Origin of the sequence: Brevundimonas naejangsanensis DSM 23858, from assembly GCF_000421705.1 — a bacterium.
Classification (GTDB): Bacteria; Pseudomonadota; Alphaproteobacteria; order Caulobacterales; family Caulobacteraceae; genus Brevundimonas; species Brevundimonas naejangsanensis.
The window spans coordinates 558,496-613,889 of the sequence record NZ_ATXN01000002.1; the positions used below are offsets into that span (position 1 = coordinate 558,496).

56 protein-coding genes (2 of these 56 only partly in view) are annotated in these 55,394 nt (G+C 67.7%); 29 read left to right on the forward strand and 27 right to left on the reverse strand.

The genetic code is table 11. The features are described 5' to 3' along the window. The 8 genes from lptG to H556_RS0102945 all read left to right on the forward strand — a co-directional run. Window positions 1–684, forward strand: the 3' portion of a protein-coding gene (gene lptG, locus H556_RS0102910; RefSeq protein ID WP_024353019.1) for an LPS export ABC transporter permease LptG. Its footprint begins 420 nt before the window's first position; 684 of the gene's 1,104 nt are visible here — the last part of the coding sequence; its start codon lies off the left edge, out of view; it ends in the stop codon at window positions 682–684. 40 nt (window positions 685–724) lie between these two features. Further along, window positions 725–3,217, forward strand: a complete 2,493-nt coding sequence (locus H556_RS0102915) for an LPS-assembly protein LptD (protein WP_035302735.1) — start codon at window positions 725–727, stop codon at window positions 3,215–3,217. Between the two features lie 102 nt (window positions 3,218–3,319). Next, a complete protein-coding gene (locus tag H556_RS0102920) occupies window positions 3,320–4,687 on the forward strand; it encodes a peptidylprolyl isomerase (protein WP_024353021.1) in 1,368 nt (455 codons plus the stop codon). Further along, the gene (pdxA, locus tag H556_RS0102925) at window positions 4,684–5,703 is read left to right on the forward strand and encodes a 4-hydroxythreonine-4-phosphate dehydrogenase PdxA (protein ID WP_024353022.1); all 1,020 of its coding nucleotides are present in this window, start codon (window positions 4,684–4,686) and stop codon (window positions 5,701–5,703) included. Before H556_RS0102920 ends, pdxA begins: the two co-directional genes overlap by 4 nt. 60 nt (window positions 5,704–5,763) lie before the next feature. After that, window positions 5,764–6,177: an endonuclease domain-containing protein gene (locus H556_RS0102930; RefSeq protein WP_024353023.1), complete on the forward strand. Its 414-nt coding sequence runs from the start codon at window positions 5,764–5,766 to the stop codon at window positions 6,175–6,177. Next, a complete protein-coding gene (gene rsmA / locus H556_RS0102935; RefSeq protein ID WP_024353024.1) occupies window positions 6,174–6,980 on the forward strand; it encodes a 16S rRNA (adenine(1518)-N(6)/adenine(1519)-N(6))-dimethyltransferase RsmA in 807 nt (268 codons plus the stop codon). Before H556_RS0102930 ends, rsmA begins: the two co-directional genes overlap by 4 nt. After that, window positions 6,977–8,134 (forward strand): pyridoxal phosphate-dependent aminotransferase, encoded by a 1,158-nt coding sequence (locus H556_RS0102940; RefSeq protein WP_024353025.1) that lies wholly within the window; start codon window positions 6,977–6,979, stop codon window positions 8,132–8,134. The genes rsmA and H556_RS0102940 overlap by 4 nt, the downstream gene beginning before the upstream one ends. Window positions 8,135–8,170: 36 nt before the next feature. Continuing rightward, a complete protein-coding gene (locus H556_RS0102945) occupies window positions 8,171–9,217 on the forward strand; it encodes a L,D-transpeptidase family protein (protein WP_024353026.1) in 1,047 nt (348 codons plus the stop codon). Here the strand turns inward: H556_RS0102945 and H556_RS0102950 are convergent. From H556_RS0102950 to H556_RS0102990, 9 genes are all read right to left on the reverse strand, one after another. Beyond that, window positions 9,214–9,666, reverse strand: coding sequence for a nucleoside deaminase (locus H556_RS0102950; protein WP_024353027.1), 453 nt, complete (start codon window positions 9,664–9,666; stop codon window positions 9,214–9,216). The two genes, H556_RS0102945 and H556_RS0102950, sit on opposite strands and share 4 nt — an antisense overlap. Window positions 9,667–9,671: 5 nt before the next feature. Continuing rightward, window positions 9,672–10,313, reverse strand: coding sequence for a guanylate kinase (gene gmk / locus H556_RS0102955; protein ID WP_024353028.1), 642 nt, complete (start codon window positions 10,311–10,313; stop codon window positions 9,672–9,674). After that, the gene (locus H556_RS0102960) at window positions 10,303–11,202 is read right to left on the reverse strand and encodes a YicC/YloC family endoribonuclease (protein WP_024353029.1); all 900 of its coding nucleotides are present in this window, start codon (window positions 11,200–11,202) and stop codon (window positions 10,303–10,305) included. The genes gmk and H556_RS0102960 overlap by 11 nt, the downstream gene beginning before the upstream one ends. Beyond that, on the reverse strand, window positions 11,199–12,395 hold the full coding sequence (mltG, locus tag H556_RS0102965; protein WP_024353030.1) for an endolytic transglycosylase MltG: 1,197 nt from the start codon (window positions 12,393–12,395) through the stop codon (window positions 11,199–11,201). Before mltG ends, H556_RS0102960 begins: the two co-directional genes overlap by 4 nt. 1 nt (window position 12,396) lies before the next feature. Beyond that, window positions 12,397–13,677 (reverse strand): beta-ketoacyl-ACP synthase II, encoded by a 1,281-nt coding sequence (gene fabF / locus H556_RS0102970; RefSeq protein ID WP_024353031.1) that lies wholly within the window; start codon window positions 13,675–13,677, stop codon window positions 12,397–12,399. Window positions 13,678–13,795: 118 nt separating this feature from the next. After that, on the reverse strand, window positions 13,796–14,035 hold the full coding sequence (locus tag H556_RS0102975; RefSeq protein WP_003165440.1) for an acyl carrier protein: 240 nt from the start codon (window positions 14,033–14,035) through the stop codon (window positions 13,796–13,798). 186 nt (window positions 14,036–14,221) lie between these two features. Further along, window positions 14,222–14,962: a 3-oxoacyl-[acyl-carrier-protein] reductase gene (gene fabG, locus H556_RS0102980; RefSeq protein WP_024353032.1), complete on the reverse strand. Its 741-nt coding sequence runs from the start codon at window positions 14,960–14,962 to the stop codon at window positions 14,222–14,224. Between the two features lie 107 nt (window positions 14,963–15,069). Further along, window positions 15,070–16,014 (reverse strand): ACP S-malonyltransferase, encoded by a 945-nt coding sequence (fabD, locus tag H556_RS0102985; protein ID WP_024353033.1) that lies wholly within the window; start codon window positions 16,012–16,014, stop codon window positions 15,070–15,072. An 83-nt stretch (window positions 16,015–16,097) separates the two neighbouring features. Continuing rightward, the gene (locus H556_RS0102990; RefSeq protein ID WP_024353034.1) at window positions 16,098–17,525 is read right to left on the reverse strand and encodes a purple acid phosphatase family protein; all 1,428 of its coding nucleotides are present in this window, start codon (window positions 17,523–17,525) and stop codon (window positions 16,098–16,100) included. A 302-nt stretch (window positions 17,526–17,827) separates the two neighbouring features. On the opposite strand from H556_RS0102990, the gene rpsF reads away from it, so the two are divergent. From rpsF to alr, 8 genes are all read left to right on the forward strand, one after another. Next, entirely contained in the window at window positions 17,828–18,205 is a 378-nt protein-coding gene (gene rpsF, locus H556_RS0102995) for a 30S ribosomal protein S6 (protein WP_024353035.1), read from the forward strand. Window positions 18,206–18,216: 11 nt separating this feature from the next. Then, window positions 18,217–18,492 carry a 30S ribosomal protein S18 gene (rpsR, locus tag H556_RS0103000; RefSeq protein WP_003167100.1) on the forward strand — a complete coding sequence of 92 codons (276 nt, stop codon included), beginning with the start codon at window positions 18,217–18,219 and terminating at the stop codon, window positions 18,490–18,492. A gap of 1 nt (window position 18,493) precedes the next feature. Beyond that, entirely contained in the window at window positions 18,494–19,078 is a 585-nt protein-coding gene (rplI, locus tag H556_RS0103005; protein ID WP_024353036.1) for a 50S ribosomal protein L9, read from the forward strand. A gap of 387 nt (window positions 19,079–19,465) precedes the next feature. Continuing rightward, complete coding sequence (locus H556_RS0103010; protein WP_024353037.1) at window positions 19,466–21,871, forward strand: TonB-dependent receptor plug domain-containing protein; 2,406 nt, start codon at window positions 19,466–19,468, stop codon at window positions 21,869–21,871. A gap of 172 nt (window positions 21,872–22,043) precedes the next feature. Continuing rightward, window positions 22,044–22,418: a hypothetical protein gene (locus H556_RS0103015; protein ID WP_024353038.1), complete on the forward strand. Its 375-nt coding sequence runs from the start codon at window positions 22,044–22,046 to the stop codon at window positions 22,416–22,418. Between the two features lie 49 nt (window positions 22,419–22,467). Continuing rightward, on the forward strand, window positions 22,468–22,869 hold the full coding sequence (locus tag H556_RS0103020; protein ID WP_024353039.1) for a hypothetical protein: 402 nt from the start codon (window positions 22,468–22,470) through the stop codon (window positions 22,867–22,869). Window positions 22,870–22,989: 120 nt separating this feature from the next. Further along, entirely contained in the window at window positions 22,990–24,492 is a 1,503-nt protein-coding gene (locus H556_RS0103025) for a replicative DNA helicase (RefSeq protein WP_024353040.1), read from the forward strand. 89 nt (window positions 24,493–24,581) lie between these two features. Further along, on the forward strand, window positions 24,582–25,631 hold the full coding sequence (alr, locus tag H556_RS0103030) for an alanine racemase (protein WP_024353041.1): 1,050 nt from the start codon (window positions 24,582–24,584) through the stop codon (window positions 25,629–25,631). Between the two features lie 46 nt (window positions 25,632–25,677). Here the strand turns inward: alr and H556_RS0103035 are convergent, their stop codons facing one another. Continuing rightward, a complete protein-coding gene (locus H556_RS0103035; RefSeq protein WP_024353042.1) occupies window positions 25,678–26,295 on the reverse strand; it encodes a Yip1 family protein in 618 nt (205 codons plus the stop codon). Between the two features lie 161 nt (window positions 26,296–26,456). On the opposite strand from H556_RS0103035, the gene radA reads away from it, so the two are divergent. The 6 genes from radA (at window position 26,457) to H556_RS0103065 (ending at window position 32,471) form a co-directional block, all read left to right on the forward strand. Beyond that, a complete protein-coding gene (gene radA / locus H556_RS0103040) occupies window positions 26,457–27,830 on the forward strand; it encodes a DNA repair protein RadA (protein ID WP_024353043.1) in 1,374 nt (457 codons plus the stop codon). A 36-nt stretch (window positions 27,831–27,866) separates the two neighbouring features. Continuing rightward, window positions 27,867–28,403 (forward strand): CvpA family protein, encoded by a 537-nt coding sequence (locus tag H556_RS0103045; RefSeq protein ID WP_024353044.1) that lies wholly within the window; start codon window positions 27,867–27,869, stop codon window positions 28,401–28,403. Window positions 28,404–28,484: 81 nt separating this feature from the next. Continuing rightward, a complete protein-coding gene (gene purF, locus H556_RS0103050; RefSeq protein ID WP_024353045.1) occupies window positions 28,485–29,990 on the forward strand; it encodes an amidophosphoribosyltransferase in 1,506 nt (501 codons plus the stop codon). Window positions 29,991–29,996: 6 nt separating this feature from the next. Continuing rightward, window positions 29,997–30,338 (forward strand): VOC family protein, encoded by a 342-nt coding sequence (locus H556_RS0103055; RefSeq protein ID WP_024353046.1) that lies wholly within the window; start codon window positions 29,997–29,999, stop codon window positions 30,336–30,338. Between the two features lie 38 nt (window positions 30,339–30,376). Further along, window positions 30,377–31,138: an SDR family NAD(P)-dependent oxidoreductase gene (locus tag H556_RS0103060; RefSeq protein WP_024353047.1), complete on the forward strand. Its 762-nt coding sequence runs from the start codon at window positions 30,377–30,379 to the stop codon at window positions 31,136–31,138. A 37-nt stretch (window positions 31,139–31,175) separates the two neighbouring features. After that, the gene (locus H556_RS0103065) at window positions 31,176–32,471 is read left to right on the forward strand and encodes an O-antigen ligase family protein (RefSeq protein ID WP_245559404.1); all 1,296 of its coding nucleotides are present in this window, start codon (window positions 31,176–31,178) and stop codon (window positions 32,469–32,471) included. Window positions 32,472–32,494: 23 nt separating this feature from the next. On the opposite strand, the gene H556_RS0103070 is transcribed toward H556_RS0103065, so the two are convergent. From H556_RS0103070 to H556_RS0103100, 7 genes are all read right to left on the reverse strand, one after another. Continuing rightward, entirely contained in the window at window positions 32,495–32,842 is a 348-nt protein-coding gene (locus H556_RS0103070; protein WP_024353049.1) for a hypothetical protein, read from the reverse strand. 62 nt (window positions 32,843–32,904) lie between these two features. Beyond that, window positions 32,905–34,530, reverse strand: a complete 1,626-nt coding sequence (gene der / locus H556_RS0103075; protein ID WP_024353050.1) for a ribosome biogenesis GTPase Der — start codon at window positions 34,528–34,530, stop codon at window positions 32,905–32,907. 31 nt (window positions 34,531–34,561) lie between these two features. Further along, a complete protein-coding gene (locus tag H556_RS0103080; protein ID WP_024353051.1) occupies window positions 34,562–35,983 on the reverse strand; it encodes a PQQ-like beta-propeller repeat protein in 1,422 nt (473 codons plus the stop codon). Window positions 35,984–36,007: 24 nt separating this feature from the next. Then, the gene (locus tag H556_RS0103085; protein WP_024353052.1) at window positions 36,008–36,787 is read right to left on the reverse strand and encodes a tetratricopeptide repeat protein; all 780 of its coding nucleotides are present in this window, start codon (window positions 36,785–36,787) and stop codon (window positions 36,008–36,010) included. A gap of 146 nt (window positions 36,788–36,933) precedes the next feature. Beyond that, window positions 36,934–37,356, reverse strand: a complete 423-nt coding sequence (locus H556_RS0103090; RefSeq protein ID WP_024353053.1) for a hypothetical protein — start codon at window positions 37,354–37,356, stop codon at window positions 36,934–36,936. Beyond that, complete coding sequence (locus tag H556_RS0103095; RefSeq protein ID WP_024353054.1) at window positions 37,346–37,903, reverse strand: RNA polymerase sigma factor; 558 nt, start codon at window positions 37,901–37,903, stop codon at window positions 37,346–37,348. Before H556_RS0103095 ends, H556_RS0103090 begins: the two co-directional genes overlap by 11 nt. 25 nt (window positions 37,904–37,928) lie before the next feature. Further along, on the reverse strand, window positions 37,929–38,312 hold the full coding sequence (locus H556_RS0103100; RefSeq protein ID WP_024353055.1) for a DUF6249 domain-containing protein: 384 nt from the start codon (window positions 38,310–38,312) through the stop codon (window positions 37,929–37,931). Window positions 38,313–38,503: 191 nt separating this feature from the next. On the opposite strand from H556_RS0103100, the gene H556_RS0103105 reads away from it, so the two are divergent. Beyond that, window positions 38,504–38,740: a DUF2188 domain-containing protein gene (locus tag H556_RS0103105; RefSeq protein WP_024353056.1), complete on the forward strand. Its 237-nt coding sequence runs from the start codon at window positions 38,504–38,506 to the stop codon at window positions 38,738–38,740. A 3-nt stretch (window positions 38,741–38,743) separates the two neighbouring features. On the opposite strand, the gene H556_RS0103110 is transcribed toward H556_RS0103105, so the two are convergent. The 3 genes from H556_RS0103110 to H556_RS0103120 all read right to left on the reverse strand — a co-directional run bounded on the left by H556_RS0103110 (window position 38,744) and on the right by H556_RS0103120 (window position 40,538). Next, on the reverse strand, window positions 38,744–39,097 hold the full coding sequence (locus H556_RS0103110) for an ArsC family reductase (protein WP_024353057.1): 354 nt from the start codon (window positions 39,095–39,097) through the stop codon (window positions 38,744–38,746). Between the two features lie 614 nt (window positions 39,098–39,711). Further along, window positions 39,712–40,053 (reverse strand): ArsC/Spx/MgsR family protein, encoded by a 342-nt coding sequence (locus H556_RS0103115; RefSeq protein WP_024353058.1) that lies wholly within the window; start codon window positions 40,051–40,053, stop codon window positions 39,712–39,714. A 26-nt stretch (window positions 40,054–40,079) separates the two neighbouring features. Further along, complete coding sequence (locus tag H556_RS0103120) at window positions 40,080–40,538, reverse strand: hypothetical protein (protein WP_024353059.1); 459 nt, start codon at window positions 40,536–40,538, stop codon at window positions 40,080–40,082. Window positions 40,539–40,655: 117 nt separating this feature from the next. On the opposite strand from H556_RS0103120, the gene H556_RS0103125 reads away from it, so the two are divergent. The 4 genes from H556_RS0103125 to astB all read left to right on the forward strand — a co-directional run bounded on the left by H556_RS0103125 (window position 40,656) and on the right by astB (window position 45,998). Then, complete coding sequence (locus H556_RS0103125) at window positions 40,656–41,912, forward strand: hydrolase (protein ID WP_024353060.1); 1,257 nt, start codon at window positions 40,656–40,658, stop codon at window positions 41,910–41,912. A gap of 4 nt (window positions 41,913–41,916) precedes the next feature. Beyond that, complete coding sequence (locus H556_RS0103130) at window positions 41,917–42,924, forward strand: arginine N-succinyltransferase (RefSeq protein ID WP_024353061.1); 1,008 nt, start codon at window positions 41,917–41,919, stop codon at window positions 42,922–42,924. Window positions 42,925–43,077: 153 nt separating this feature from the next. Then, window positions 43,078–44,493, forward strand: a complete 1,416-nt coding sequence (astD, locus tag H556_RS0103135) for a succinylglutamate-semialdehyde dehydrogenase (RefSeq protein WP_024353062.1) — start codon at window positions 43,078–43,080, stop codon at window positions 44,491–44,493. Window positions 44,494–44,666: 173 nt separating this feature from the next. After that, complete coding sequence (gene astB / locus H556_RS0103140; protein ID WP_024353063.1) at window positions 44,667–45,998, forward strand: N-succinylarginine dihydrolase; 1,332 nt, start codon at window positions 44,667–44,669, stop codon at window positions 45,996–45,998. Window positions 45,999–46,363: 365 nt separating this feature from the next. On the opposite strand, the gene phhA is transcribed toward astB, so the two are convergent. Next, the gene (gene phhA, locus H556_RS0103145; protein ID WP_024353064.1) at window positions 46,364–47,239 is read right to left on the reverse strand and encodes a phenylalanine 4-monooxygenase; all 876 of its coding nucleotides are present in this window, start codon (window positions 47,237–47,239) and stop codon (window positions 46,364–46,366) included. Window positions 47,240–47,440: 201 nt separating this feature from the next. Here phhA and H556_RS0103150 point away from each other — a divergent pair, with 201 nt between their 5' ends. Beyond that, the gene (locus tag H556_RS0103150; RefSeq protein WP_024353065.1) at window positions 47,441–48,550 is read left to right on the forward strand and encodes a Ppx/GppA phosphatase family protein; all 1,110 of its coding nucleotides are present in this window, start codon (window positions 47,441–47,443) and stop codon (window positions 48,548–48,550) included. A gap of 7 nt (window positions 48,551–48,557) precedes the next feature. Here H556_RS0103150 and H556_RS0103155 read toward each other — a convergent pair whose 3' ends face one another. From H556_RS0103155 to gyrA, 5 genes are read right to left on the reverse strand one after another with little or no spacing between them, the layout of a single operon-like run. Beyond that, on the reverse strand, window positions 48,558–49,442 hold the full coding sequence (locus H556_RS0103155) for a peptidylprolyl isomerase (protein ID WP_024353066.1): 885 nt from the start codon (window positions 49,440–49,442) through the stop codon (window positions 48,558–48,560). Window positions 49,443–49,473: 31 nt separating this feature from the next. Next, window positions 49,474–50,307 (reverse strand): peptidylprolyl isomerase, encoded by an 834-nt coding sequence (locus H556_RS0103160; RefSeq protein ID WP_024353067.1) that lies wholly within the window; start codon window positions 50,305–50,307, stop codon window positions 49,474–49,476. A 26-nt stretch (window positions 50,308–50,333) separates the two neighbouring features. Beyond that, window positions 50,334–50,819 carry a pantetheine-phosphate adenylyltransferase gene (coaD, locus tag H556_RS0103165; RefSeq protein WP_024353068.1) on the reverse strand — a complete coding sequence of 162 codons (486 nt, stop codon included), beginning with the start codon at window positions 50,817–50,819 and terminating at the stop codon, window positions 50,334–50,336. 54 nt (window positions 50,820–50,873) lie between these two features. Further along, window positions 50,874–51,677 (reverse strand): aminotransferase class IV, encoded by an 804-nt coding sequence (locus H556_RS0103170; RefSeq protein ID WP_024353069.1) that lies wholly within the window; start codon window positions 51,675–51,677, stop codon window positions 50,874–50,876. 6 nt (window positions 51,678–51,683) lie between these two features. Next, window positions 51,684–54,416 (reverse strand): DNA gyrase subunit A, encoded by a 2,733-nt coding sequence (gene gyrA / locus H556_RS0103175; protein ID WP_155802429.1) that lies wholly within the window; start codon window positions 54,414–54,416, stop codon window positions 51,684–51,686. 156 nt (window positions 54,417–54,572) lie between these two features. On the opposite strand from gyrA, the gene H556_RS0103180 reads away from it, so the two are divergent. Next, entirely contained in the window at window positions 54,573–55,184 is a 612-nt protein-coding gene (locus H556_RS0103180) for a superoxide dismutase family protein (protein ID WP_024353071.1), read from the forward strand. Window positions 55,185–55,190: 6 nt separating this feature from the next. Here H556_RS0103180 and H556_RS0103185 read toward each other — a convergent pair whose 3' ends face one another. Beyond that, a protein-coding gene (locus H556_RS0103185; RefSeq protein WP_051130203.1) for a DMT family transporter crosses the window boundary here: on the reverse strand, window positions 55,191–55,394 show its end. 756 nt of this gene lie beyond the right edge of the window; 204 of the gene's 960 nt are visible here — the last part of the coding sequence; its start codon lies beyond the right edge, outside the window; it ends in the stop codon at window positions 55,191–55,193.

Consider the following 55,394-nt stretch of genomic DNA (forward strand, 5'->3'; position numbering starts at 1 on the left):
ATCTCCGGCTCGACGCCCGGAGGCGATTCACGCGAATCCGTCTGGCTGCGGGAAGGCGACGAGAACCGCCAGATGATCATTCGCGGCGGACGGCAGGAACAGGCCACCGGCCGCCTGCTGGACGCGACCTTCTTCATCTACACCACGACCTCGGGCGGCCATCGCGTCTTCACCGAACGGGTTGATGCGGCCACGGCCACCCTGAACGCCGGGCGCTGGCGCCTGACCGACGCCTCCGGCGCGCAGACAGGCCAGCGGGCGGTCCGCTACGCCACCCTGGACCTGCCCTCCAACCTGGCCGACAAGGAAGCGTTCCAGCGCTTCGCCCGGCCGCAGTCCACGCCCTTCTGGTCCCTGCCCAATCAGATTCGCCGCATCGAGGACGCCGGCTTCGCCTCCACCGCCTATCGCCTGCGGTTGCAGCAGTTGCTGGCGACGCCGCTGGTCTTCGGCGCCATGTCGATCCTTGCGGCGGCCTTCTCGCTGCGGCTGATGCGTCTGGGCGATCTGGCGCGGATGACGGTGGCGGCCGTCGTGCTGGGCTTCGCCTTCTTCTTCCTGAACCAGTTCTCCTCGGCCATGGGCTCGGCCGAAGTGGTGCCCCCGGTCATCGCCGCCTGGCTGCCGCCCATATTGACGGCTCTCGCCGCCTTTACCTTGCTGATCTATACCGAAGACGGCTAATCGGGCGGTTTCCGCCCGGCCGGTAATGAGTGGACACCGCATGACCCATCGCCGCCTCCCCCGTATGGGAGCCCTGCGCCTTCGGCTGTTGACCGGCGCGGCGTTGGTCATAGGCGCGCCCCTCTCATCCCTGGCCTTCGCCTCGGCCGCACAGGCCCAGACGGCGCCCGTCCCGGTTCAGGCTCCCGCGCAGCCCGCGCCCCAAACCACGACCGAGGCCGCGCCCGGCGCCGACGGCCTGACGCCCGACGCCGTTTTCGTGGACGCCGATTCCGCTCAGCGTCAGGGCGACGTCATCTCGGCCCACGGCTCGGCCGAGGATCGGGTCATGGCGCGCTTTCAGGACCACAGCCTGCGCGCTCAGGACCTCACCTATGACCTCCAGAACCAGGTCGCCACGGCTTCAGGCGACGCCGAACTGACGGCGCCGGACGGTTCGGTCGTCCACGCCCAGCGGATCGAACTGGATTCCGACCTCAAGGCGGGCGTCGCCGTCGACCTGGCCACCCGGCTGTCCAACGGCTCCAGCCTGATGGCCGCCACCGCCGTTCGTCGCTCCGAGACGGTCAGCGAGCTGAACAACGTCATCTTCACCCCCTGCCCGATCTGCACCGTGGACGGCGCGGCCAAGACGCCCAGCGTCTCCATCCAGGCCTCCAAGGCGGTCCAGAACGAAGAGTTGCGCGCGATTCTGTATCGCGACGTGGTGTTCCGGCTGGGCGGGGTTCCGATCTTCTACCTGCCCGCCTTCTCTCATCCCGACCCGACCGTGGACCGGGCGTCAGGATTCCTGGTGCCGTGGGGGGATTATCAGGCGGGACGCGGGGTCTCGCTGGAGATTCCCTATCTGCACGTCATCTCGCCCTCTGAAGACGTGCTGGTCAGCCCCCAGTTCAACACCAAGGTCGCCCCGCTGCTGAACCTGCAGTGGCGCAAGCGATTCACCGACGGGATGATCGTCGCGCGCGGCGGCGCCACCTACGGCCGCAGCTTCGGCGACTTTGATCTGGACGGCGACGGCCAGGCGGAAAGCAACGTCCGTTTCGGCGACAAGACGACCCGCAGCTATCTGCTGGCCCACGGCAAGTTCGATCCCGACGGCCCGTGGCGCTGGGGCTTCACGGCCGAACGTGTCTCGGACAAGACCCTGTTCGACCGCTATGACATCCGCGACGCCTATCAGGACAACGGTCTCTACTACGGCGACAGCCGCCGCCTGATCAGCCAGATCTACGCCGAGCGCCAGACCGAGCGGTCCTATCTGTCGGTCGCGGCCTTCACCCTGCAGAGCCTGCGGGTGGCCGAGTTCAACCCGATCACCCCGGCCCTAAACGTCTTTGAAGACGACAACACCCTGCCGCTGGTGGCGCCGCTGATCGAGGCGCGCTGGGAGCCTGAAGGCCCTGTGCTGGGCGGTCGCCTGCGCCTGCGCGGCTCGGCCGTGGCGCTGACGCGCGACGCCTATGTCGGCTTCCCGACCCTGGCGCCCGAACTGATTCCCGGCGGGCCGACCGACGGCCTGCCCGGCGTCGACAGCCGCCGCATCACCGGCCAGGCCGAGTGGCGCCGGGTGCTGACCTCGCCCATCGGCGTGCGGTGGGAGCCCTTCGTGGACCTGCGCGCCGACGTCTATTCGGTCGATGATCTGCCGCCTGCCCTCGGCGTCGAGAACGAGACCTACACGCGCGCCCGCACCAGCGCCGGCATCGACGTCAGCTATCCGCTGTACCGCCCTCTCAGCGCCTCGTCCGACCTGATCCTTGAGCCGATGGCCCAGTTGTCGATTTCCAACAAGGCCGACCTGGACCCGCGCATCCCGAACGAAGACAGCCAGATCACCGAGTTGGACCACCTGTCCCTGTTCCGCATGGACCGCTTCCCCGGCTACGACCTGCTGGAGGGCGGCCTGCGCTTCACGGCAGGCGCCCGCGCCACCCTGCGCTGGGACGAGGTGCGTTCGGCCAGCCTGTTCATCGGCCGCAGCATGCGCGCCGACGACCAGGACGAATATCTGACGCCGATCCCGGATGATCCGAGCCGCCTCTACGACCCGTCGGGACTGGCCAGCCGGACCTCGGACTGGGTCGTTCAGGGGACTTTCAATCCGTCGGACCGGATGCGCGGCTGGTTCCACGCCACCGTCGACGGCAATGGCGAGATTCGCCGCGCCGAAGCGACGGTCGACGGCCGCTGGGGGCGCCGCAACCTGGCCAGCGTCAGCTACATTGTCGACCGCTCCAATCCGCTGGACGGACCCGAAAACCGCAACTACGAATTCGTCCAGCTGTCGGGTCACCAGTTCGTCTATGGCAACTGGGGCGTGGCGGTGACCGGCATCGCCGATCTGGAACGCGACATCATCACCCGCTCGGAGGTCGGCCTGTTGTTTGACGACGACTGTTTCCGCATCGAGCTGGGCTGGCGTCGCGACAACACCCGCGTGCGCCCCACCGGCCCGGCCGAGGGCGTCTATATCCGTCTTAACCTCGCCACTTTTGGAGGTTCAGGCTATGATCGCGGCAATATGCGGTAGGCATGGCGTGGATTGCGGCTTACGGGGGTGTATCCCCTTGCGCGGCGGTGCGGACAGCATCGCTCACCGGGTCGGGACCGCTTTAGGGAATCAGGACTGACGATGCGTTTGAAGCGTTACTCTATGGGAGCCGCCCTGGCCGCCCTTATGGTCGTGACGGCCGTGGAGCCTTCGTGGGCCCAGACGGCGCCTGCTCAGACAGCGCCTGCTCAGACGGCGCCCGCAGCCGGCGCTCTGAATCCCGCGGCGGAAGAAGCGCCACAGCGCGCGACCGCCGCGCCCCAGTTCCGCATGGCCGACGGCATCATCGCCACGGTCAACGACCGCATCATCACGGGCTTCGACCTGCGCCAGCGTATGCTGGTCGTCATGGCCATGTCCCAGTTGCAGCCGACCGAAGAAAACATCGCCGCGATCCAGCAGCAGGCGCTGAACGACCTTATCGAACAGCACCTTCAGGCGCAGGAAATCGCCAAGTTCGACCAGTTGAGGATCACTGACGACGAGGTCGATCGTGAAATCGCCGACATGGCGCGCCAGGCGGGCGCCAGTCCTGAATCCTTCCTCACCTTCCTGCAGCAGGGCGGCATCGCCCTTCCCGCCTTCCGCGAACAGATCCGCACCGAGGTGGGCTGGCGCGAACTGGTCGGCGGCCGCTTCCGCGACCGCGCCCGCGTCAGCAAGAGCCAGGTCGATCAGGCCATGCGCCAACTGACGGAATCGGCCACCAAGCCCCAGTATCTGGTCGGCGAAATCTACCTCGAAGCGGCTCGTGTCGGCGGGATGCAGGAAGCCATGAGCGGCGCCCGCCAACTGGTGCAGCAGATGATCCAGGGCGCTCCCTTCATGGCCGTGGCGCGCCAATTCTCGGCCGCCCCTTCGGCCGCGCGCGGCGGCGACGCCGGCTGGATCGTCCAAGGCACGACCCAGCCCGCCCTGGAATCGGTCATGGACACCCTTGAGGTCGGCCAGCTGTCGAACCCCATTCCCGTCGATGGCGGGGTCTACATCCTTTACATGCGCGACAAGCGCTCGGGCGTCTCGACCAGCATGGTCAAGATGAAGCAGGTCATGATCGAACTGCCCGAGACCGCCGACGAGGCCCAGGTCGCCGCCGCCACCCAGCGCCTGGACGCCCTGCGCGGCGAACTGACGTGCGACAATATCCTGACCCGCGCCCGCTCCGAAACCGGCCTGCTGGGCGCTGATCTGGGCGAAAGCGACGTCGCGGATCTGCTGCCGCAGTTCCAGCAGGTCGCCCGCTCGGCCGAGGTCGGCTCCATCAGCACCGCAGTGCGTACCCCGCTGGGCGTCCATCTGCTGGCCGTCTGCGACCGTCGCCTGGGCGGCCCCGAAGCCCCCTCTGCGCAACAGGTCGAAAGCCGCCTGCAGAACCAGAACTACGCCATGCTGGGCCGCCGCTACCTGCGCGATCTGCGCGAAGACGCCCTGATCGAAATCAAGCAATGACGATGCCCCGGCCGCTCATCGTCACGATGGGCGACCCCGCCGGGGTCGGGCCGGAGATCATCGCCCGCGCCTGGTCGGTGCTGTCGTCGCCGCCCGGCCCGCTGGCTCCGATCACGCCCTTCGTCGTGGTCGGCGACGCGGAGACGATGAAAGCGCAGGACCAGCCGGTCGAGGCCGTGCTCAGCCCGTCAGACGCAGCTTCCGTCTTCGGCCGCGCCATCCCTGTTCTGCACCATCCGGCGCCCGCGCCCGTCACCCCCGGCCAGCCCGACCCCGCCAACGCCGTCGCCGTGGCCGACTGGATCGAGCGCGGCGTCGATCTGGTGCTGTCGGGCGAAGGCTGCGGTCTGGTGACGGCGCCCATCGCCAAGGCGCCCATGTACGCCTCCGGCTTCCGCTTTCCCGGCCACACCGAGTTCATCGCCGAACTGACCGCCGACATCCCCTTCAGCGGCACGCGCGGCCCTGTAATGATGCTGACGGCGAAAGATCTGCGCGCCTGCCTCGTCACCATCCATGTGCCGATCGACCAGTTGCCTGAACTGGTGACAGGCGAACGCGTCGCCCGCGTCGCCCGCGTAGTCCACGAATCGATGAAGCGCGACTTCGGCATCGCCTCCCCGCGTCTGGCGATGGCCGCCCTCAATCCGCACGCAGGCGAAGGCGGCGCCATCGGCCTGCAGGAGGTGACGGTGCTGCGTCCCGCCGCCGAGGCCCTGCGGGCCGAGGGGCTGAACATCACCGATCCCCTGCCCGCCGACACCCTGTTTCACGAAGAGGCGCGGGCGCGCTACGACGCCGTCGTCTGCCTCTATCACGATCAGGCGCTGATCCCGGTGAAGACGCTGGATTTCTGGGGCGGGGTGAACGCCACCCTCGGCCTGCCCATCGTCCGCACCTCTCCCGATCACGGCACCGGCTTCGACATCGCCGGCAAGGGCGTGGCTCGCGCCGACAGTTTCATCGCCGCCGTCCGCCTGGCTTCTGAGATGGCGTCCGCCCGCGTCAACCGATAGCCTTCTCCCCTCGGGGGAGAAGGTGGGCGCCGAAGGCGCTCGGATGAGGGGGCGGCGACCATGTGGCAAACGCCAGACCGCACAAGGCGCGCCCGTCGGCAACGCCGAACCCTGAACCACGCCGAGGCAATATTTTGGCGAATTGTCCGTGACCGCCGCTTCGATAACCTCAAGTTTCGTCGTCAGACGCCGGTCTGCGGCCTGATCTGCGACTTCGCCTGCACGGAAATTCGACTCATCGTAGAGCTGGACGGCGGCGTTCATAAGCTTCATGACGCCCAGGATGCTGAACGTGACGCCAGACTGGAGCAGGCGGGATCCATGGTGCTGAGATCGGGCAATGAGGCCTTCCTGTCCGACCCTAACGTCCTGTTGGGCGCGATCCGCCTTCGTGCGGCGCAGATGCGGACCCAGCCCCCTCATCCGAGCGGCTCCGCCGCCCACCTTCTCCCCCGAGAGGAGAAGGAAAAGTGACTTTGCCCACCCTGCGTGAAACGCTCGACGCCCACGGCCTGTCGGCCAAGAAGAGCTTCGGCCAGCATTTCCTGCTGGACCTGAACGTCACGCGGAAGATCGTCCGCTACGCCGGGCCGTTCGACGGCCGCGCCGTCATCGAGGTCGGCCCCGGCCCCGGCGGCCTGACCCGCGCCCTGCTGGAAAGTGATGCGGGCAAGGTGGTGCTGGTCGAGAAGGACCCCCGCTTCATCCCGCTGCTGTCCGAACTGGACGACGGCTCGGGCCGCCTGACCATCGTCGAGGCCGACGCCCTGAAGGTGAAGGAAGCCGACTTGGTCGAGGGACCGGCGCACCTCGTCTCCAACCTGCCTTACAACGTCGGCACGCCGCTGCTGATCAAATGGCTGACGGGGCCGTGGAGCCCTTGCGCCCTCACCCTGATGTTCCAGAAGGAGGTCGCCGAGCGCGTGGTGGCCCAGCCCGGCGAGGACGCCTATGGCCGCCTGGCCGTCATCAGTCAGGCCGTGGCCGAGGCGCGCATCGTCATGCACCTGCCCGCCGCCGCCTTCACCCCGCCGCCCAAGGTGGCCTCGGCTGTGGTGCATCTGATACCCTTGGCCGAGCGCCCCGCCCCCGACCGCCTGAAGCGGCTGGAACGGGTCACGGCGGCCGCCTTCGGCCAGCGTCGCAAGATGCTGCGCTCCAGCCTAAAACAACTCGGCGGCGCCGCCCTTTGCGAAGCCGCTGGAATCGAACCCGACGCCCGCGCCGAGACCATCGACGTGGCGGGCTTCCTCAGATTGGCCGACGCTTTGACATGACAGTAGAAATCGAACCCTTCCGCGCCATCGCCATCAGCCGCATCGCCCATGAGATGAAGGCCAAGGGCCAGTCGGTCATCCATATGGAGTTCGGCCAGCCCTCGACCGGCGCCCCTGCGCCCGCCCTGGCCGAGGCGCACCGCGTGATCGACGCCGAGGCCGGCGGCTATTGGGAAAGCCCCCTGCTGCGCGCCCGCGTGGCCAAGCTGTATAAAGACCGCTACGGCGTCGTCATAGATCCCGAGCGCGTCATCATGACGGCCGGCGCCTCGCCCGCTCTGGTGGTGGCGCTGAACATGCGCTTCGCCCCCGGCGACCGCGTCGCCATCGCCCGCCCCGGCTACGTCGCCTATCGCAACACGATGAAGGCCCTGCACATCGTCCCGCAGGAGATAGACTGCGGCCCCGACGTGCGCTTCCAACTGACGGCCAAGGCCCTGCGCGAACTGGACCCGGCGCCCAAGGGCGTCATTATCGCCAGCCCGGCCAACCCGACCGGCACCGTCATCGCGGAGGATGAGCTGAAGGCGATTGTCGAGGTCTGCCGCGAGCGCAACATCAGCATCATCTCGGACGAGATCTATCACGGCATCACCTACGGCCACGACACGCCCTGCATGCTGCAGTTCGACGACAAGGCCATGATCGTCAACAGCTTCTCCAAATACTGGAGCATGGCGGGCTGGCGCCTCGGCTGGCTGATCCTGCCGGAAGAAGAGGTCCAGCAGGCCCGCGCGCGCATGGGCAACATGTTCCTGACGCCGCCGACGCTCAGCCAGTTCGCAGGTCTGGCCGCCATGGACTGCGAAGAAGAGCTGGAAGCCAACATCGACGTCTATCGCGCCAATCGCGAGCTGATGCTGAAGGCGCTACCCGCCATGGGCCTGCGCTCGATCGCCCCGCCGGACGGCGCCTTCTACATCTATGCGGACATCGGCCACCTGACCAACGACAGCATGGCCTTCTGCGAGAAGCTGGTGCGCGAGACGGGCGTGGCCACGGCGCCGGGCGTCGACTTCGATCCGGTCAACGGCCACCGCTTCATCCGCTTCAGCTTCGCCGTCTCGACGCCCGAGATCGAGGACGCGCTCAGCCGCCTTAAGCCTTTCTTCGCCGCCCGCACCGAAGAGACCCAGGAACAGCAGACCGCGTAAACGCGTTCGACAAGTCCCGGAACCTTCGGAGCTTTCATGTCGAAATCGCGCCTCGCCGCCTCTGCCCTGCCCTTCATCGCGGCCGCCCTGACGGCCTGCGGCTCTCCGGCCGAAACGTCCAGGCCGGAGCAGCCCCCGGCCGCCGCCCAGCCCACCGCGCCCGCCGCTCTGACGCGTGAGGCCGTCGAAAGCGCCGTATTCGAAACCGCCCCCGCTCCCGTCGAGGGCCAGCCCGCGCGGCCGGACGCGGCCACGGCGCGCGCGCAGATCCTGCTGGACCGCGCCAACTTCTCGCCCGGCGTCATCGACGGCCTGGGCGGGGACAACACGCGTCAGGCCATCGCCGCCTTCGAAAAAGCCGCCGGCCTGCCGCAGGACGGGGTGCTGGACGCCGAGGTCTTCCGCCGCTTGACCTCAGGCGACGACGGCCGCGTCCTGACCGACTACACGATCACCGCCGCCGACCTCAGCGGCCCCTTCATCGGCCAGGTTCCGGCCAGTCTGGCGGACATGGCCAAGCTGAAGACGGTCGGCTACGCCACGCCGCTGGAGATGCTGGCCGAGAAGTTCCACATGACCGAAGGCCTGCTGCAGGCGCTCAACCCCGGCGTCGACTTCGGCAAGGCGGGTCAGACCATCATCGTGGCCGCCGTCGCCCAGACCGACCTCGCGGCCGAGGTGGCCCATATCGTCGTGGACAAGGCCGAACGCTCGGTGCGGGTCTATGACGCCTCGGACAAGCTGCTGGCCTTCTATCCGGCCACCATCGGCAGTTCGGCCCGCCCGGCGCCGTCGGGCGAGTTGACCGTCGTCGGCGTCGCCCCGGAGCCCAACTACACCTACGATCCGGATCGGGTCAGCTATGACCGGGGCGACCGCAAGGTCATCGTGCCGCCGGGGCCGAACAATCCGGTCGGCTCAGTCTGGATCGACCTGTCGCGTGACACCTATGGCATCCACGGCACGCCGGACCCGTCCAAGGTCGGCAAGACCTTCTCCAGCGGCTGCGTGCGCCTGACCAACTGGGACGCCGAACAACTGGCCTCCAAGGTCAAGCCGGGCGTGCGCGTAACCTTCCGCTAGGCGGCGTAAAGCTCCGCCGCCGTCCGTCCCGGCACATCCAGTCGCGTCAGCGGCAACGGCGGCGGGTCCAGCGTCACGCCCAGCGCCTGATAGGTCGCCGCGCTGGAGAAGCCGTAAGGCTCGGCGTCCGCATTACTGAAGGCGTAGTAGACGGCGCTGACCCGCGTCATCACAGCCGCCGCCAGGCACATGGGGCACGGGTGCCCGCTGGCGTAGAGCACCGCGCCCGTCATATCGACGCCGCCCAGCGCCGGTCCCGCCTGACGCAGGGCTTCCATTTCGGCGTGTGAACTGGGGTCGTTCGTCGCCAGCATCCGGTTGACGCCGCTGGCGACCAGCGAGCCGCCCTTGACCAGCACCGCCCCGAACGGCCGACCGCCCACCCTGACGTTCTCCAGCGCCAGATCGATCGCCTGAGCCAGCCAGCGACGGTGTTCGGCCTCCCTCATGCGCGTCAGACCACTTCCTTCAACAGGGCCGCCTTATAGCCGTCGACCCACAGGTTGCGGCGACGGCAGCTGCGTTCAGCGTGATAGATGTGCGCCAGTTCGGCGTAGGACCGATCAAAATCCTCGTTGACCAGCACATAGTCGAACTCGTCGCAGTGCTCGATCTCGCCCTTGGCGTTGGCGACACGGCGCTCGATCACGTCCTCGGCGTCCTGAGAGCGCGTCACCAGACGGCGACGCAGCTCTTCCAGGCTGGGCGGCAGGATGAAGACCCGCACGGCGTCGCCGGGGCATTTGGCGGCCACGTCGCGGGCGCCCTGCCAGTCGATGTCGAACAGGACGTCGCGCCCCTCGGCCAGCGCCCGCTCGACCGGAGCGGCCGGGCTGCCGTAGCGGTTGCCGTGCACATCGGCCCATTCCAGGAAGGCGTCGCCGTCGATCAGGCGCTGGAATTCCTCGACCGAAACGAAGTTGTAGTCGCGCCCGTCCACCTCGCCCGGCCGAATGTCGCGGGTGGTCATGGAGACGGACAACTCCAGCCCCTTGTGGTCGGCCATCAGGCGGCGGCACAGCGAGGTCTTTCCGGCCCCCGACGGACTGGCCACGATCAGCAGGACGCCACGGCGGGGGGTGCGGTTATTCGACATTCTGAACTTGTTCTCGAAGCTGCTCGATGACGGCCTTCAACTCCAGGCCGATTCCGGTGAGGGCGGTCGTAGCGGATTTCGAACAGAGGGTGTTCGCCTCGCGCATGAATTCCTGCATCAGGAAGTCGAGTTTTCGACCGGCGGGGGGTTGCTGCAACAGTGCGCGGGCCGAGGCGACGTGGGCCGTCAGCCGGTCCAGCTCCTCGCGCACATCGGCCTTGGTCGCCAGCGCCGCAGCCTCAAGGAAGACGCGCTCGTCCAGACCCGGCGCATCGGGCGCCAGTTCGCTGATGCGCCGGGTGAAACGTTCGCGGATGGCCTCGACCTGGGCCGAGGCTTCCAGCTCGGCGCGCGCGACCAGAGCCTCAATGGTCCCGACGAAGTCGTGGATCACCGGCGTCAGTTGCTCACCCTCGCGCTGACGCGACGCCTTCAGCGCATCCAGCGCCTGTTCAACCGTGGCGGCCATAGCCGATTCCAGAACGGCGCGAGCCTCGGTGTCCTCGTCCTCTTCGGCGACCTCGATGACGCCGCGCAGGGCCAGCAGGCCGTCGGCCGAGGGCGGGGTCGCTCCTTCCTCCGCCAACTGGTTCGCCAGCCGCAGATAGGTCGCCAGCACCGCCTCATTGACGCGTGGCGCGGGCTCGGTTCCCTCGGCGCGTTTAGCCTGAAGGCCCAGCGTCACCTGCCCGCGGTTCAGCCGCGCCTGAGCCGCGGCCTTGGCCAGCCGTTCCAGATTATCGAAGCCGTGCGGGCCGCGAAAACGCATCTCCAGCGACCGGCCGTTGACCGAGCGCGCCTCGACCGTCCAGGTCCAGCCGTCCAGCGTCCCGTCGGCCCGGCCGAAGCCCGTCATGCCCGAGATCTCGCTCGAAATAGAGTTGCTCATCGTCCAGCCTCCGTAGGCACGCGAATGACCTTGGCGCCCGGCGGAATGGCGATGGCCGGGCCTGCGGCTTCATCCGTCATCGGCGCAGGCGACGTCTCCGGCGCGGTTTCGCCCGCCGCCAGACCGGCCTTGCGGCGCTCGATCTCGCGCCAGCGGGCCACGTTCAGCAGATGTTCCTGATAGGTGCGGGCGAAGACGTGGCCGCCCGTGCCGTCGGCGACGAAGAAGACGTATTCCGAGCGCGGCGGGTTCAGCACGGCCTTGATCGCCTCCTCGCCCGGATTGGCGATGGGCGTCGGCGGCAGGCCGTCGATCAGATAGGTGTTCCACGGCGTCGGCTTGCGCAGCTCCGACAGCAGGATGCCGCGCCCCAGCGGCCGCCCCTTGGTCACGCCGTAGACGATGGTCGGGTCGCTCTCCAGCCGCATCCCCAGACGCAGGCGGTTGGTGAAGACGGCCGCCACCTCGGGCCGTTCGGAGGCGATGCCCGTCTCCTTCTCGACGATGGAGGCCAGGATGACCGCCTCTTCCGGCGTCGTGACCACCGTGGCGGGCGAGCGGGCGGCCCACAGCGTCTCCAGCTTGGTCTTGGCCGCGCGCTGCATCCGGGCGACGACGGCGGCGCGGGTTTCGCCGCGCGTGACCTCATAGGTCTCGGGCCACAGGCTGCCCTCGGGCGGAACCTCGACCTCGCCGGTCAGGACCGGCTGTTTCATGAGGATGTCGACGGCCTGGGCGCTGGACCAGCCCTCAGGCAGGGTCACGTAGTGGCGCACCGACTTGCCGTCGACCAGCAGGCCCACCACCGTCGCCAGAGAGGCGCCTGACGGCACCTCATATTCGCCCGCGCGGATCTTGCGGTCGGCGCCGGTCAGGCTGATCGCCGCGCGGAACAGGTCGGTCGAGCGGATCACCCCCGCCGATTTCAGATTGGCCGCAATGGCCGGAACGCCCGCCCCGGACGGCAGGGTGACAATGGTCGCCTCCCCTTCCGCCGCCCTCGGCCCCGGCCCCCAGTAGACGGCCCAGAACGCCACCAGCGCGGCGACCAGAAACAGACCCAGCGTCCCGGCGGCCGTGATCAGGCCGACGCCGAGACCGGACTTTGCGCCTCCGCCCCCGCTTCCCTTTTTCGGAACGCGCGACTTGGGAATGCGAACCTTGGGGGTGCGGCGGGACGGAGCCTTGGCCAAGTCAGTCGACCTTCTTGAAGATCACAGAGGCGTTTGTGCCGCCGAAACCGAAGCTGTTGGACATGGCGACATCGATCTTCCTGGCCTTGCCCTTGTGCGGAACCAGGTCGATCGGCGTCTCCATCTCCGGGTCGTCCAGATTGATGGTCGGCGGCGCCATCTGATCGCGGATGGCCAGGACGGAGAAGATGCTCTCGATCGCCCCGGCGGCGCCCAGCAGGTGGCCCGTCATCGACTTGGTCGAGGACACGGCCAGGTCCTTGGCGTGGTCGCCGACCAGCCGCTCGACCGCCTTCAGCTCGATCCAGTCGGCCATGGTCGAGGTGCCGTGGGCGTTGACGTAGTCCAGGTCGGACGGCTGCATGCTGGCGCGCTTCAGCGCCGCCTTCATGGCCCTCAGGCCGCCGTCGCCATCTTCCGACGGGGCGGTGATGTGATAGGCGTCGCCGCTCATGCCGTAGCCGACGACCTCGGCGTAGATCTTGGCGCCGCGCGCCTTGGCGTGTTCGTACTCCTCCAGCACCATGATCCCGGCTCCTTCGCCCATGACAAAGCCCGCATGGCCGCGATCATAGGGACGTGAAGCCTTCTCCGGCGTGTCGTTATAGGCGGTGCACAGCGCCTTGCAGGCCAGGAAGCCCGCGATGCCGATCGGCACGACCGAGCTCTCAGCCCCGCCCGCCACCATGACGTCGGCGTCGCCCAGGGCGATCATCCGGGCCGCGTCGCCGATGGCGTGGGCGCCGGTGGCGCAGGCGGTGACGACCGAGTGGTTCGGACCCTTCAGGCCGTGGCGGATCGAAATCTGGCCCGACGCCAGATTGATCAGGGCCGAGGGGATGAAGAAGGGGCTGACGCGGCGGACGCCCTGTTCCTTCAGGATGATGGCCGTGTCCGCGATGGGGCCCAGGCCGCCGATGCCCGAACCGACCATGACGCCGGTCGCTTCCTTGTCGTCTTCGCTTTCCGGCTTCCAATCCGCATCAGCCAGCGCCTCGTCCGCCGCTGCGATGGCGTACAGGATGAAGTCGTCGACGCGCTTGCGGTCCTTGGCCGACATGACCTGATCGGGATCGAAGACGCCGGGCTGGCCCGCCTCGCCGCCGCCGCGCCCGTCGACGCTGGGCACTTCGCCCGCGATGGTGCAGCCGTAGCCCTCGGTGTCGAAGGCGGTGATCGGACGGATGCCCGAGCGGCCTTCCAGAATGCCCTTCCAGACGTGCTCGACGCCCGTGCCCAGAGGCGTAACCAGGCCGAGGCCCGTGATGACGACGCGGCGCATGGTTCGCGCTCCTTCTTGGTCAGAATCGTAACCAGAAACACTAATGGCCGCCGGACGGTCCCGCTAGGGGTCCGTCACGGCGGCCATCAGCTGGTAAGTGCGACGAATCGCAGCCGGATCAGGCGGCCAGCTTCTCGTCGATGAACTTCACCGCGTCGCCGACGGTCTGGATGTGCTCAGCCGCGTCATCCGGGATTTCGACGTCGAATTCTTCTTCGAAGGCCATGACCAGTTCGACGTTGTCGAGCGAGTCAGCGCCCAGGTCGTCGATGAAGGAAGCCTTCTCGGTGACCTTGTCCGGATCGGCGTCCAGGTGGTCGATCACGATCTTGCGGACGCGTTCGAGGGTGTCGGACATGAGTGTCTCTCTTGCCTGTTTGAAATCGCCGTGATGGCGGGTCGAGGGTTGTTTCGCCGTGTCACGGCTGCCTGCCGGGATCAAGCCTCAATGAGACTCACCCCCGAAAGACGTCCGTGCCCTTTAGCACAGGGTGCGGAAGTGGAAATAGTCTGTTGCGCGTCGTGATGACACTTCACGCTTCGATCAAATCATCGCCATGCCGCCGTTAACGTGCAGCGTCTGGCCGGTGACATAGGCCGCTTCATCCGACGACAGATAGACGGCGGCCGAGGCGATTTCGTCGCCCGCGCCCAGACGTCCGGCCGGAATCTTGGACAGGATGGCCTCGCGCTGCTGGTCGTTCAGCACGTCGGTCATCGGCGAGGCGATGAAGCCCGGCGCGATGCAGTTGACCGTGATCCCGCGCGAGCCGACTTCCTGGGCCAGCGACTTGGAAAAGCCGATCATCCCGGCCTTGGAGGCGGAATAGTTGGTCTGGCCGGGGTTGCCCGTGACGCCGACCACCGAGGTGATGCCGATGATGCGGCCCGAACGGCGCTTCATCATCCCCTTCACCGCCGCGCGGGTCAGGCGGAAATAGCTCTCGAGGTTGATCTGGATGACGGACTGGAAGTCCTCGTCCTTCATCCGCATCAGCAGGCCGTCCTTGGTGATGCCCGCGTTGGCGACCAGGATGTCCAGCGGCGCGCCCGCCGCTTCCTCCGCGCGCGCAACCAGACCGTCGACCGATTCCGCGTCCGACAGGTTGGCGGCGGCGAAATGCGCTCGTTCGCCCAGCTCCTTGGCCAGATCGGCCAGCACGGCTTCGCGCGTGCCGGACAGGACGACAGTCGCTCCCTGCGCGTGCAGGGCGCGGGCGATGGCGCCGCCGATGCCGCCGGTGGCGCCGGTCACGAGGGCGGTCTTTCCCGAAAGATTGAACATTGAAATCTCCGCTCATCCCCGCGGAGGCGGGGACCTAGGCTTTAGCTTCAAGCGCCGCATCTCGTTCCCAAAGAACTGGGTCCCCGCCTCCGCGGGGATGAGCGGCTTCAGATCGTTTTCGCGAAGGCTTCCAGCTCTTCCGCCGTATTCAACGCCAGGGCCTCGGCGTCGGGAGCGATCCGCTTGGCCATGCCGGTCAGCACCTTGCCGGAGCCGACCTCGACGAAGCGGGTCACGCCGCCTTCAGTCGCCATCCACTCCATGCTCTCGCGCCAGCGCACGCGGCCCGTCACCTGCTCGACCAGCAGGCGGCGGATGACCTCGGCGTCGGTTTTCGGGCGGGCGGTGACGTTGGCGACCACCGGCACGGCGGGCGCCACGATCTTCGCATCGGCGAGCGCGGCGGCCATCTCGTCGGCAGCAGGCTGCATCAACGGGCAGTGGAAGGGCGCCGAAACATTCAGCGGAATGGCGCGCGCGCCCAGTTCCTTGGCTTTCTCGATGGCCAGATCCACGGCGGCCTTGTCGCCCGAGATGACGACATTGCCCTTGTTGTTGTCGTTGGCGACGACGCAGACGCCCGCCGCCGAACCGGCCTTGGCGGCCTCTTCAGCCAGCGCCAGATCGGTCTTGGGCCCGATCAGCGAGGCCATCGCGCCCTTGCCCACCGGCACGGCGCGCTGCATGGCCTGACCGCGCAGCTTCAACAGACGGGCGGTGTCCGACAGGCTGATCGCGCCCGCCGCGGCCAGAGCCGAATATTCGCCCAGCGAGTGACCGGCGACGAAGGCCGCGCGCGCCACATCGACGCCGAACTCGACCTTCAGCACCCGCGCCGTGGCGACCGACACGGCCATCAGGGCCGGCTGGGCGTTCTCGGTCAGGGTCAGCTGATCTTCCGGCCCTTCGCGCATCAAGGCGAACAACTTCTGGTTCAGGGCGTCGTCCACCTCGGCGAAGACTTCGCGCGCGCTGGCGAAGGCCTCCGACAGGGCGACGCCCATGCCGACCGACTGGCTGCCCTGACCGGGAAAGAGAAGCGCGAGGCTCATCCGGGATCGTCCGTCATCCGTTGAATCAAGCCGCGAGGGTTAGGCGAATCCCTCCCCTACGGCAAGAAGGACGGCGGGCCGGTTCAGTCCTTCCCGCGCGCCGTGCAGGGACGGTCGTCCGGTCCCGCCGCGCCGTTGCAGCGGCGCTGGGCCATCAACGTCTCTTCCGTCTCGACCAGACGCTTGGTCCCGTCCGCCTGCCGTTCCAGCGTGAAGGCGTCATACAGGCCGCCCGTCGCCGTGAAGGCGCGGAACGACAGGCGATCCGCCTCGACGTCGATCAACTGATACAGTTCGGTGTTCTCGGCCGCGCGCACGGGCTGCGTGTCCGCCCGGTCGTTCAGCCCATACATCTTGGAACCGGTGACCGAGACCACATAGACCGGCCCCTGCGGACGGCCCGCCGCGCTGGCGGCGCGCGAGGCCTCGGCCCCGGCGGGGTTGGAGACGCGGCCATAGCAATGGTCGTGCCCCTGCAGCACCAGATCGATGTTGCGGGCGTCGAAGATCGGCTTCCAGGCGGCCTTCAGCTCCTCGGTGTCCTCGGGCCGGGCGCAGGTGTAGATCGGCTGGTGGAACAGGGCGACGTTCCAGCGCGCCGAGCTATCGGCCAGCACACGATCCAGCCAGCGCGTCTGGCTTTCCCCGGCGCCCAGATCGATCGCCGCCGTGCCGTCCAGCACGATGAAGCGCACGCCCTGATAGTCGACATAATAGCTGGTCGCCTTCGCTCCCTCTGCGCCATTGTCCGGCAGGGCGAACTGCAGCGGCCAATGCGGGCCCAGAACGCGCGATTCCTCGCCGTTCGGCAGCACGTGGTCGACGTATTCATGGTTGCCGCTGGCGGGCAGTTGCGGCGTCATGGCGAAGGCGCGGCCGCCCGCCTCGGTCCATTCGCCCCATTCGTCGTCGTGAACCTTTTCCTCGCGCTGCGCCACCAGATCGCCCGCGTGAACGACCAGCGCCGCCGGTCCCGCCTCCTTGAAGGCCGAGCGGATCACGCGCGAGCCGATCTCCAGAATGTCGTTCTGGGTGTCGCCCAGATAGATAAAGCGGAACGGCGCGAGCTCAGGCTTCGCCGTGCGGAATGGCAGCCACTCGCTCCAGCCGTCGGCGGCGCGCACGCGATAGACATAGCGCGTGTCCGGTTTCAGCCCGTCAAAGCGCGCCTGATGATAAAGGGCGCGGCCGTTCTCGTTTTCAATCGGCGTCGTGGCGCCGGCCACGGTGCGGGCGGCGAAACCCAGCAAGGGGCCGTCGATCTCCTCGGCGATCTGAGCCTCGGCGGCGCTCTGGCGCGTGTCGGTTCTCCAGGCGACGGCAGCGCCGCGCGCAGCGTCAGCGGCGGGGCTCAGCACGATGCGGTCGGCCCAGCCCTTGGCCGCCCAGCGACCGTTCGGCGCGTGCAGCGGCGCAGGCTTCGTCGCCTCCGCCAGCACCATGGAGGGCGCAGCGGACAGCAGGGCGGCAGCAGCCAAGGACGCGACCTTGCAGGCGACGGACAGCTTCATGTTGGATGTATCCCCGAACCGATATGATCCCTGTTATGGATTAACGGGCCAGTGCGACGGTTCGCCGGGGGTTTTGTGAAACTCCTGCGAGGAATGCGCCGCGCACGATGCGATGGGGCCCCTGCCCCGCGCCCTGCCTTGCCCTGACGGGGTTTTTCCCGTATAGGCGCGCCCTTTCCAGGGCTTCGGTCCTGCTGCGGAACGTCAAAGGGCCGGGAAACTCCCGTCCGCCGCATCAGGAGCCATCGTGGACGAACTCACCCGGTTCGTTCGCGCCGATGTCCGCCAAGGGAGAATACCGCATGGCTCTTTACGAGCACACGGTCATGACGCGCCAGGATATCTCGGCGCAACAGGCCGAAGCGCTGAACGACACCATCAAGGCTCTGATCGAAGAAGGCGGCGGCTCCGTCGCCAAGATCGAGTACTGGGGTCTGCGCAACCTGACCTACCGGGTCAAGAAGAACCGCAAGGCTCACTATTCGCTGATGGCCGTCGACTGCCCGCCGGCCGCCATGGCCGAAGTCGAGCGCCAGCTGTCGATCAACGAAGACGTGCTGCGCTGGCTGACCATCCGCGTCGAGGAACTCGACCTGGAGCTGTCGCCCCTGCTGGCCCGCCGCGAACGCGAGCGTGACCGCAGCGCCCCGCGTGGCGAAGACGCCGCGGCTTCGGAATAAGGAACCGGATCATGACCGATACGACTGCCCCCATCCCGGGCGCTCCGGCCGGCTCCGGCCCGGCCCGTCGCCCCTTCTATCGTCGCCGCAAGGTTTGCCCGTTCTCGGGCGCCAACGCGCCGAAGATCGACTACAAGGACGTGAAGCTGCTGCAGCGTTACGTCTCCGAACGCGGCAAGATCGTGCCTTCGCGCATCACCGCCGTTTCCGCCAAGAAGCAACGCGAACTGGCCAAGGCCATCAAGCGCGCCCGCTACCTGGCCCTCCTGCCGTACGTGGTGAAGTAAGATGAAGGTCGTTCTGCTGGAACGCGTCGAGAACCTCGGCGCCATCGGCGACGTCGTCACCGTCAAGGACGGCTTCGCCCGTAACTTCCTCCTGCCGCGCGACAAGGCGCGTCGGGCCACGGAAGCCAACCTGAAGGCCTTCGAAATCGAACGCGCCGCCATCGAGCAGCGCAACGAGAAGAACAAGGCCGAGTCGCAGAAGATCGCCGACAAGATCGACGGTCAGAGCTACATCATGATCCGTCAGGCTGGTGAAACCGGCCAGCTGTACGGCTCGGTCGCCGGCCGCGACGTCGCTGAGGCGGTTCGCGCCGAAGGCGGCAAGGTCGAGCGCTCGCAGGTCGTGCTGAACACGGCGATCAAGACGCTGGGCGTCCACGAGGTGCTGGTCCGCCTGCACCCCGAGGTCTCGGCCACGGTCAAGATCAACATCGCCCGTTCGGCCGACGAAGCCGAGCGTCAGGCCAAGGGCGAGGACGTGATCCGCAGCCAGTTCGACGACGAGCGTCAAGCTGCTGATCAGGCCGCTCAGGAGCTGCTGGAAGGCGGCGCCGGCCAACAGGAAGGCTTCGGCGACGAAGCCTGATCCTGTCGCTTCGGCGAGATGATCCAGGGGCGCTTCCGCAAGGAAGCGCCCCTTTTTCTTTGCCCGGCCCCCTGCCTGCCGACAGGACGAAACCGTCGCCTACCCTTAGCTTTTCTAACTAACCTGTGAAGTAATCTCGATACCGGACGCCGTCTTCGCGCCGCAGTATCGCCGCGTCTCGTCACATTCGACGCGCCGGAGCCGCCATGCCTTCAGTCCAGTCCCGCCCGACCTGGGAGCCGCGTTCGCAGGCCGCTCCCTGTCGCGATTGTGACTGATTTCGGCCCTCGGAAACTTCTCGTTAGCCTTACCGACGCAGGCTTGGACCGTCGCGCTTTCAGTATGCGGCGCTTTCCCCGCGTCCAACCAGAAAAGCTGATCTCTCCCATGCCCATCGTTTCGTTCCGCCGTCCCGCCCTGCTGGCCGCCGCGTCCGGCGCCGCCCTCCTGATCGCCGGCGCCGCCCAGGCCCAGAGCACGCCCGACAACGCCACCTCAGTAGACGACATCGTCGTCACCGGCACCCGCGCTCCGGCCCGTTCACGCCTCGACACCCTGGCGCCGGTCGATGTGGTGACGGCCGAGACCCTGCAGAACCGCGGCACGACCGAGTTCGCCGCCGCCCTGGCCCAGACCGTGCCGTCGCTGACCTTCGCCCGTCCGACCGTGGTCGACGGCACCGACTCGGTTCGTCCCGCCACCCTGCGCGGCCTGTCGCCTGACCAGACCCTGGTGCTGCTGAACGGCACGCGCCGCCACGCCTCGGCCCTGGTCAACGTCAACGGCTCGATCGGGCGCGGCTCGGCGGCTGTCGACCTGAACGCCATTCCCAGCGGAGCCCTGGACCGCGTCGAGGTGCTCCGCGACGGCGCCTCGGCGCAATACGGTTCCGACGCCATCGCCGGGGTGGTCAACCTGCGCCTGAAGGAAGCCCGCGAGGGCGGCGGCGCCAGCGTCACCTACGGCCAATATTTCACCACCGTCGAGGCCGCGCGCGGCAAGCGCGACGAGACCGACGGCGCCACCACCACCGTTTCGGCCTGGCAGGGGCTGGGTCTGGGTTCGGACGGCTTCCTGACCCTGTCGGCGGAGTATCTGAACCGCGAACCGACCAACCGCTCGGACATCGACCCGCGCGCCGCCGCAGATGGCGCCATCACCGCCCGCGCGGGCGACCCTGATGTCGAGCAATGGACGGTCTTCGCCAACGCCGGCAAGCCGTTGAACGCAGACTGGGAGGCCTTCGGCTGGGCCGGCTATCAGCACCGCGACAGCGAAAGCGCCGCCTTCCCACGCCTGCGGGACAATGTGAACAATGTGTCGTCCATCTACCCTGACGGCTTCCTGCCCAAGATCGCGGTGCAGTCGAAGGATACCTCGGCCGGGGGCGGCGTGCGCGGCGACATCGCTGGCTGGAACGCTGAGTTCAGCCTGGTCTACGGCCGCAACGCCCTGGCCTTCCGCACCGAGGATTCCCTGAACGCGACCTATGGCGCCGCTTCGCCGACCAGCTTTGATTCCGGCGGCCTGACCTATGACCAACTGGTCTTCGGCGCCGACTTCTCGCGTCAGTTCGACGTCGGGCTGAGCGGTCCGCTGAACTTCGCCTGGGGCGCTGAAGCGCGCAAGGAGAACTACAAAATCGAAGCCGGTCAGGCGGAATCATGGAACCGCGGCCCCCTCGGAACAAACACGAGCCTGGCAGGCGGCGCTCAGGGCTTCGTCGGCTTCCAGCCCTCGAACGAGGTGGACGAGGATCGCGACGCCTTCGCCCTGTACGCCGACGTTGAAATCCCCCTGACCGACAAGTTCACGGTCGAGGGCGCCGTGCGGATCGAGGACTATTCCGACTTCGGCGACGCCCAGACGGGCAAGCTGGCCGCGCGTTATGACTTCAGCCCCAACTTCGCCCTGCGCGGTTCGGTCTCGACCGGATTCCGCGCACCGTCGCTGCAGCAGAGCTTCTTCACCTCGACCTCATCCGTCATTCAGGACGGGGCTGTGGTGGAGACCGGCACCTTCCCCGCCACCAGCTCCGTGGCCTCAGTACTGGGCGCGCGTCCGCTGAAGCCTGAGACCTCGACCAACTACACCCTGGGCGCGGTGATCCGGCTTGGAAACTTCGACCTGACGATCGACGCCTACCGCATCGAGATCGAGGATCAGATCGTCCTGTCCGAACTGATCAACCGCAGCTTCTCGACCCAGGTCGCCGGGCTGCTTGATCCGCTGGGCATCCAGGCCGCGCGTTTCTTCCTGAACGGCGTGACGACCGAGACTGAAGGCGTCGACATCGTCGGCCGCTATCGCCTGCGCACCGAGACGGGCGGCGACTGGGACTTCACCGTCGCAGCCAACGTCAACGATGTCAGCGTGACCAAGGTCCCGACCTCCTCTTCGGTGCTCAACCCCGTGCCGACCCTGTTCTCGCGTCAGCGCATCGCCACCATCGAAGAAGGCACGCCGGATACGAAGGTCTCGGCCTCGGCCGACTGGAATCTGGGCCGCTGGGGCGCGACAGCGCGGGCGACCTATTACGCCAGCGTGCTTCAGCCCGGCTCAACGTCGGCCAGCGACTATTCGACGGGCGACAAGACCACCATCGATCTGGAAGGCCGCTTCCAGATCAGCGACCGCGTAGGCCTGGCGATCGGCGTCGATAACGTCTTCGACCAGTATCCGGATTTCGTGCCGGCCGATCTGAACAGCAACGGCGTGCTGGGCTTCCCTTACTACTCCCCGTTCGGCTTCAACGGCCGCTACGGCTACGCCCGCCTGAACCTGAAGTGGTGAGGCCGCGCGCCCGAAGGCTTCCTCCCTGGCCTTTGAGCGCGCCTCCATCGTCAGGCGCGGCGTGCGTCGCAGCCGCCGCGCCTGACGAAAACTTAATGTCCGACGGCGTTCATCGCTCATGGTTCTCTCGCTATCCGCAAGCTAGGCTTGAACGCCTGACGAAAGGGAAGCCATGAAAGCCGCTGCAATCGCCGTCGTCGCCGCCCTGACCCTGTCGGCCCTGCCCGGCGCAGCCGCCGCCATGTCGGTTCAGGAGTTCCTGACCTCGGCCAACCGCATCCCGCGCAATCCGACCGCCCTGCTGCGGTCAGACACGCGGCGGCTGATGAACGAGATTAGAGGGGCCTTCCAGGCCGTGCGCGACGATCAGGCCGCCGCCAAGACCGCCGGCCGCCGCCCCGCGACCTGCATCCCCGACGGCAAGATCAGCCTGTCGGCAGAGCAGATCCTGGACCGCTTCAACGCCATCCCTGCCCAGCGGCGCCACATCAGCGTCAACCAGGCCGTCCGCGAATGGATGGGCGAACGCTATCCCTGCCCGGCCTGACCGGCGCCCGCACTTGCACTGCGGCGTCGGCGGGCGCATTTATTCCCCCATGTCGCGTTTCGCTCTCGCCCTCATCGCCGCGCCTCTGGCTTCGGTGACGCTGTTCGCCTCCGCTCCCACCGCCCAGGCCCAGTCGTCCGACATGACCGTCCAGCAGTTTCTGACCATCGGCCAGAACATCCCGCGCAACCGCGCCGTGGCCATGATGCGCCCGGACACCCGTCGCCTGATCCGCGAGGTCACCGGCGCCGTCAGCACGGTGAAAGCCGAGCAGGCCTCGGCCGTCTCGGCCGGTCGCCGCCCGGCCCACTGCATCCCCGCCTCCGGCACCGGCATCACCCCCGAGACGCTCGTCGCCCGCTTCGAGACCATGCCCGAGGCGCGGCGTCGCGTCACCGTGACCCAGGCCGTGCGCGACTGGATGGTCGAACGCTACCCCTGCCGCAGCTGACGGCCCCTCACTGATCCGACAGCGGTTTTCCGCGCCCGTCCACAGGCGCAGGCGACTGTCCACGACGACGACCGCGCCCGCGTCTGACGCAGGGCGCGCCTATGGCTATTGATGATGTCGATGAACGCCTTCGCCCCCCTGCCCTATGATTCCGCCAACGACCCCGTGCAGGTGTCGTCCATGCCCCATAATCTGGAGGCGGAGCAGGCCCTGCTGGGCTCGCTGATGTTCGACAACGCCGTGTTCGAACGTCTGTCGGACCGACTGCGCGGCAGCCATTTCTACGAACCCTTCCACCAGCGGCTGTTCGACGCGATCGAGGACCACATCCGTCAGGGCCTGCTGGCCGAGCCCACCATCCTGATGGAGCGATTCAAGCAGGACCCGGCCTTTCAGGAGTTCGGCGGCCTGCGCTACCTGGCCGATCTGGTGGACCGGGCGCCGCCCGCCGCCAACGCTCCCGACTACGCCCGCGTCGTCTATGACCTGGCGCTGCGCCGCGACCTGATCCGCATCGGCGGCGAGATCATCAAGGAGGCGCCCAACCCCGAGACGCCCGCCGACGAGCAGATCGAACAGGCGGAGCAGACGCTTTATTCGCTGGCCGAGACGGGCAAGCCGTCGTCGGGCTTCGTGTCCTTCTCACAGGCCCTGTCGGGCGCTGTGGAAATGGCGGGCGAGGCCTATCAGCGCGAGGGCAAGCTGGCCGGTCTGGCCACCCGGCTGGACGATCTGGACCAGAAGCTGGGCGGCCTGCACCCCTCCGACCTTCTGATCCTCGCGGGCCGTCCGTCGATGGGCAAGACGGCGCTGGCCACCAACATCGCCTTCAACGTCGCGCGCAACTATCGATGGGAGCCGACCCCGGACGGCGGGCGTAAGACCGTCGACGGCGGCGTGGTCGCCTTCTACTCGCTGGAAATGAGCGCTGAACAGTTGGCCATGCGCATTCTGGCCGACGCCTCGGGCGTATCCTCGGACAAGCTGCGCAAGGGCGAGATCGACGCCTCGGACTTCGGCAAGATCCGCGACGCCGCCATCGAGATCGGCGAAAGCCCGCTCTACATCGACGCCACCGGCGGCCTGTCCATCTCCAAGCTGGCGGCGCGCGCGCGGCGGCTGAAGCGGATGGAAAACGGTCTGGACCTGATCGTGGTCGACTACCTCCAGCTCGTCACCACCGGCGACAACAGCCAGAAGAACCGGGTGCAGGAAGTCTCCGAAATCACCGGCGGCCTGAAGGCTCTCGCCAAGGAGCTGAACGTCCCCATCATCGCCCTGTCGCAGCTGTCGCGTCAGGTCGAGCAGCGCGAGGACAAGCGGCCGCAACTGTCCGACCTGCGGGAATCCGGCTCGATCGAGCAGGACGCCGACTGCGTCATGTTCGTCTATCGCGAGAGCTACTACCTGGGCCGCGCCGAGCCGCGCGAAGGCACCGAAGAACACCTGAAGTGGCAGGAAGACATGGACCGCCTGCAGCACCAGGCCGAGGTGGTCATCGGCAAGCAGCGCCACGGCCCCATCGGCATCGTCAAGCTGGCGTTCGATTCCAACACCACCCGCTTCGGCAATCTGGCACACGACGGCCGCTACGGCGGCGCCTATGCGGATATCCCGGAGTAAACGCCCCACCCTCCGGTCGGGGCCACGCGCGTGTCGCTAGGGCATAAAAGCCGGTAGCGCCGCCCGAGCAGCGGCCTATAACCCTTTTCATGACCTCCCCCGCCCTTGCTCCCGCTGTCCTCAACGTCGATCTGGACGCGCTCGTCCGCAACTATCGCACCCTCGAGACCGTGACGGGCCGTCCGGTCCATCCGGTCGTGAAGGCTGACGGCTACGGCCTGGGCGCCGCCGCCGTGGCCCGTCGGTTGATGGCCGAAGGCGCCAGCACCTTCTTCGTCGCCCGCGCCGCCGAGGGCGTGCGCCTGCGCGAGGCGATCGGGCCTGAGCCGGTCATCTATATTCTGGACGGCTGCCACGGCGATGGCGCGGCTATGCTCAAGGCCTCGAACCTGCGGCCCGTCATCAACCACCCGACCCAGCTGCAGACCTGGCAGGCGGCAGGCGGCGGCGCCTGCGCCCTGCAACTGGACACCGGCATGAACCGGCTGGGTTTCCGCGTCGAGGACGCGCCTGAACCGTTCGAGGGCCTCGAACTGGTGATGACCCACCTGGCCTGCGCCGACGAACCGTCGAACCCGCTGAACCGGGCCCAGCGCGACGCCTTCGCCGCGGCGGTCCAGCGCTATCCAGGCGTGACGCGCTCTCTGGCCAACTCGGGCGGCTGCTTCCTGGGACCGGACTTCGCCTTCGACGTGGTGCGCCCCGGCATCTGCCTGTACGGCGGCGGCCCGGAAGGTCGTCCTCATGAAAAGATCGCCCCCGTCGCCAGCCTGATAGCCCAGGCGGTGCAGGTGCGCGACGTGCCCGCAGACGAAACCGTCGGCTATGCCCAGGGCCACAAGGCCGACAGACCCATGCGCGTGGCGACTGTCGGCGCCGGCTACGCCGACGGCGTGCTGCGCTCCTACAGCCCCAAGGGACAGGTCTTCATCGCAGGCGAGATGCGGCCGATCATCGGCCGGGTGTCAATGGACGTGCTGGCCGTCGACGTAACCGGCCTGGACGTCAAGGCGGGCGATCCGGTCGAGATCTACGGCGCCAACCGCCTGATCGACGATGCGGCCACGGCGGCAGGGACCATCAGCTATGAACTGCTGACCTCGATCACGCCACGCGTGCCGCGCGTCTACAAGGGCTGAATAGCAAAGGGCCGGGGCGCACCGCCCCAGCCCTTCATCTTCAGACTTAGCTCAGGGCGAAGGCCGTCGCGCCCACGCCGACGATGACGAAGCTGGCGATGACCGCTGCGACGAGCGACCAGACGATCGCCAACAGGATGATGGCCGCCACGACCACGACGATGGTGTAGCCCAGCGCCTTTTCGGCCGTCGTCTTCATCAGCACCGGCAGGCCCAGATACATCAGATAGAAGCCGTAAAAGCCGATCAGAAGCGCCAACCAGCCCAGCGTCGGGATGATGTTCAGCACGCCCGCCACCCACATGGGCGTCATGGAATAGACGGCGACCTGCATCGCCTTCACCCGGTCCTTGGTCCCGCCGAAGGTCGGCGCCAGGGCATCGATGATCATGCCCAGGATGTAGACGCTGATCAGGCTCAGCACATAGCTGAGCGCGCCCGCCAGCACCGGTCCGACCAGTCCGCGATGACCGAAGGCGATCTGGCCCACGACGGTCGCCACCGCCGGAATGGCCGCCAGAATGACGGCGTAGTTGGTGAACAGCCCCTTGATGGTCGCGCTCTCGGCGTCGATCACCGGCCATTCGAACTTGGGCCGCGTCAGGATAAACTTCACCCGCGAGGCGAGCGAGGGATCGACGGCGGGGGGATTTTCCAGGGTCATTCGTTTGCCTTCCGGGCGGTTGAGTCGGATCACGGCCTTATCATGGCAGAATGACGGCTGTGTGGACGCCTGCGCAACCCCGCAGTCTCCCTATGACAGTTTCGGACGCACCTTGATCCAACCCGCCTGCCCTCGGCCGTCTGATCTGCTAGGTCTGTCTCATGGCGCGCGACTCTCTTCTCTTCGTCTGCAAATCCTGCGGGGCGGTTCATTCCAAATGGGCCGGGCAATGCTCGGCCTGCGGCGAGTGGAACGTGCTGGTCGAGGAGTCCAAGGCCGCCCCGCCGGGCGCCATGAAGCCCGCCTCGACCGCGCGCGGGCGCGGGGTGCAGTTCGAGACGCTGCAATCCGACACGCCTGAGCCGCCGCGCATCGTCACCGGCGTGACCGAGTTCGACCGCGTCTGCGGCGGCGGCGTCGTGCCCGGCTCGGCCATCCTGCTGGGCGGCGACCCCGGCGTCGGCAAGTCGACCCTGCTGCTGGAGGTCACGGCCAAGGCCGCGCGCAACGGCGCCAAGGTCGCCTATATCTCGGGCGAGGAAGCCATCGAGCAGATCCGCGCCCGCGCAAAACGCATGGGCGTGGCCGACGCCGACGTGGCCCTGGCCTCCGCCACCGCCCTGCGCGACATACTGACGACGCTGAAGCGCGATCCGTTCGACATCGTGATCATCGACTCCATCCAGACGCTGTGGAGCGACGCCCACGACGCCGGGCCGGGCTCCATCACCCAGGTGCGCGCCTGCGCCGCCGAACTGGTGCGGCTGGCCAAGAACGGCGGTCCGGCCATCGTCCTGGTCGGCCACGTCACCAAGGACGGCCAGATCGCCGGGCCGCGCGTGGTCGAACACATGGTCGACGCCGTCCTCAGCTTCGAGGGCGAGCGCGGCTATCCCTTCCGCATCCTGCGCGCGGGCAAGAACCGTTTCGGCGCCACCGACGAGATCGGCGTGTTCGAGATGGGCGACGCTGGCCTGCGCGAAGTGCCCAACCCCTCGGCCCTGTTCCTCGGTGAAGGCAAGGACCGGGCGCCCGGCGCCGCCGTCTTCGCCGGGATCGAGGGATCGCGCCCTGTTCTGGTGGAAATTCAGGCCCTTGTCGCGCCCTCTGCATACGGCACGCCAAGACGCGCCGTCGTCGGTTGGGACTCCGGTCGCCTCGCCATGCTGCTGGCGGTGCTGGAGGCGCGCTGCGGCCTCGGGTTCGGCGACAAGGACGTCTATCTGAACGTCGCGGGCGGGATGCGGATCAACGAGCCCGCCGCCGATCTGGCCGCCGCCGCCGCCCTGATCTCATCGGCGCTTGACATGCCCCTGCCGCAGGGCTGTGTCGTCTTCGGCGAGATCGGCCTGTCGGGCGAGGTCCGCGCCGTCGGCCGGGCCGAGGCCCGCCTGCGCGAGGCCCAGAAGCTCGGCTTCGAGCGCGCCCTCGCCCCGCCACAGGCCAATGGAAAGGTGAAGAAGGGCGACGTCGCCCTGACCGTCGTCACCCGCCTGACCGACGCGGTCGAGCGAATCTCCCAGAACCGCTATTAGGGCGCGTTCCCCATCCTCCTTGAGGCCGCAGAGCGCGTGACCGGCTACGACGTCTTCGTGATCCTGGCCCTGCTGGCCTCGGGCGCCGCCGGATGGTTCCGGGGCGGCATGCGCGAGATCACGGCCCTGTTCAGCTTCCTGCTGGCGGCCCTGCTGGCTCTGATCACCCTGCCGTGGACGGCGCCGGTCGGGCGCTCTCTGGTCGATCCCGACTGGGCAGGGTCGGTGCTGGCCGTGGGTCTGGTGTTCGTGATCCTCTATTTCGGCCTGCGTTTTATCGGTTCAGCCATTTCGCAGGGCGCGCGCGGCCGCGCCCTGGGCGTGCTGGACCAGACGCTGGGTCTGGCGGTCGGTCTGGTTCGCGCCCTGGCCCTGATCGGGGCGGTCCACTTGATCATCATGGGCGCCATGCAGGACAACCCGCCGCGCTGGCTGTCCGAGGCCGCCACAGCCCCCGTCAGCGAAGGCGCCGCCCGCGCCATCCAGATCGTGCTGCCCACGCTTGGAAAGGGCGCCGACGCCCTGACGCCCGTGGTCGGTTCTTCCGTCCGCGAAGGGTTTTCGTCGCAATGAGCCTTGCCCCCGACGCATTCGCAGACTACGTGCGCGTCGCCGCCCATTGAGTTATCTTCCCCCGGTCATCGGAGCCTGACGATGCGCCACCATATCGCCGAACCCGTCGTTCACCGTGAGCATTGGCGTGAGCCGGGCGATGACCAGCTTCGCCTCGAGTGCGGCGTCTGCGGCGTCTGGGGGGCGCCGAAAAACGAAGCCTCGTCCATCGTCGCCCTGGGCCTGCACGCCCTGCAGCATCGCGGGCAGGAAGCCTGCGGCATCGCCAGCGTCCACGACGAGCTCTTCTATACCGAGCGGCATCAGGGCCTGGTCGGCGAAGCCTTCGGCAATGCCGAACTCAGCAAGCGTCTGCCAGGCACGGCCGCCATCGGCCACACCCGTTACTCGACCGCAGGCGGCAGCTTCCTGCGCAACATCCAGCCCATGTTCGCCGACCTGGACCAGGGCGGCATCGCGATCGCTCACAACGGAAATCTCACGAATTTCAAATACCTGCATGCGCAACTTGTCTCTGAAGGTGCGATTTTCCAGTCCACGTCGGACTCCGAGGCCATCCTCCACCTGATCGCCCGCAGCCGGAAGGCCAAGATCGTCGATCGCTTCATCGACGCCCTCAGCCGGATTGAGGGCGGCTACGCCCTGATCGCTCAGACCCGGCTGAAGCTGATCGGCGCGCGCGACCCGCTGGGCATCCGCCCGCTGGTGCTGGGCAAGGTCGGCGAGGCCTGGGTGCTGGCGTCCGAGACCTGTGCGCTGGACCTGATCGGCGCCACCTTCGTGCGCGATGTCGAGCACGGCGAGGTCGTGGTCATCGACGACGAGGGCCTGACGTCGATCAAGCCCTTCGCCGCGCGCGCCGCCCGTCCCTGCCTGTTTGAATACGTCTACTTCGCCCGCCCCGACTCGGTCGTGAACGGCCGCGCCGTCTATGAGGTCCGCAAGGAGATGGGCCGTCGCCTGGCCCGCGAACATGTGGTCGAGGCCGATGTCGTGGTGCCAGTGCCCGACTCGGGCGTCCCCGCCGCTCTCGGCTATGCGCAGGAAAGCGGCCTGCCCTACGAGATGGGCATCATCCGCAGCCATTATCTGGGCCGCACCTTCATCCAGCCCAGCCAGGGCGCCCGTCAGAAGGGCGTGCGGATGAAGCACAGCCCCAACCGCGCCGCCCTGGAAGGCAAGCGCGTCGTGCTGATCGACGACTCCATCGTGCGCGGCACGACATCGCTGAAACTGGTCCGCGCCGTGCGCGCGGCGGGCGCCAGGGAGGTGCACCTGCGCTCGGCCAGCCCGCAGATCCTCTACCCCGACTTCTACGGCATCGACATGCCCGAGCGCTCGCAACTGATGGCCGCCACCCACAGCATGGAAGAGATGCGCGCGGTTCTCGAGGTCGATTCGCTCGGCTTCCTGTCCATCGACGGCCTGTACGACGCGCTCGGCGCCGGGCCGCGCGATCCGGCGAGCCCGCAGTTCACCGACCACTACTTCACCGGCGATTATCCGACCCGCCTGCTGGACCGCGAGATCGAGGAAGGCGGCCGCGATCCGCGCGGGAAGCAACTTTCTCTGCTGGTGACCGCTTAAGGCTGGATGATCCAGCTCGGCTACTTCACGCTCGACACACCTGACGTCGACAAGGCCCGCGCCTTCTATGCGGGCCTGTTCGGCTGGCGCTTCAACGACGCCTCGTCCAGCCCGACCTACGCCCATGTGGCCCAGTCCGATCCTGCGTTCGGCATCACCAAGGGCGAGCAGAAGGCCTTCCCCAATCTCTATTTCCGCGTCGACGACATAGAGGCGGCCTGCGCCCGGGTGGTCGAACTGGGCGGCCGATGCGCCGTGCCCGCCGAAAGCCCGTCAGGCCTGTCCGCCGTCGTCAGCGACGACCAGGGCGTCAGCTTCAGCCTGTGGCAGCCCGCATCGGGCTACTGAGCCTTCCACCCTGCGTCCGGCCGCGCTATCAGCGGGCCATGTCCGAGAATGCTTCCCTCCCCCTCGCCAATCGCGTCGCCCTGGTCGTCGGCGCCTCGCGCGGCATCGGCCGCGAGGCCGCCCTCGCCCTGGCCAAGGCCGGCGCCCACGTCATCGCCGCCGCCCGCACCCAGGGCGCGCTTGAGGAGCTGGACGACGAAATCTTCGCCGCCACCGGCCAGCACGCCAGCCTGGTTCCGTTCGACCTCGTGGACGGCGGCGCCATCGACCGTCTGGGCGGCGCCCTGTTCGAGCGGTTCGGCAAGCTGGACATCTGGGTTCAGGCCGCCGCCACAATGGGCCCATCGGGCCTGACCCCGGTCGCCCACGCTGAGCCGCGCGAGTTCGCCAAGGTCGAGAAGATCAACTTCACCGGCGTCTATCGCCTGATCCGCTCGCTGGAGCCTCTGTTGCGCGCCTCCGACGCCGGTCGCGCCATCCACCTGACCACCAGCGTCGCCAGCCAGCCGCGCGCTTTCTGGGGCATGTACGCCGCGACCAAGGCGGGCGCCGAAGCCCTGGTCAAATGCTGGGCGGACGAGATCGAAAGCACGCCGGTGCGCGCCTGCATCGTCGATCCGGGCCGGATGCGGACCCAATTGCGCGCTCAGGCCTTTCCGGGCGAAGATCCCGAAGTCCTGCCTCATCCTTCGGAGATCGGCCCCCTGATGGTCGAACTGGCCCGCCCCGACTTCACCCCGCCCCTGACGGTCAGCTTCAAGGAATGGAAGCAGGGTCTGTCGGCGGCCGCCCTGGTCTGACACCCGGATGTCCGGGGGAGCGGGCGCAGAAGACCAGATGATCCTGGCCCCAGCGGAGAAGCGTCCCTCGCTTCCGCTCGTCCGCGCCGCCCCTCTGGCCGATATCGTGGCTGTCATCGCCTCGATCGGACTGATCCTGACCTATGTCGGCTTCTGGAGCGCGCCGCTGACCGGCTATGGCGCGCGATCGGCCGACTTCCTGCGCAACTTCTACTATCCGGCCTATCTGCTGGCGCTGGTGCTGGTCTGTATGCGCCCCGGCCGTGCGTTAAAGGGGATGCTGCGCTCGCCGCTGCTGATCGCCTTGCTGCTGCTGACGGCCGCGACCTATTTCTGGTCGATCATGCCGGACCTGACGGCGCGGCGCATTCCCGCTCTGGTCTTCACTACTCTGGCTGGCGTGGCGCTGGCGTCGCGCTGGAGCTGGAAAAGCCTGACCGAAATCGTAGCCGGGACGCTGGCGGTGCTGGCGGTGATTTCCTTCCTGTTGGGCCTGTTGCTGCCCGACATGGGCCGGATGCAGGAACTCTTCCCCGGCGCCTGGCGCGGACTGTGGCTGGAAAAGAATTCGCTCGGCAACGTCATGGTGAAATCCGCCGTCTTCATGATCGCCGCGGGCATGATGGCGCCGGAACGACGCAAGCTCTGGTTCGGCCTCGCCCTCCTGCCCGTCATGCTCATCATCCTGTCGACATCGAAAACCGCCCTTGTGGTGCTGTTCCTGTCGATGGCCGCCATGGGCTTTGTAGCGATCGTGAAATCCGGTCCGCTGCGCGCCGTCATCGCCACCTGGCTGGCGGTCGTAGTGGTGATCGGCGCAGGCCTGCTGATCGCAATGGAGACGGATACCTTCTTCGCCCTGCTCGGCAAGGACGCCACCCTGACCGGACGGACCGAGATCTGGTCCGGCATCATGCAGCAGATGTCCGAGCATCCGTGGCGCGGCTTCGGCTATGGCGCGGTGTGGGACGACCCCAGCTTCACCGGTCCCAAGGCATGGATCGGCTATCAGGCCCACTTCATTCCCGCCGACGCCCACAGCGGCTGGCTGGAGCTCTACATCGCCCTGGGTCTGGGCGGCGTCATCCTGTTCGCCCTCTTCCTGCTGCAGATCTGGGCGCAGTCCTTCTGGGCCGCCTATACCAGCCCGGCAGGATGGCTGGTCCTGCCGATGATGACCTCCTACACCATCACCATGATGACCGAGAGCATCGCCATGAACTGGCATGAGTTGCGCTGGGTGGTCGTCGTCGCCATCGCGCTCAAGCTGGCCCTGGGCGACGAGCCCGAGGCCCCGAACCAAACCGCGCCAAGACGGCTATCGCGCAGGTAAGCTGTTACGGAATAAACGGGGCGTCAGCCCTGTATCAGACCCTCTGGCCCAGCCAGCTTACGTTCGCATATCGAATAGCGGTTGGCGGCCGCCGCATAGTCGGACAAGGCCGCCGTATAGTCGTTCAGCGTATCGACATAGGCGTTGAAGGCCTCGCCATAGGCCGCCAGTTCACGCTCGAAAGCCGCATAGGCCGCCGGACGGCAGTTATGCCGCGCCCGCGCCTCATCGACACATGACGGCGTCGCAGGTCGCGTGGGCTTGACCGGGCGGATCACCGGCGGCGCTTCGGGCGCCCGGCACTCCGCTGTTACGGCCGCCGCCTCTCCGGCCTGGACGACGAGCGCCAGCATCAGAACCGCTGCAAGCATCAAACCCTCCTTCAACCCTGCAGACGCAGACCTGGCGAAGCCCGCATAAAAGAAGCGGCGCCTTAGCGCTTGGCGCCGCCCTTCTGACCCGTGCGGACGCGGCCCGAGCGCGAGACCTGACGGGCGCCGCCGCGCGCGCCCTTGCCGACGAAGGCGTTGGAGCCGGACTTCTTGGACGCGCTGGCCTTCAGCCCGCCCAGCGGCTTCACCTTGGGCTTGATCCCAGCCTTGGCCTTCTGCTCCAGCGCCTTGCCGGGCAGGTTGGACAGCTTCTCGGCCTTCTCGGCCTTGATCACCCGACGCGGCGCCGTCTTGGCGTCGCCCTTGAACCGTTCCGGCCCCGACTTGGCGCCGCCCGCGGCATAGGGGTTGGCCGAGCCCGACTTGACGTTCAGGCGGATGGGCGTGCCCTGCAGGTCGAAGCTCTCGCGGATCGAGTTGACCAGATAGCGCTTGTAGTGATCCGGCATCGCCTCGGCCCGGCTGGCCATCAGCACGAACGTCGGAGGACGCGCCTTGGTCTGGGCGATGTATTTGGGCTTGATGCGCTTGCCGTCCACGGCAGGGGGCGGGTGCCTCTGCGTCGCCAGGGACAGCCAGTCGTTGAGGTCCTTGGTCTTCACCTTGACCGACCAGGTGTCATAGGCCTCCAGCACAGCGGGCATCAGACGCTCGACTCCCCGACCGTTGAACGACGACAGGGCGACAAAGGGCGAACCGCGCAGTTGCGGCAGCTTGTCGTCGGCCAGACGCTTCAGCTCGGCCAGACGCGCCTGAGGCTCTTCTTCCAGATCCCATTTGGCGGCGACATAGACCAGCGCCCGCCCTTCCCGCTCGACCAGATCGGCCAGTTGCAGGTCCTGGGTGTCGAAGGCGTCGTCCTTGTCCATCACCATGATCACCACCTCGGCGAAGGTGATGGCGCGGATGGTGTCGGCGACCGACAGCTTTTCCAGCTTCTCCTGGACGCGGGCCTTGCGGCGCATCCCGGCGGTGTCGATCAGGCGAATATTCTTGCCTTCCCAGACCCAGTCCACCGAGATGGAGTCGCGCGTGATCCCGGCTTCCGGGCCGGTCAGCAGGCGGTCGTCGCCGATCAAGCGGTTGATCAGGGTCGACTTGCCCGCGTTCGGTCGGCCGATGACGGCGATGCGGATCGGCTTTTCAGGCTCGTCGACTTCCTCGATGAAGATGTCTTCGGACGCCGCCACGACCGCCTGATACAGGTCGGCCATGCCCTCGCCGTGCTCGGCCGAGATCGGCACCGGCTCGCCGAAGCCCAGGCCGTGCGCCTCGCCCACGCCGCCGCCGCTCTCGCGGCTTTCGGACTTGTTGGCCAGCAGGACGATGGGCTTGTGCACCTTGCGCAGGCGGTCGGCGAAGATGCGGTCCAGCGAGGTCACGCCTTCGCGCGCGTCCATCATGAACAGGATCAGGTCCGCGTCCTCGATCGCCGCCTCGGTCTGCTCGCGCATCCGGGCTTCCAGGCTTTCGTCGGTGACGTCCTCATACCCCGCCGTGTCGATCAGGGTCAGGTCCATGTCGCCGATCACGCCGTCGGCGTAGCGGCGGTCGCGGGTCACGCCGGGGCGATCATCGACCAGCGCAAGGCGCTTGCCGACGAGACGATTGAACAGTGTCGACTTGCCCACATTGGGGCGGCCGACGATGGCGACCTTCAGAGCCATGTCGGCCTTCTAGCTTAAATCGGGGGAAAGGTCAGCGGATGCTGACCAGCTGACCTTTGTCGGTCAGGACATACAGGGCGCCGTTATAGGCGGCTGGGGCGATATAGGCGGCCGAACCCAGCTTCAGGCTGGCGGTCTGCGCGCCGGTCTTCGGATCGAAGGCCACCGCCTCGCCGTCCGAGTTTACCAGCACGAGACGGTTGGACGCCAGGATCGGACCCGACCAGACCGGACGCACGGTGCGCTTGCCGAAGCCCAGGAAGCCGCCTTCCTTGCGCACCCGGCCCTCGTTCAGGTCGCGGGTCCAGTAGACCTGCCCCGTCTCGCGGTTGACCACGGTCAGTTCGCCCGACTTGGACACCACATAGAGCACGTCGCCGACCGGCAGGGGCTGGTTCACGCCCGCCACCGGCAGGGACCACTTAGGCTGGCCGCTGCGCAGATCCATCGACTGCAGCACGCCCGACTGGCTGACGGCGTAGACCTGGCCGCGGCTGACCACCGGGCGACCGGCGATGTCGCGCAGTTCCGACAAGGCGCTGGTGCGGCTGGTGCGCGACAGCACCTGCTCCCACACTGGCTGGCCGTTCGAGGCCTGCAGGGCCACGATCTGGCCCGAGGAGAAGGGCGCCACCACCGTACCGCCGCTGACCGCCGGGCTGGAGGCGCGCATGATGCGGGCCGGCTCGGTGATGCCGCGATAGGACCAGTCCTGCTGCCCGTTGGCCACGTTGAAGGCCATCAACTGGTTGTCGACGTCGACGACATAGACCCGCTGGCCCGACACCGTCGGCGCGCCGTGGATCGGCAGATCGACCGGGGTGCGCCACAGCTCGGCGCCCGTATTGGCGTCGAACGCCGTCATCACGCGATAGCCGGACGAGACGAAGACCTTGCCGTCGCTGACGGCGAGACCGCCGCCGAAGCCGCCGCCGCCCGCCCCGCCGCCGAAACCGACGCCCAGGATGCGACGACCGCGATCGACTTCCTCGACCTTGACGCTGGCCTTCCAGGCCACCTGACCGGTGCCGGCGTCGACGGCGGTCACGCCCGCCTCGCCGTCCAGCACGAAGATCTTGCCGCCGTCGGCGACGACCGGCGACATCACCTGATCGGTGCGCCCCGAACCCGCGCCGATGTCACGACGCCAGGCGACGGCGAAATCCGGCGCGGCGATAACATGTTCAACGGCGTTTTCGGCGTTGCCGCCCGGCTGGCTCCAGCTAGTGACCGCCTGCGGGCCGGGCAGGAAGAAATCGCGGCCCGACAGAGCGGCCGAAGGCGTCAACTGCTGTTCGAACTCAAGAATGGAAATCCGCTGACCTTCGCTGGCGGTCGCCACCGGATCCTTGCCGCCGCCCAGACCGAACGGCAGGGCTTTGCGAACGGTGCCGCAGGAGGCGACGGTCATCGCCAGACCGCACAGCAGAGCGACTTTCAGGGTTTTGTTCATGCGAATCGTCCCGAAGGCGTCAAATCAAGGGCGAGCGGCCGGAGCCGCAGCGGCGGGAGCGGCGTCGGCCTCAGCGACCGGCGCGGCCGGAGCCCCAGCGGCAGCCGCGGCGGTCGTCGGTAGGGCCGCAGCGGCCTTGACGATCTGGGCCAGGCTGGCCGCCGTGCCGGTGTCGATCGCCTGAACGGCCGCCTGGGCGCGCTGACGCACCGGGTCGGGCACGTCCTGCCCCAGTTGCAGTTGGACGAAGGCCTGACGCGCCTCGGCGGTCTTACCGTGCTGCAGTTGCGCCATCGCCAGCGCTTCCTGGGCGAACGGCTGCAGCGGGCGCTTGTCGCCGGCCAGCGGCTCCAGACGCTTCTGCACGTCTTCCAGCGAACCGGTGTCCATCACCAGGAAGGCGGCCTTCAGCGCGGCCATGTCCGACAGGATCGGATCGCGCGTCGCCTTGGCGGCTTCGTCGAACAGGGCGACGGCTTCAGTCGTCTTCTTCTCGGCCAGCGCCAGACCGCCCTGTTGCATCAGCGCCAGGACCTTATAGCCGCCGCCGACCTTGGCGGCCTCGGCGAAGGCGGCGTCGGCTTCGGCCGACTTGCCCGACTGCAGGGCTTCGACGCCCTTTTCATAGGCGGCCGAGGCCTTGTCGGCCTGCGAGCTCACATAGGACTGCCAGCCCCACCAGGCCAGCGCCGCGACCAGGGCGACCGCCAGAACGCCGCCCAGAACGGGCAGCCAGGTGCGGGCCAGACGCCGATAGCGTTCGGAGCGAAGCTCCTCCTCGACCTGTTCGAAGACATCAACCACGAAGCGTCGCCCCAAAAAATGCAGCCAAGGCCGAACATTAAAAACGCCGCGACCCTAGAGGTTCGGCGTCATCGCCGCAACGCAGGCGTTGGGCGCGAAACGGCTTTTTCCAGCCCTAAGCCGGGACTGGGGCGGGAAAACGGCGCTCAGATCTGTTGCGACAGCTTCACCGCCCCTGCCGCCAGCAGGGCGACCAGCACCCCGGCCGTGGCCCAGAACATCTGCATCCCGCCCATTGAGCCCATCGCGCTGAGCGCCGCATCGCCCAGTCCTGACCGCTCCAGCAGCGACTGAAGCGCCAGCCCGCCCTGAGCGCCAGCCGAATCGAGCGACCCCGCGCCCGCCTCGGCGGTGAAGCTGTTCGGACCCAGATGGAAGTTGACGTTCAGCAGTTCGCGCACGGCGATGACGCCGCCCGCCAGCCCCGCCACGGACAGGGCCATGGAGCGGAACCGCGACGCCTTGTTCAACCGCGCCGCCACATCGGCTTCAAAGAAGACCGAATCGGGGAACTGCGGCGCCTGGGCGAACAGGCGCTCGATCGCAGGATCGAATTCATCAGCCGACATGGGATGCGCTCCCGAGTGCAACCGGCCCCGGCTGGAGCCGGGCCCGAAGTTTATCCAGACCACGCTTGACATGAGATTTCACCGTTCCGAGCGGCAAATTCATGGCCGCGGCGATTTCCGGGTGCGACAGCCCCGCGCCATGGCACAGGGAGACGCACAGGCGTTCAGCCTCGCTGAGCCCCTTGAGCGCCTCGTCCAGATCGACGCGGCCGATGCTGTCGACAACAGGCGCGACATGTTCCGTTTCGCTTTCAGCCACATAGCGCGCCTCCTTCGAGATACGCTTCAGATACAGGCGCGCGGCGATGCGCTTGATCCACGCGGCGAAGGTGCCCTCGCTCCTGAACTCGGCGCATTTCTCGAACGCCAGCAGAAAGGCGTCCTGAGCCACGTCGTCGGCCAGCGCCGGCTGGGCGCCCATGCGGCGCAGCAGACCCCGCACCGCCGAGCCATGCCGACGAACCAACTCGCCGAACTCGCGGCGGCCGCCCCCGGCCGCCAGCCCGGCCAGCTCGACATCGTGCAGATCGCGTAAAGGTTTGGCCATGACGGCTTCCCTGCCCCGATCCGCCTTAACCCTTGTTCTTGTTAAAGAAGCTCAGGATGATGAACGCCAGACCGATCATGCCCGGGATCGCGGCGACCCCGACGATGGGATAGTAGGCGTCCATCTCGGCGAAACTGACCGCATAGCCCAAGATGCCGATGCCGACGGCTACCGCCACCAGGATGACTCCGGTGCGCAGATCGCGCGCGGCCGTCGCCGGCGGCTTGGCGTTTTCCTTGCTGATGCTCTCGATCACTTCAGGCGGCAAGGGTTGGCCCTTTTCAATGGCCGCCCGCAGCGTGGCCTGCATCTCGCGCCGGTCGCGGCTCTTCAGCCAGGCGGGGATGGCGACGATGGCGACCACCATGAGGAAGGGCGCCAGGGGGATGAGGATTTCAAAGCCGTTCATGGGTTGTCGCCCCTAGTGTGAAACCTGGTTAGGCCGAACCTGATATGGCGGCCTTCTGATCACAAGAGGCGGCGATGATGGCCTACGGATGCAGTCGCGCGCATGAACTCTTCGTAATGCGTCACCACAGCGTGACTCGACACGCTCCGGGCCGCGTTCAACGGTGTCGCCAGACCCTTCGGAGGCGCCGAATGAACATCACCTATCGCATCGTCCCGCACGACGGCGGCTGGGCCTACCAGCTGGGCGACAGCTATTCCGAGACCTTCCCCAGCCACTCGGCGGCGCTGGCGGCCGCCTCGGCGGCGGCGCGCGAACAACGCGTGCCGGACCGCACCTCCTGGATCGAGTATGAAGACGCCTCGGGCCAGTGGATCACCGAACGCGCGGATGGCCACGACCGCCCCGACACGGCCGTCGAGGACTGACCCTCAGCCCTTCAGGGCCTCGGCGTAGATGTCCGGCTTGAAGCCCAGCAACGTCCGCCCGTCGCCCAGATCCAGCACCGGCCGCTTGATCATCGACGGCTGTGCCAGCATCAGGTCCACCGCCTTTGCGGCGTCGATATCGGCCTTTTCGGCGTCCGACAGCTTGCGGAAGGTCGTGCCCGCGCGGTTCAGCACCTTCTCCCAGCCATGCTCGGCGACCCAGCGCTCCACATCGGCACGATCCGCGCCCACAGCCTTATAGTCATGAAAGTCATAGGCCACGCCGTTCTGATCCAGCCAGACACGCGCCTTCTTCATCGTGTCGCAGGCCTTGATGCCATACAGGGTGCGGGTCATGGGCGAACTCCAAGCGTGACGAACAGCCGGGGTCTGGCATCGAAGCGCGGAGGGGTCAATTTAGGGGCGCGTGAAAGGTCCCCTTTCGACCCTTAGGGACTAAGCTACCCAAGACTCCTCGCAGCCTGCCCGATGCCACGTGCCCCAGAAGCGGTAATAAGTGCAGTTCTGCCCCGAGCCTGCCAGAGCCGCCAAAACCACCCCGACATCAACCTTAGCCCTGTAACCGCCAAGGCTGTATCGCGGGGTTTCTACTGTGCGGCTCGCCGCATCGGTTCCAGGGGAGAGTTGATCGTATGCCAGGGCGCGCGGGAAGCCCAACTCCCGCCAATTGCATGTACGATCTGAAGCTATGACGCGATAGAGCTGAGATGTACCGCGCAACGCTTGCGCCATAAGCACGCAATCGGCTCCTAAGGGGCCGTCCATTCCCTGTCCCCGAACAGGAAGGGCTAGTCCGGCTATTGTAGTTATCAACAGCAGCGAAGCGGTGACCGCTGAAGCCACGCTTACGGCTCCGATCTGTCTTCTCATCGGCTCCCCCAAGGTGGCGACGACATTAGCAATGTCGATAGCCGCCAACCACCCATAGCTGACATCAGCAACTTGCGCCCTCAAAGCACCCCCAGCACAGCCTCCAGCGGCCGCCCGATCGCCGCGCCCTTAGGCGTCTCCACGATAGGGCGCTCGACAATGACCGGGCTCTCGATCATGGCGGCCAGAACCGTCGCGTCCTCCGCATCGGCGGCCAGAAGTTCGGCGGCTTTCGCCTCCTTCTTGCGCAACAGGCCCTTCAGCCCGCCGCCCGTCCCCCGCGCCAGACGGTTCAGCGTCTCGGCGTCCCAGCCGGCCTTCAGATACTCGACCACCGTCGGCTCAACGCCACGTTCGCGCAGCAGCTCCAGCGCCTTGCGCGAGGTCGAGCATTTCGGGTTGTGATAGAGGGTGACGGTCATGGGCGAACTCCTGTCTGCACCCTGACCTAGGCCGTGGGGGCGTCTTTCGCCAGCGCCGTCGCCCCGCGCAGCCCGCCGATATGCAACAGCAGGCACAGGATCATGGCCGCCCCCGCCACGCCGAAGCTCCAACCCGGCAGACCCGCCGCGCCCAGCGGCGCGCCGACCATCAGGCTGACCGACAGGGCGCTGAGCTCATAGACCGCCCACACCATGCCGAAACCGGGCAGCAGCCGGTTCGGACGCCGCCACTGCACCCGACCCAACAGAAAGGCGATGGCGGCGAAGAAGATGGCGAATCCCGCCGTCGTCCCGCGCATGCCCTCATGCTCGGGCGCCCCCATGAACCAGACCAGGGCCGCCTGCATCAGGCCGACCGCGCCCCAGATCCAGAAGGCGATGGCGCTGCCGCGCGCCAGCGCCGCCGCCGTCTCGGCCGAATCGACCGGGGCGAAGGGTTGAGGCGGTGCGATCCGACGGTTCATGCGCGACTCCCTGACTGAGGCGGCGAAACTATCCCGCCGGGCGCCGAAATCCCAAGGGCGTGAGAGAGATATCGCCCCGCCTTCACCTTTTTCCCGCGCACGTCTAGGCTCGCCGCCATGCGGATCGAACCTCAGGATCAGGCCGTGCTGGACCACGTCGCGGCCCGTGGCGACGCCATTCTTCGACGCGCCATCGACTGGTCCGACATCAACTCAGGCAGCCGCCACGCCGAAGGACTGGCGCGGGTTCTCGACGTTCTGGACGCCACGGCGCGCGCCGCGTTCGGCACAGCCACGGTCGAGCGCGTGCCGACCCAGGGCTCGACCACCGTCGCCGACAGCGGCGCGGTGATCGCCGAGAGCTACGCCGACTGCCTGAAGATCACCGCCCGGCCCGAGGCGCCGCTTCAGGTCGTGCTGACCGGCCACTACGACACCGTCTTCCCCGCCGACAGCGCCTTCCAGAGCGTCATCACGCGCGACGACGGAGCCCTGAACGGGCCCGGAATCGCCGACATGAAGGGCGGGATCAGTGTCATGCTCGCCGCGCTGGAAGCCTTCGAGACCCATCCCGACAAGGCCCGCGTCGGCTGGACCGTGCTTCTTTCTCCGGACGAAGAGATCGGCTCCCCCGCCTCGGCCCCCCTGCTGGCGGAACTGGGCGCGCGCGGCCACGTCGGCCTGACCTATGAGCCCGCCCTGTCCGACGGCACGCTTGCGGGCGAGCGCAAGGGCAGCGGCAACTTCCACCTGATCGTCACCGGCAAGGCCGCCCACGCGGGGCGCGCCTTCCACGAGGGCGCCAACGCCGTCGCGGGCGCCGCCATCATCGCCGCCCGCCTGCACGCCCTGAACGGCCAGCGCGAGGGCGTCACCGTCAATGTCGCCAAGATCGCAGGCGGCGGTCCGCTGAACGTCGTGGCCGACAACGCCGTGGTCCGCTTCAACGTCCGCGTGCCGGACGCCCAAAGCGCGACATGGATCGACGAGGCGGTCCGCGCCCTCGCCGCCGAGCCGCCCTTCCCCGGCCTGACGCTGGACCTGCACGGCGGCATGACCCGCGCGCCCAAGCCGATAGACGCCAGCCAGACCGCCCTCTTCCACGCCGTGCGCGACGCGGGCGATCTGCTGGGCCAGGCCATCGCCTGGAAGCCGTCGGGCGGCGTCTGCGAGGGCAACAACCTGCACGCCGCGGGCCTGCCCAACGTCGACACCCTGGGCGTCGTCGGCGGCGACATCCATTCGGATCAGGAGTTCGCCTGGCCCTCCAGCTTCGTCGAACGGGCGCAATTGTCCGCCCTGATCCTGTGCAAGATCGCCTCGGGCGAGATCGACGCCCTCAAACTGAAACAGCTCCGACTGGAGACGATGTAACCGCATGCTCGTTGTTCGCCCCGCCGGTCCCGCCGACCTCCATCACCTGCTCGAACTGGCCATCCTGTCCGGCCCCGGCTTCACCAGCCTGCCCGAGGACGCCGATGTCCTGAGCGAACGACTGGAACTCAGCAAGGCCAGCTTTGAAGGCAAGATCGCGCCCGAAGAGGCCTGGTACACCCTGATGCTGGAAGACGGCGACACGGGCGACATCGACGGCATCGGCTCGGTCAAGGCGACCGTGGGGCTGAAGCGGCCCTTCTTCAGCTTCCGCGTGGTTAACAACACCGTCCAGTCGCCGTCGCTGAGCGTGAAGCTGAACCATCAGACGCTGGTGCTGGTCAACGAGTGCACCGGCTGGACCGAGGTCGGCTCCCTGTTCCTGAAAGCCGACCGGCGCAAGGGCGGCGCCGGGCGTCTGCTCAGCCAGTCGCGCTATATGCTGATCGGCGCCCAGCCGGACCTGTTCGCCGACAATGTGCTGGCCGAACTGCGCGGCGTCTTCACGCCCGACGGCTACTGCCCCTTCTGGGACCATGTGGCGCACAAATTCTTCCCGATGGATTTCGACGACGCCGATCGCATGACCGGCTCGACCGACAAGCAGTTCATTCTCGACCTGGCGCCGCGCCACCCCATCTACATCGACCTGTTGCCCGAACCGGCCCGCGCCGTGATCGGCAAGGTCCACCCCCAGGGCGTGCCCGCCATGGCCCTGCTGGAAAGCGAAGGCTTCCGTCCCAACGGTCTGGTCGACATCTTCGACGCCGGGCCAACCGTGGCCTGCGGCCGTGACAACATCCGCACCGTGCGCGACGCCCGCGTCCTGACCGCCCGCATCGAGAAGGAGGTCGAGGTCGACCTGCCCTCCCTCGTCTCGACCGACAGCGTCGCCGCCTTCCGCGCCGTCCGCGCCCGCGTCCTGGTCGACGGCGATCTGGCCCGCATGACCCCCGACGTCGCCTCCGCCCTGAAGATCAAGGACGGCGCTACGGTGCGGGTGAAGTCGTGATCCTCGGGATTTCCCGCTCATCCCGGCGGACGCCGGGACCCAGTGAGAACCCCGCGCACCACGCCTCCCGACTTGACTTGGCCTTTCGTCCCGCCGCTCAGATGCGGCCAAAGTACTGGGTCCCGGCGTCCGCCGGGATGAGCGGATACTGATATGACCCACTTCACCTCCACCAACCCCGCCACCGGCGAAACCGTCTGGGAGGGCGAAGCCGCCTCCGTCGAGCAGATCGGCGCCGCCGTCGAAGCCGCCCGCGCCGCCTTCCCCGACTGGGCCGACCGCCCGCGCCAGGACCGCATCGACGCGGTCAAACGCTATCAGGCCATCCTGAAAGAGCGCGCTCCCGAAATGGCCGAGGCCATCGCCAGAGAAACCGGCAAGGCCCTGTGGGAGACGAAAACCGAACTGGCCTCGATGGCGGGAAAGGTCGACATCTCGATCCGCGCCTATGACGAGCGCACCGGCGAGCGGTCGAACGACACCGCCTTCGGCCGCGCCGTCCTTCGCCACCGCCCGCACGGCGTCTCGGCGGTGCTCGGCCCGTTCAACTTCCCCGGCCACCTGCCCAACGGCCACATCGTCCCGGCCCTGCTGGCAGGCGACACCGTGGTGTTCAAACCGTCCGAGGAAACGCCCCTGACCGGCCAGCTGATGGCCGAATGCCTAGAGGCCGCCGACCTGCCCGAGGGCGTGTTCAACATGGTGCAGGGCGGGCGCGAGACCGGCGCGGCCCTGCTGGATCAGCCGATCGACGCCCTGATGTTCACCGGCTCGGGCGCGGCGGGCGCCCACTTCCGCCGCAAGTTCGCCGATGACCCGCACGTCATCCTGGCGCTGGAGCTGGGCGGCAACAACCCGCTGGTCGTCTGGGACGCCGCCGACGCCGAAGCCGTCGCCGGCATCGTCGTCCAGTCCGCCTTCGTCACCACCGGCCAGCGGTGCTCGTGCGCGCGCCGCCTGATCGTGCCGGAAGGCGCCCAGGGCGACGCCATCGTGGAAGCCGTGGCCGCCCTGTCCGACCGCCTGAACTTCGCCCCGTGGGACAGCAACCCCGAGCCCTACGCCGGGCCTCTGATCTCGGAGAAGGCGGCGACTGCTGCGCTGGCCGCCCTGCAACAACGCATTGACGCGGGCGCGCGCGTGATCCGCGCCTCGGGTCCGGTCGACAACTTGCCGGGCGCCTTCGTGAAGCCCGCGATCATCGACGTCACCGGCGTCGCGGTCGAGGACGAAGAGATGTTCGCTCCCTTCCTGCAGGTCATCCGCGTCCCGACCTTCGACGCCGCCATCGCCGCCGCCAACGCCACCAGATACGGCCTGTCGGCAGGCCTGGTCAGCGACGATGCGAAGAACTGGGACCGCTTCATCAACCGCATCCGCGCGGGCGTGGTGAACTTCAACCGCCCGACCACGGGCGCGGCGGGCGACATGCCCTTCGGCGGCCTGGGCGCCTCCGGCAACCACCGCCCCAGCGCCTATTACGCCGCCGACTACTGCGCCTACCCGGTCGCCAGCTTCGAGGCCGGCGCGGTCAAGAACATCGAAAGCGAGATCAAGGGCTTGCGTTAATCCCTTCTCCCCTTGTGGGAGAAGGTGGCTCGCGGAGCGAGACGGATGAGGGGTGTCAGCGCCATGTTGGATAGTTCAAACTCAAGGTCCCGGATGATCGGAAACGGCGCCGCCGTCACCCCTCATCCGAGCGCCTCCGGCGCCCACCTTCTCCCACAAGGGGAGAAGGAAGCATGACCGCCATCGAAGCCAACGCCGACGGCCTGATCGGGCCGACGCACTCCTATGCGGGCCTGTCGCCGGGCAACCTGGCGTCCAGCCTGAACAAGGGCGAGGCGTCGAACCCGCGCGCGGCCGTGCTGCAGGGCCTCGACAAGATGAAGACCCTGGCCGACCTGGGCCTGCCCCAGTTCGTCCTGCCCCCGCATGAGCGGCCGAACATTCCCTTCCTGCGCGACCTCGGCTTCTCGGGCCCCGACGCCCAGGTGCTGGATCGCGCATGGAAGGACGCCCCCTCCTTCGCCGCCGCCGCCTGTTCGGCCTCGCCCATGTGGGCCGCCAACGCCGCCACGGTGACGCCCAGCGCCGACGCACGTGACGGCCGCGTCCACTTCACCCCCGCCAATCTGATCACCAACCTGCACCGCTCTCTGGAGCACGATCAGACCAGGCGCGCGCTGGACGCCCTCTTCCCCGACGCCAGCCGGTTTGCCGTCCACGACGCCCTGCCCTCGGTCGCCCATCTGGCGGACGAAGGCGCCGCCAACCACGTCCGCCTGTGCCGCGATCATGGCGAGGCGGGCGTCAATCTGATGGTCTGGGGCCGCGAGGCCTGGGAGCATTGGGACGGCCCCTATCCCGCCCGCCAGACGCGCGAGGCGTCTGAGGCGATCATGCGCCGCCATGGCGCGTCCGGCGCCGTCCTGGCCCGTCAGGGCAAGGCCGCCATCGCCGGCGGAACCTTCCACAACGACGTGGTCTGCGTCGGCGCCCTGGACACCCTCTTCTTCCATGAGCTGGCGTTCGAGGACACGGACGCGACCAAGGCCGCCATCCGCGCCGCCGCCGACGGCTTCGAGCCGCAGTTCGTCGAGGTCTCGGCCGCCGACCTGCCGCTGGCCGACGCCATCAGCTCCTATCTGTTCAACTCCATGCTGATCCGGGTTCCGGGCCAGGACCGCCTGACCCTGATCTGCCCAACCGAAACGCGCGACAACCCGCGCAGTCATGCGGTGGCGCAAAGCCTCGCCGTCTCCAATGGCCCGATCGGCCATGTCGAATACGTCGATGTGCGCCAGTCGATGCGCAACGGCGGCGGCCCCGCCTGCCTGCGTCTGCGCGTCGTCCTGACCGAGGCAGAACTGGCGGCGACCAATCCCGCCATGCGCCTGACCGACGCCCTGCACGCCCGCCTGTCCGACTGGAGCCGCCGCTGGTATCGCGACAGCCTGACGGCGCACGACCTGGCCGACCCCGCCCTGGTGGACGAGACGCGCGGCGCGCTGGACGAGCTGACGCAGATCCTCGACCTGGGCGGCGGCTTCTACCCGTTCCAGCGCACTTAAGCCCTTAGCCCACAAGCGGAGACGGAAGAGGCGACAGAGGCGCCTGCAGCCATCGCAACACGGCCTCCCAATCCCTGAAAAACACGGGCTTTGCGAGCGTCCAGCAGGCTTTAACCCGCCCGCCCTTCACCGCGCGCCATCATCGCCTCCCCGCCCGCGTCGCGAAGGAGATTTCAGACGATTCAGGCGAATTGGACTCTGTTTTTCTCCCTCCCCTTTATGGGGAGGGTGGTTGAGCCCGCAGGGCGAAACCGGGTGGGGGCGGCTTGGCTATTCAAGCGCCGAACCCAGGATCACTTGGCCCTCCCCACCCGGTCGCTACGCGACCACCCTCCCCATAAAGGGGGAGGGAGAAGATGCGCCGTCTATGCCGCGAACCGCCCGCCCTTCCTGGCGTAGGCCTGAGTGCCCTGCGTGAAGACCTTGTCCGTCGGCAGCACAGCCTCGATCGGCAAGGCCTCGGCGCCCTTCAGCCGCTCATAGACCGGTCCGAAGTCCTGCAGCGTCACCGTTTTCAGCGCCTCGATGCTGTCGATGACGAAATAGACCTGCTGGAAGTCGTCGATGCGGTACAGGGTCTTCATCACGCGCTCCAGGTCGAAGCCCAGCCGGTTCGGCGAGGGGTCGTCAAGGCTGAAGACGCTCTCGGTCGCCGACGACACGATGCCCGCGCCATAGATGCGAAGGCCGTCCGCCTCCTGCATCAGACCGAACTCGACCGTGTACCAGTACAGGCGCGCCAGGTTCGGCAGCATCCCCAGCGACGCCGCCCGCTGCCCGCCCTTGCCGTAGGCCTCCATATAGGCGGCGAAGTCGGGGTCGGTCAGCATCGGCACATGGCCGAACACGTCGTGGAAGATGTCCGGCTCCTGCAGGTAATCCAGTTGATCCGGCTTGCGGATGAACTGGCCCGAGACGAAGCGGCGGTTGGCCAGGTGGTCGAAGAAGACCTCGTCCGGCACCAGTCCCGGCACGCAGACCACGGTCCAGCCGGTCAGGGCCTGAAGCTTGGGATTGATGACGTCGAAGTCGGGGATGCCGCCCGCGTTCAGGTCCAGCGCGTCCAGACCGCGCAGGAAGGCTTCGCTGGCGCGACCGGGCAGGATCTTCATCTGCCGCTCGTACAGGGTGTTCCAGGTCTGGTGCTCGACCTCGGTATAGGCCGACCAGTTCTGGGGGATGGTCCAGTCGGCGGCGGCGCCTTCCGGCGGCTGCTCGAAAACGTGCTCGAAGTCGGACATGGAACGCTCCTCACGGCTCTGATGGCCTTTCGGGGTAGATTAGCGCGGTGGTTCGTCGTCGTCACGCATGACTGTTGCAACGCTGGGCCAAGCCGCCTCATTCGTCACCGCATGCGACGACGGACTGGCGCGACAGGGAGTCGCGGTCTAACCTGTCGGGGACGGGCGCCGCTTCGGACCGCCCACATGAAAGCTCGGCCCATGCCGGAGACCCCTGGCGCGCCTGAACGGCGCGACTCGCGGTCCCTGCCTCGGCGTTCCCGCAGCGGCGGGAGCATCGATCGAGACGCCCCTCTGTACGGCGCGCTCGACCTGGGGACCAATAATTGCCGCCTGCTGATCGCGCGTCCGGCGCGTGACGGATTTCGCGTGGTGGATTCCTTCAGCCGCATCGTGCGCCTGGGCGAAAGCCTGTCGCGCACCGGCCGTCTGGACGACCGGGCGATGGACCGGGCCTATGACGCCCTGGCCCTGTGCGCCGAGCGTCTGGTGCGCAAGGGTGTCGACCCCAAGCGCCTGACCGCCGTCGCCACCCAGGCCTGCCGCATGGCCGAAAACGGCCCCGCCTTTGTCGAGCGCGTGCGGCGCGGCACCGGCCTTCGCCTGCGGATCATCGACCCTGCAGAGGAAGCCGCCCTGTCGGTCGCGGGCTGCCTGAACCTGTTCGATCCGCGCGCCGAGGCGGTGCTGGTGATCGACGTCGGCGGCGGCTCGACGGAACTGTCCTGGCTGATGAAGGGCGCGCGCGGGATTGAAACCGTGGCGTGGATGTCGGCGCCGCTGGGCGTCGTAAGCTTGGCCGAACGCCACCCTGAACCCAAGGACGGGACAAGCGAATGGTATGAGGCCATGGTCGCGGACTTCGGCGCCGCCATCGCCTCTGGCGGACCGGGTCCTGAATTCCTGGCCCGTATCGAGGCGGGGCGCGGCCATATGGTCGGCACCTCGGGCGCCATCACCAGTCTGGCCGGGATTCATCTGGGGCTGAGGCGATACCAGCGCGATCTGGTCGACGGCCTGTGGATGACGCGCGGCGACTGCGAAAAAGCCGCCGACCGCCTGATCGCGCTCGGCCCCGCAGGACGGGCGGCGGAAAGCTGCATCGGGCCGGACCGCGCCGACCTGGTCCTGGCCGGGGCCGCTATTCTGGAGGCCGTCCAGCGCGCCTGGCCGTGCGAGCGTGTCCGCGTCGCCGATCGCGGCCTGCGCGAAGGGCTTCTGTTGCAGAAAATGCGCGAGGATCGGCAGCAAAAGCCGCGCCGTCGCAGGCGGCGCAAGCGCGGCGGCGGAAACAGCGGCGTCGCTGAATAGGCGACGCCTAATCCACCTCGACCGGCAGTTCGATGTCGCAGGCCGAGAAGTCCGCACCTCTGGCTGCTCGGGTCCTCTCGACCAGGGTGCGGAAACGGGCGCTGTCTGTGCTCAGCACGCGCACGGACGGTCGTTCGCCCTCCGCCAGGTCGCCCGCCACGCGCACCCGCGTCATCCGGTCAGGGTCCGTGACGATGCCGTCCGGATTGGGGCTGAACTTCAGGGCGCGCACCACGTCCAGCCCCGACACGACCCGGCCCCAGATGGTGTAACGCTTCTCCAGCGCCGGATAGGGCTGGCGCATCAGGAAGAACTGGCTGTTGGCGCTGTCAGGCGCATCGTCGCGGGCCATGCCCGCCACGCCCGGACAATACAGGCCCCAGGCGTGAACCTTGCGATCCGCTGTCGTCGCCATCACGGCGTCGGGCTGAGTCTGGACCGGCAGCGACTGCATAAAGCCGATCAGCGCGCCCGCCGGCGCAGCCACGGGAGCAAAAGGCGTCTGGGCGTCGCGGCGGAAGGTGAACTCGGCCTTCAGGTCTGGATGCCAACTCTGGCCCTCGCCGGTGCCGAGCGGATCGCCGGTCTGCGCCATGAAGCCGTCGATGACCCGATGCCAGGGTATGCCGTCATAGAAGCCCGCCTTGGCCAGCAGGCGAATGCGGGCGACATGGCCGGGCGCCGCCTCGGGCGTCATCTCGACCAGGATACGGCCCTTGTTGGTGTCGATGATCAGCAGATTGTCCGGCGCCACAGAGCGCCAGTCGCGGGCGGCGATGGCCGCCGCCCGGTCTTGCTCATCCGCAATCGCCGCAGCGTCCTGAGCCGCGGCCGAACCGGCCAGCATGGCGGCCAGCAACGCCGCCCCGATGGTGTGAACTCCCCGCTTCATGTCCCGCCCCTCCCCGAGCATGGCGCGCGGCTCAGCCGCCCTGCACAGGCGGCTGAACGTCGCAGATAGTGAAAGACGCGCCTTTTTCAGCGCGCGCCGCCTCGACGGCGGCGTTGAACGGCGCCGAACCGGGCACGGCCACGCGCATCGTCGGCCGCTCGGCCTCCGGCATGGCCGAGGCCAGACGCACGCGACCCATCGTGTCCGCATCAGGACCGACGGCGCCGTCGCTGGCGTCATTGCCCTTCTTGAGCGACTTCACCACGTCCAGCCCCTGAAGCACGCGTCCGAAGACCGTGTAGGATCCGTTCAGATTATCGTTCTGGCCCGTCATCAGGAAGAACTGGCTGTTGGCGCTGTCGGGCGAACCGGCGCGCGCCATGCCCGCCACGCCGGGGCAGAACAACCCTTGCGCCGAGGTCTTGAAGTCGGCCGTCACGAACATCTGGGCGTCCGGCTGGGTCACAATGGGAATGGAGCCCATGACGCCGCGCAGGCCCGGCCCGCTGTTCTCGACCGGGGCGAAGCCGCTGTCGCGTCCGCGCCGGAAGGTGAACTCGCCCTTCAGGTCCGGCAGTTCGCTGCCGCCTTCGCCCGTGCCCTTGGGGTCGCCGGTCTGGGCCATGAAGTCGGGAATGACGCGGTGGAATTTCAGCCCGTCATAAAAGCCCTGACTGGTCAGGGTGCGGATGCGCTCGATGTGGTTCGGCGCCGCGCGCGGCTCCAGCTCCACCAAGATGCGCCCCCTGGCCGTGTCGATCACCCACAGGTTCTCAGGCGACACCGTGCGCCAGTCACTAGACTGGCTGGTCGTCTGCGCCATCGCAGCTCCGGCCAGCAGGGCAGTCGCCGTCGCCAGCGCCATCACAGACTTGATCTTCAAACCCGACCTCAATCCTTCTTGACCTTGGCCAACACGCTCGCGGCAACCGCGGGGCTGACGAAGCTGTCGATCCGGCCGTCCAGCCGGGCGATTTCCTTCACCAGTCGCGAGGCGATCGCCTGATGCCGCGGATCGGCCATCAGAAACACCGTCTCTATGTCGCTGTTGAGGCGCTGATTCATCGCCGTCATCTGGAACTCATACTCGAAATCGGCGACCGCGCGCAGGCCGCGCACGATAACGCTGGCGTTCAGTTCCTCGGCGAAGTGCATAAGCAGGCTGGAAAACGGCCGCACCTCGATGTCGGCGTTGAAGCGCGCGACCTCGGCCTTGATCATCTCGACCCGCTCAGCGGTCGAGAAGAGAGGGCCCTTGTCGTCGTTCTGGGCCACGCCGATGACCAGACGGTCCACCAGCTTGACCGCCCGCCCGATAATATCGAGATGACCGTTGGTAACCGGATCGAAGGTGCCCGGATAAAGTCCGATACGCATGGCCAGCGGCCTCCCCATCGTTTGGGTCCGTTTAGCAGGTGCGAAATGAACGGCCTAGATTTTCTGACGCGGCTGTGATCGCCAAAGGGCGCCTATTTGTTGCACTGCATCAGCCGCGCCGCTGAAAACATGGTTGTCGATGGCCGCGATCTCGGCCGCGGGCGTAGCGCTGTTGCACAGAAAAGCCCCATCAAAGCGGGACAGATCGGTCAGCCTCACCACCGCCTTGCGCTGCGGCGCTCCGGCGCGCTCCAGCGCATCGCGGATCAGGGCCTGCGCCACGCCGTCCAGCATGGGCGCGTCCGGCCAGACGACCGTATCGCCCTGAATGAAGCCGATATTCCACAGAGAGCCTTCGGAAATCAGCCCTTCCGCGTCCGTGAACAGGGCGTCGTCATAACCCGCCAGCCGCGCCATGCGCCGCGCCCTGAGCAGGCCCATCGTGGCGACATGCTTCAGATGCGGCGCCTCGCGCCCATAGGTCTGGCTTTGCAGACGCACGTCGTGCGGCAGAGGCGACGGCGGCGGCGAGACGCTGATCATCACCTGCGGCGCGCCGATCCAGTCCGGCTGACGCAGGGACAGGTCGCGGGAAAACAGGCTGATGCGCAGCCAGGCCTCGGCCCGCCCGGCCAGAGCCGCCCGCATCTGATCGCGCAGACAACCTTCAAGGACCGCCTCGCCGAACAGATCGACCGCCGAACGGTTCAGACGGTCCATATGCCGGTCCAGCCCGCGCACGCCGCCCTGCTCCACGACGAAGGAGGTCAGGGCGCCGTAGTTGATCAGGGCCTGATGGCCCAGATCCTCAAGCCCGGCAGGACGGCCGTCGATCCAGAGCTCAGGAGCGACGGCCATACAGGATCAGGCCTCGCCGCCCTCGACCGCCGGGGCGTCGCCCTCTTCATCATCGCCGCCGGAATCGGCCAGACGTTCGACCGAGACGACCTTCTCGTCCTTGCCGGTGCGGAAGATGGTCACGCCCTGGCTGGAGCGGCCGACGATGCGGACCTGTCCGACCGGAGTGCGGATCATCTGGCCGCCGTCGGTGACCAGCATCAGATCGTCCGACTCCTCGACCGGGAAGGCGGCGGCCAGACGCGTGCCTGCACGACCGCCCAGGCCGTGGGCCGTCAGCCCCTGCCCGCCACGACCCGTGCGACGATACTCATAGGCCGAGGACCGCTTGCCGAAACCGGTTTCCGTGACCGTCAGGATGAACTGCTCGGCCGCGCCCAGTTCGGCGATGCGCTCCACGGACAGGGCGGCCTCACCCGCATCCTCTTCGTCCGCCTCGACCGTGACGCCTTCGTCCTCTGCATCGGCGCCGGACAGCGCCTTGCGCATGGCGTTGGCGTGTTTGACGTAGGCGGCGCGTTCCTCCGGCGTCGCATCGACGCGACCGAGGATCGCCATCGAGATGACCGTGTCGCCGTCCTGCAGGCGGATGCCCCGCACGCCGGTGGAATCGCGGCCCTTGAACACGCGCACATCGTCGGCCTTGAAGCGGATGGCCCGGCCCAGCGCGGTCGTCAGCAGCACGTCGTCCTCGGCCGTGCACAGGCCGACCCCGACCATGCCGTCGCCGTCTTCCAGCTTCATGGCGATCTTGCCCGCGCGGTTCACTGTGGCGAAGTCGCTCAGCTTGTTGCGGCGCACGTCGCCCGACCTGGTGGCGAACATGATGTCGTAGTCGCCCCAGGTCGCCTCATCCTCGGGCAGCGGCAGCACGTTCATGATACTGTCGCCCGGCTCGATCGGCAGCAGGTTGACGAAGGCCTTGCCGCGTGACTGCGGATTGCCCAGCGGCAGGCGCCAGGTCTTCAGCTTATAGGCCTTGCCGTTGGTGGCGAAGAACAGCACCGGCGTGTGGGTCGAGGCGCTGAACACGCCGGTGATGGCGTCCTCGTCCTTCATCGACATGCCGCTGCGACCCTTGCCGCCGCGATGCTGGGTCCGATAGGCGTTCAGCGCCACGCGCTTGACGTAGCCGCCGTGGGTGACGGTCACGACCATGTCCTCGCGCGGGATCAGGTCTTCGTCCTCCATCTCGGCGTCGCCTTCGCCGATGAGGGTGCGGCGGTCCACGCCGAACTGCTCCCTGACCAGCAGCAGGTCGTCGCGGATGATGGCCAGGACGTTCTTGCGGTCCGACAGGATGGTCAGATGGCCCTGAATGGTATCGGCCAGGCTGCGCGCCTCGCCGAAGATGTCGTCGCGGCCCAGACCGGTCAGACGCGACAGGGTCAGGGCCAGGATGGCGCGGGCCTGCTCGTCGGTCAGACTGATCTTATCGCCTTCGACCAGCACGGTGCGCGGATCGGCGATCAGCTCGACCAGGGCCATCATGTCCCCGACCGGCCAGGCCTTGGCCTGCAGCCGCTCGCGCGCCTCGGCCGGGTCGGCCGAGCTGCGGATGATGTGAATGACCTCGTCGATATTGGCGACGGCGACGGCCAGACCGACCAGGACGTGGCCCCGATCCCGAGCCTTGGCCAGCTCGAACTTGACGCGGCGGACCACCACTTCCTCGCGGAACTCGAGGAAGGCTTCCAGCAGGGCGCGCAGGCCCATCTGCTCGGGTCGCCCGTGGTTCAGCGCCAGCATGTTGACGCCGAACGAAGATTGCAGCGCCGTATAGCGATACAGCTGGTTCAGGATCACATCGCCCGATGCGTCGCGCTTCAGCTCGATGACGATGCGCATCCCGGCGCGGTCCGACTCGTCGCGGACGTCCGCGATGCCCTCCAGACGCTTCTCGCGCACCATTTCGGCGATGCGCTCGATCAGGGTCTGCTTGTTCACCTGGAAGGGCAGCTCTGTGATGATGATGGCGTCGCGATCCTTGCGAATCTCTTCGACCGAGGCCTTGCCGCGCACGATGACCGAGCCGCGCCCGTCGCGCAGGGCGTTGCGCGGGGCCGTACGGCCCATGATCTCGCCGCCGGTGGGGAAGTCAGGACCCGGCACGATGTCCAGCAGGGCGTCGTCCGAAACGTTCGGATCGTCCAGCAGGGCGACCGAGGCGTCGATCACTTCGCGCAGGTTGTGCGGCGGGATGTTGGTCGCCATGCCGACGGCGATGCCGCCCGCGCCGTTGACCAGCAGGTTCGGAATCCGCGCCGGCAGGACGACAGGCTCAAGTTCCTTCTCGTCATAGTTCGGCTGGAAATCGACCGTGTCCTTCTCGATGTCGGTCAGCAGGGCCACGGCGGCCGGGGCCATCCTGGCCTCGGTGTAACGCATGGAGGCCGGCATATCGCCGTCGACCGAGCCGAAGTTGCCCTGGCCGTCGACCAGCATCAGACCCATGGAGAAGTCCTGGGCCATGCGGACCAGGGCCATGTAGACAGAGGCGTCGCCGTGCGGGTGGAAGCGGCCCAGCACGTCGCCGACCACGCGGGCGCACTTCGAGTACGACCGCTCGGGCGTCATGTTCAGGTCGTGCATCGAGTACAGGATGCGGCGATGCACAGGCTTCAGACCGTCGCGCGCGTCCGGCAGAGCGCGGCTGACGATCACGCTCATGGCGTAGTCGAGGTAGGAGCGCTTCAGCTCATCCTCGATGGTGATGGTCGAAATATCGCCCGGCGCCATCGGGGCGGCGTTTTGGTAACTGTCGTCGGTCAAGGAAATCAGGCTTTAAATGGCCGGAATCGGAACGTGATCCGCTGTTCCGGTTTCTATCATCCGGGGGCCGTGGTGGCAAAGAAACGCCGCTGAAATCCCCATGCCGAAAAGGACAGGAAAGCCATGCGTTTAGCCGCTTCGAAACTGATCGCTCCCAGCGCCCTCGCCGTGGTGCTCGTCGCCGGGGCCGCCTGCAGCCAGAACCCGGCGACGCCGCCGGCTTCAGAGGCCTCGCCGGCAGCCCCGGCCGAGGCCGCCGAGCGTGCTGCGCCGGGCCAGACGGCGCAGGTCGCCATCATCAACGGCCAGGGCGCCGAAACGGGCAAGGCGACCCTGACTCAGGGAGCCACAGGCCTGCTGATCAAGGTCGAGGCCACGGGCCTGACGCCCGGCTGGCATGGCATCCACATCCACGCCACGGGCCAGTGCGAGGCTCCCTTCACCTCGGCCGGCGCCCATATCAATCACGGCGATCCGAAGTCGCCGCACGGCCTGCTGAACGCCGACGGGCCTGACGACGGCGACCTGCCCAACGTCTTCGCCGACGCGAAGGGCGCCGTGAACGCCGAAGTCTTCACCACCCGCGCCCGTCTGGCGGACGCCGGTCCGGGTCAGTGGCTGCTGGACGACGACGGCTCGGCCCTGGTGATCCACGCCAACGCCGACGACCACTCCAGCCAGCCGATCGGCGGCGCGGGCGACCGCGTGGCCTGCGCCGTCATCAAGGCGCAGTAAGCAGACCTAAACCTTGGCGGGGGCGCCGGCGCGAAGGCCGCGCTCCCCCAGGGCCACCGTCACCACGCCCAGCAGAGCGATGGCGACACCCGTCAGGATCTGCGGCGTCAGCACGTCGCCCATGAACAGGCCGCCGATCATGATCGACACCAGGGGCGAGCCCAGCAGATAGGGCGTCACCCGCCCGGCCTCGCGCCGCTGGACCAGCCA

Bases quoted from the DNA above. Each gene is read 5' to 3' on its own strand.
- H556_RS0103020 (WP_024353039.1), top strand. From the start codon at position 22,468: ATGTCGCGTTTCGCTCTCGCCCTCATCGCCGCGCCTCTGGCTTCGGTG.
- H556_RS0102945 (WP_024353026.1), top strand. From the start codon at position 8,171: ATGTCGAAATCGCGCCTCGCCGCCTCTGCCCTGCCCTTCATCGCGGCC.
- radA (WP_024353043.1), top strand. From the start codon at position 26,457: ATGGCGCGCGACTCTCTTCTCTTCGTCTGCAAATCCTGCGGGGCGGTT.
- H556_RS0102920 (WP_024353021.1), top strand. From the start codon at position 3,320: ATGCGTTTGAAGCGTTACTCTATGGGAGCCGCCCTGGCCGCCCTTATG.
- H556_RS0102960 (WP_024353029.1), bottom strand. From the start codon at position 11,202: ATGAGCAACTCTATTTCGAGCGAGATCTCGGGCATGACGGGCTTCGGC.
- rplI (WP_024353036.1), top strand. From the start codon at position 18,494: ATGAAGGTCGTTCTGCTGGAACGCGTCGAGAACCTCGGCGCCATCGGC.
- H556_RS0103170 (WP_024353069.1), bottom strand. From the start codon at position 51,677: ATGGCCGTCGCTCCTGAGCTCTGGATCGACGGCCGTCCTGCCGGGCTT.
- H556_RS0103115 (WP_024353058.1), bottom strand. From the start codon at position 40,053: ATGACCGTCACCCTCTATCACAACCCGAAATGCTCGACCTCGCGCAAG.
- H556_RS0103025 (WP_024353040.1), top strand. From the start codon at position 22,990: ATGAACGCCTTCGCCCCCCTGCCCTATGATTCCGCCAACGACCCCGTG.
- fabG (WP_024353032.1), bottom strand. From the start codon at position 14,962: ATGTTCAATCTTTCGGGAAAGACCGCCCTCGTGACCGGCGCCACCGGC.
- H556_RS0103180 (WP_024353071.1), top strand. From the start codon at position 54,573: ATGCGTTTAGCCGCTTCGAAACTGATCGCTCCCAGCGCCCTCGCCGTG.
- H556_RS0103120 (WP_024353059.1), bottom strand. From the start codon at position 40,538: ATGAACCGTCGGATCGCACCGCCTCAACCCTTCGCCCCGGTCGATTCG.
- H556_RS0103125 (WP_024353060.1), top strand. From the start codon at position 40,656: ATGCGGATCGAACCTCAGGATCAGGCCGTGCTGGACCACGTCGCGGCC.
- rpsR (WP_003167100.1), top strand. From the start codon at position 18,217: ATGACCGATACGACTGCCCCCATCCCGGGCGCTCCGGCCGGCTCCGGC.
- alr (WP_024353041.1), top strand. From the start codon at position 24,582: ATGACCTCCCCCGCCCTTGCTCCCGCTGTCCTCAACGTCGATCTGGAC.
- purF (WP_024353045.1), top strand. From the start codon at position 28,485: ATGCGCCACCATATCGCCGAACCCGTCGTTCACCGTGAGCATTGGCGT.
- rpsF (WP_024353035.1), top strand. From the start codon at position 17,828: ATGGCTCTTTACGAGCACACGGTCATGACGCGCCAGGATATCTCGGCG.
- H556_RS0103105 (WP_024353056.1), top strand. From the start codon at position 38,504: ATGAACATCACCTATCGCATCGTCCCGCACGACGGCGGCTGGGCCTAC.
- H556_RS0102975 (WP_003165440.1), bottom strand. From the start codon at position 14,035: ATGTCCGACACCCTCGAACGCGTCCGCAAGATCGTGATCGACCACCTG.
- fabD (WP_024353033.1), bottom strand. From the start codon at position 16,014: ATGAGCCTCGCGCTTCTCTTTCCCGGTCAGGGCAGCCAGTCGGTCGGC.
- H556_RS0103150 (WP_024353065.1), top strand. From the start codon at position 47,441: ATGCCGGAGACCCCTGGCGCGCCTGAACGGCGCGACTCGCGGTCCCTG.
- H556_RS0103160 (WP_024353067.1), bottom strand. From the start codon at position 50,307: ATGGCGCTGGCGACGGCGACTGCCCTGCTGGCCGGAGCTGCGATGGCG.
- gyrA (WP_155802429.1), bottom strand. From the start codon at position 54,416: ATGGCGCCGGGCGATATTTCGACCATCACCATCGAGGATGAGCTGAAG.
- H556_RS0103080 (WP_024353051.1), bottom strand. From the start codon at position 35,983: ATGAACAAAACCCTGAAAGTCGCTCTGCTGTGCGGTCTGGCGATGACC.
- H556_RS0103155 (WP_024353066.1), bottom strand. From the start codon at position 49,442: ATGAAGCGGGGAGTTCACACCATCGGGGCGGCGTTGCTGGCCGCCATG.
- H556_RS0102915 (WP_035302735.1), top strand. From the start codon at position 725: ATGACCCATCGCCGCCTCCCCCGTATGGGAGCCCTGCGCCTTCGGCTG.
- H556_RS0103130 (WP_024353061.1), top strand. From the start codon at position 41,917: ATGCTCGTTGTTCGCCCCGCCGGTCCCGCCGACCTCCATCACCTGCTC.
- gmk (WP_024353028.1), bottom strand. From the start codon at position 10,313: ATGTCGAATAACCGCACCCCCCGCCGTGGCGTCCTGCTGATCGTGGCC.
- fabF (WP_024353031.1), bottom strand. From the start codon at position 13,677: ATGCGCCGCGTCGTCATCACGGGCCTCGGCCTGGTTACGCCTCTGGGC.
- H556_RS0102950 (WP_024353027.1), bottom strand. From the start codon at position 9,666: ATGAGGGAGGCCGAACACCGTCGCTGGCTGGCTCAGGCGATCGATCTG.
- H556_RS0103110 (WP_024353057.1), bottom strand. From the start codon at position 39,097: ATGACCCGCACCCTGTATGGCATCAAGGCCTGCGACACGATGAAGAAG.
- H556_RS0103100 (WP_024353055.1), bottom strand. From the start codon at position 38,312: ATGAACGGCTTTGAAATCCTCATCCCCCTGGCGCCCTTCCTCATGGTG.
- pdxA (WP_024353022.1), top strand. From the start codon at position 4,684: ATGACGATGCCCCGGCCGCTCATCGTCACGATGGGCGACCCCGCCGGG.
- H556_RS0103010 (WP_024353037.1), top strand. From the start codon at position 19,466: ATGCCCATCGTTTCGTTCCGCCGTCCCGCCCTGCTGGCCGCCGCGTCC.
- H556_RS0103055 (WP_024353046.1), top strand. From the start codon at position 29,997: ATGATCCAGCTCGGCTACTTCACGCTCGACACACCTGACGTCGACAAG.
- H556_RS0103060 (WP_024353047.1), top strand. From the start codon at position 30,377: ATGTCCGAGAATGCTTCCCTCCCCCTCGCCAATCGCGTCGCCCTGGTC.
- astD (WP_024353062.1), top strand. From the start codon at position 43,078: ATGACCCACTTCACCTCCACCAACCCCGCCACCGGCGAAACCGTCTGG.
- H556_RS0102930 (WP_024353023.1), top strand. From the start codon at position 5,764: ATGTGGCAAACGCCAGACCGCACAAGGCGCGCCCGTCGGCAACGCCGA.
- H556_RS0103090 (WP_024353053.1), bottom strand. From the start codon at position 37,356: ATGTCGGCTGATGAATTCGATCCTGCGATCGAGCGCCTGTTCGCCCAG.
- astB (WP_024353063.1), top strand. From the start codon at position 44,667: ATGACCGCCATCGAAGCCAACGCCGACGGCCTGATCGGGCCGACGCAC.
- H556_RS0102940 (WP_024353025.1), top strand. From the start codon at position 6,977: ATGACAGTAGAAATCGAACCCTTCCGCGCCATCGCCATCAGCCGCATC.
- phhA (WP_024353064.1), bottom strand. From the start codon at position 47,239: ATGTCCGACTTCGAGCACGTTTTCGAGCAGCCGCCGGAAGGCGCCGCC.
- H556_RS0102990 (WP_024353034.1), bottom strand. From the start codon at position 17,525: ATGAAGCTGTCCGTCGCCTGCAAGGTCGCGTCCTTGGCTGCTGCCGCC.
- H556_RS0103095 (WP_024353054.1), bottom strand. From the start codon at position 37,903: ATGGCCAAACCTTTACGCGATCTGCACGATGTCGAGCTGGCCGGGCTG.
- coaD (WP_024353068.1), bottom strand. From the start codon at position 50,819: ATGCGTATCGGACTTTATCCGGGCACCTTCGATCCGGTTACCAACGGT.
- H556_RS0103070 (WP_024353049.1), bottom strand. From the start codon at position 32,842: ATGCTTGCAGCGGTTCTGATGCTGGCGCTCGTCGTCCAGGCCGGAGAG.
- H556_RS0103065 (WP_245559404.1), top strand. From the start codon at position 31,176: ATGATCCTGGCCCCAGCGGAGAAGCGTCCCTCGCTTCCGCTCGTCCGC.
- H556_RS0103015 (WP_024353038.1), top strand. From the start codon at position 22,044: ATGAAAGCCGCTGCAATCGCCGTCGTCGCCGCCCTGACCCTGTCGGCC.
- der (WP_024353050.1), bottom strand. From the start codon at position 34,530: ATGGCTCTGAAGGTCGCCATCGTCGGCCGCCCCAATGTGGGCAAGTCG.
- H556_RS0103035 (WP_024353042.1), bottom strand. From the start codon at position 26,295: ATGACCCTGGAAAATCCCCCCGCCGTCGATCCCTCGCTCGCCTCGCGG.